Raw genomic sequence first — 57,671 nt, forward strand, 5'->3', positions numbered from 1 at the left:
GATCACGTAGGCGAGGTTCAGCGGCGCCACGGCGATGTTCGGGTTGGCATCGCTGTAGCCGTCGAAGTTCTCGGTATTCAGATCCAGGCTGCGCAGGCCGGCCGGGATCGGTAGGGTTTCGTGCAGGTGCGACTGGGTCAGCAGCAGGGCGATGCCGCTGTCCTCGAACATGTAACTCAGGCGGTCCTGCGGGTATTCCGGGTCCAGCGGCACATAGGCGCCACCGGCCTTGACGATGCCCAGCAAGCCGATGACCATCTCCAGGCTGCGCTCCATGGCGATACCGACCAGCACGTCCGGGCCGACGCCCAGCTCGCGCAGCTTGTGCGCCAGCTGATTGGCCCGGCGGTTGAGCTCGGCGTAAGTCAGCGTCTGTTCGGCAAAGGCGAGTGCCGGAGCGTCCGGGGTGGCGAATACCTGGGCCTCGATCAGCTGATGAATGCTGCGCTCGTCCGGGTACGTCGCATGGGTCTCGTTCCAGCCTTCGACCATCTGTTGCTGTTCCGGCTGGCCCAACATCGACAGTTCGCCGAGCACCGCGCCCGCATCGGCCACCAGCGCCTGCAGCAGGTTGGTGAAGTAGCCGGCCAGCCGGCCGATGGCCTCATCGCTCCACTGCGTTCGGTCATGGCTGAACTGCATCGACAACGTCGCGCCCAGTTCCACCAACAGGGTCAGCGGGTAGCTGGTCTGTTCCTGCACCGCCACATCGCCGAAGCGCAGGCCGCCGGGTGCGCCCTGCTGCAGCGCCTCGGCCACCGGGTAGTTTTCGAACACCAGGATGCTGTCGAACAAGGCGTCACCACCCTGCCCCGCCCAGCGCTGCACATCGTACAGCGGGGTGTGCTCGAACTCGCGCAGCGCAAGGTTGCCGGCCTGCACCTGGCCGATCCACTCGGCCACGCGCTGCTCGGCACGCGGCGCGCCGATCACAGGCAGGGTGTTGATGAACAGGCCGATCTGCTCCTCTACGCCAGGCAGGTCTGCCGGGCGCCCGGCAACCGTGGCGCCGAAGCACACGCTGGCCTGGCCGGTGCAGCGCTGCAACAGCAGCAGCCAGGCCGATTGCACCAGGGTGTTGGGGGTGACCCGGTTGGCCCGGGCGAACGCTTCGATGCGCGCAGTCTGCTCGCGGTCGAAGGCCACCCGGTGGTTGCCGTAGCCGCTGCCACCGGCACTACCGGCGACCGCCCGGGCCAGCCGGGTCGGCTCGTCCAGCACGGCCAGTTGGGCTTTCCAGAACGCTTCGGCAAGCGCCGCGTCCTGGCCTTGCAGCCAGCCGATATAGTCGCGGTAACGCGTGGTCTGCGTGGGCGGCAGCAGGCCGGCGTAGCGCTGCAGCACCTCACCGAGCAGGCGCGAGGTGCTCCAGCCGTCCATGAGGATGTGGTGGTTGGTGTAGATCAGGTGATGGCTGGCGTCGCCCGTACGCACCAGTACCAGGCGCAGCAGCGGTGCGCCAGCCAGGTCGAAGCCACGCTGGCGCTCATCCTCGGCAAGGGCCTGCAGTGCCTGCTGCAGCGCCGGCTGGCCACGCCAGTCATGCTCGCTGCACGGCAGCGCGACGGCCTTGTGTACCAGCTGCACGGCTTGCTCCAGCTCGCCCGCCAGGACAAACCCGGTGCGCAGGATGTCGTGCGCATCCAGCGTGGCCTGCCAGGCCTGCTTGAAACGCTGCACATCCAGCCCTTGCACCTCCACCCGTAGCTGGTTGATGTAGTTGCCGGCCTGCGGGTCGTAGAGGGTATGGAACAGCATGCCCTGCTGCATCGGTGACAGCGGGTAAACGTCGGCGATCTGCCCCGCCGCCACCGGCAGGCTGTCCAGTTGCGCCTGGGTCAGCCTGGCCAGGGGCACGTCGGACGGCGTGATGCCCTGCTGGCGGGCATCGCAGCAGTGTTCGACCAGCTCAGCCAAGGCCTGTTGGTAAGCCTGGGCCAACGCGTCGATGGTGGCCGGCTGGTACATATCGGTGCTGTAGGTCCACTCCAGGCACAGCTCGCCGCCGTACACCTGGCCAGTGATGCTCAGCCAGTTGCCCAGCGGGGCGCCGGCACATTGGGTACGGCCTGCGCGTTCGGCGCTGGGGCTGAACAGCGCGCCGGCATCGAAGCTGGCATCGAACTGGCCCAGGTAGTTGAAGGTGACGCGGGCCTGGGCACCGCGCTGTACCTGCGCACGCAGGTCGGCAGCGCCGAGGTAGCGCAGCAGGCCATAGCCGAGGCCTTTGTCCGGCACCGCGCGCAGTTGCTCCTTGATCGCCTTGATCGACTGGCCGAGGTCGTGGCCGGGGGTGAGGCGCACCGGGAACAGGCTGGTGAACCAGCCCACGGTGCGGCTGAGGTCAAGGTCGTCGAACAGGTCTTCGCGGCCATGGCCTTCCAACTGCACCAGCAGGTTGTCCTGCGCGCTCCAGCGGCACAGGGTGCGCGCCAGCGCGGTCAGCAGCAGGTCGTTGATCTGTGTGCGGTAGGCCGCCGGCGCCTGCTTCAGCAGCCTGGCGGTGCGTTCGGCATCCAGCCGTGTAACCGCCGTGCCGGCATGGGTGTTGGCCAGGCTGCCCTGCGGGTTGTCACGCGGCAGCTCGGCGTGGTCACCGGCCAGCAGCTGTAGCCAATAGTCGCGCTGGGCATGCAGCGCAGCACTGCCGGCATGGCTGGCCAAGCGTTCGGCCCATGTCTTCACCGAGGTGGTCTTGGCGGGCAGGCTCACGGCCTGGCCGTCCAGCAGTTGCCGGTAGGCCGCTTGCAGGTCTTCCAGCAACACCCGCCACGACACGCCGTCGATCACAAGGTGATGGACCACCAGCAGCAGGCGCTGCTGGCCATCAGCGAAGTCGAACAGTTCGGCACGCAGCAGCGGCCCGTGCTCCAGGTTCAGGCTGGCTTGCACCTGGTTGCCAGCAGCGTCCAGTTCATCCAGCGAGGCCAGGTTGCGCTGCAGCAGCAGTGGCGCACTGTCCAGCGGCTGGAAACGTGCCTGCCACTGGCTTTCGCCACGGCTGAAGCGCAGGCGCAAGGCATCGTGCTGTTCGACCACGGCGCGCAGGGCGGCCTGCAACTGCGGCACCTGCACCGGGCTGGCCGGCTTGAGCAGTACCGACTGGTTCCAATGTGCAGGCTGGGCGATCTCCAACTCGAAGAAACGCGCCTGAGCCGGCAGCAATACCACCTCGCCGATGTTGGCGGTGTCCACGGCTGCGGCCGCAACCGCTTGCTTGGCCTCGATGCGCTTGGCCACCTGGGCCAGCTGGGCGATGGTCTGTTGTTCGAACAGCTGCTTGGGCGTGATGCGCAGGCCCTGGCGTTTGGCCCGGGCGATGATCTGCAGGCTGAGGATCGAGTCGCCGCCCAGTTCGAAGAAGTTGTCAGTGCTGCCGACCTGCTCCAGCTTGAGCACATCGGCCCACACGGCGGCCAGCTTTTCCTCGATATCGCCTTGTGGCGCCACATAGCCGCGGCTGACCGCACCGGGTACCGGCAACGCGCGCTTGTCGAGCTTGCCGTTGGCAGTCAGCGGCAGGCGCTCGAGCAGCAGCACCTGCGCCGGCACCATGTAGTCCGGCAGGCGAGCGTGCAGGTGCGCCTGCAACTGCTGCACGGTCACGCCGTCGTCGGCAACCGCGTAAGCCACCAGTTGCAGGCGCTCGGCATCGCCTTCCAGCGGCAGCGCCAGCACCACGGCCTCGCTGACCCCAGGCAAGCCGGCCAGCACCCGGCCGACCTCACCCGGCTCCACGCGGTAACCACGGATTTTCACCTGGTCGTCGGCACGCCCGATGAACTCGATCAGACCGTCGGCCGTTAGCCGCGCGCGGTCACCCGTGCGGTACAGGCGGGCACCGCCCTCGGTCGGCACGAAGCGTTCGGCCGTCAGCGCCGGCTGGCCCAGATACCCTTGGGCGACCCCCTGCCCACCCAGGTACAACTCGCCAGCCACCTGCACCGCCACAGGGTTGAGGTAGGCGTCCAGCACCTGCGCGCAGGCGTTGCCCAGCGGGCGACCGACCGGCACCGTGCGGCAGCCTGGCAGCCGCTGCACCGGCTCGAAGGTGAGCACGCCGACGGTGGTTTCGGTCGGCCCGTAGTGGTTGATCACTCGGCAATCCGGGCGCAGTTCGCGGACCTTGTCCAGCAGGCCCCAGCTGCACGCTTCACCGCCGAGGATCAGCGCCTCGACGGGCAGTACATCGGCGGCGCAGGCCGCTTGCAGCAAGCCTTGCAGGTGACTTGGCACCAGCTTGAGCACGCCCACCTGATGCTGCGCCATGTAGCTGGCGAAACCATCCGGGTCGAACGCCAGTTCCTGTGGCAGCAGGTGCAGCAGGCGGCCAGAGGCCAGGGCGCCGAACAGCACGGTGTGGCCCAGGTCGGCCGCGGTGGTGGACACCATCGCCATGCTCGCCGCGGCCGGCAGTTGCAGGCGCTCCAGCAGCGCCTGGGTGTAGCTGGCCAGCGCCCCATGGCTGACCACCACAGCTTTCGGCTGACCGGTCGAGCCCGAGGTGTAGATCAGATAGGCCGGTTGTTCGGCGGCGATGGCCACCTCGACCGGGCTGTCGCTGCAGGTTGCCCAGGCGGTGTGATCGCAGCAAATCAGCTGCACGCCGGTGAGGCCGGCAAAGCGCTGGTCGCCCGGTTCATGCAGAAGTACGGCGGCGCCACTGTCGGCAATCAGTTGTTGCAGGCGTTCCTGCGGTTGCTGGGTGTCCAGCGGCAGGTAGGCGGCGCCGGTCTTGAGCACTGCGAGCAAGGCGCTGACCCACTCGATGGAGCGCGGCAGGCACAGGGCAACGACGCTGCCGGCACCGACGCCGCGCTGGCGCAGGTAGTTGGCCAGGCGGTTGGACGCCGCCTCCAGTCCGGCCTGAGTCATGAACCGGTCACCGGCACGCACACCACCGAGGGCCTGGCCTTGCGCCATGGCCTGGCGCCACAGGGCCAGGATGTCGCCGTGCGGGTAGGCCTGCGTGGTCGCCGGCAGCAGCGGCGCCACTTGCGGGCTGTCGACGATCGCCTGCTGCGGGTTGCGGACCAGCGCATCCAGCACCTGGCGCAGCGAGGCGGCCATGCGTTCGATGGTGGCTTGCTGGAACAGGTCGGTGGCATAGGTGAAATAGCCTTCGATGCCGTCGGCCTTGTCGGAAAAGTCGAACGCCAGGTCGAAGCGGGCGTCACCGCCGTCACGGGCAAAGCCTTCCACCTCCAGCGCGCCAAGGCGCTTGCGCCCTGTATCGCTGGCGGCTACGTGCTGGTTGATCTTGAACTGGAACAGCGGGTTGTGCGCCAGGTTGCGCTCGGGCAACAGGGCATCGACCAGGTGTTCGAACGGCAGTTCCTGGTGTGACTGGGCGCCGCCGATCACATCTTTTACTTGCTCCAGCAGCGCGGCGAAGGTGGCGCGCTCGTCCACTTGCACGCGCAGCACCTGGGTGTTGATGAAGAAGCCGATCAGGCCTTCCAGCTCCTGGCGGTTGCGCCCGGCGTTCGGTGCGCCGATGCGGATATCGGCCTGGCCGCTATAGCGCGACAGCACCACTGCCATGGCCGCCAGTACCAGCCCGAACAGCGTATGGCCGCCCTTGCGCGCCTGGCTGCGCAGGGCCTCGGCCTGGGCGCTGCCGATGTCCACGCGCAGCACGGCACCGCGCTGGCTGGGCGTGGCCGGGCGCTCGAAGTCCAGCGGCAGGCTCAGCAGCGGCTGCTCGTCGCCCAGTTGCGCCTGCCAGTAGGCCAGCTGGCGCTGCGCTTCACCGGCTTCGAGCCAGGCGCGCTGCCAGATGGCGTAGTCAGCGTACTGGATCGGCAGCGCCGGCAGCTCGGCCTGCCGGCCTTCGGCCAGGGCGGTGTACAGCTGGATGAATTCCTGCACCAACACATCGCTGGACCAGCCGTCGGCGATGATGTGATGCATGCTCAGCGCCAGCACATGCTGGTCGGCCGCCACACGCAGCAACGCGACCCGCAGCAGCGGCCCGCTCAGCAGGTCGAACGGCTGCTTGAGGACGGCCTCCACCGCGCTGCTCAGCGCGGCTTCATCGGGGGCCTCGGCGACCGTCATCAAGGCCACTGGCAGCGGGCAGTGGGTGAGAATTTCCTGGTGGAATTCACCGTCTTGCGAGGCGAAGCGGGTACGCAGCGACTCGTGACGCTGCACCAGCGCATCCAGCGCCTGTTGCAGCAGCGCCGGGTCCAACGGGCCTTTCAGGCGCACCGCCATCGGCACGTTGTAGGCCGGGCTGTCGGGCTCCAGCTGCCAGAGGAACAACAAACGCTGTTGGGCGTACGACAGCGGAAGGCGCGCCCGGCCCGGGCGCGCCGGGACGATCGGCAGCAGGCGGAAGCTCTGGCCGCTGGCCTGCATCTTGTCCAGGATCTGCTGGCGTTGCTCCACGGGGAGGCCGACGAAACGTTGGGCGATGCGTTGTGCTGCAGTGAGTTCCATGTCAGGCCTCTGTGAATGCGTTCATCATGTGTTCGATATCGCTCAGGCCGTCGTCGGACAGCGACAGCCCCTGCTCGTCCAGCGCCTGGGCGAACGCGCGCAGTTCGGGGTGGCTGAAGATCAGCCGCAGGGGCATGTCCAGCCCCAGCTCGACGTTGATCCGCGATACGGCCTGGGCTGCCAGCAAGGAATGCCCGCCCAGCTCGAAGAAGTTGTCGTTCAGGCCGACCCGGGCGACGTTCAGCAACTGCGCCCAGATATCCGCCAACTGCTGCTGGCGCGCGGTCTGCGGCGCCTGATAGTCATGCTGCGGCTGGCTCGGCTCGGGCAATGGCAGCGCCTTGCGGTCGAGCTTGCCGCTGGGGGTCAGGGGCAGGCTCGCCAGGGTCACCAGGCACGACGGGATCATGTAGTCCGGCAGGCTGGCCTTGAGGTGCTGCTTCAAGGCCAGGCGCAGGTCGCCGTGGTAGCCCTCGGCCGGCACGGCGTAGGCGCACAACTGCTTGCCGGTGGGCAGGTCGATGGCCAGCACGGCCGCCTCGCGCACATCCGGATGGGCCCGCAGGTGCTGCTCGATCTCGCCCAGTTCGATGCGGAAGCCGCGCACCTTCACCTGGTGATCGACCCGGCCGCGATAGGCCAGCTGGCCGTTTTCGTCGTAACAGCCAAGGTCGCCGGTGCGGTACAGCCGGCCACCGCCGACCGGGTCGAACGGGTCGGGGATGAAACGCTCGGCGGTGAGTGACGGCCGTTGGTGATAACCGCGCGCCAGGCAGCCGGCGCCGCCGATGAACAGCTCGCCAGGCACACCCACCGGCGTCGGCGCCAGGCCATCGTCCAAGGCATGCAAGGCACGCCCCGGCAAGGCACGGCCGATCGGCACCCCGCACTGGCTGACCTGCTCCACCGTCATCTGCGAGCAGTCGTAGGTGGTGGCGACCACGGTGGCTTCGGTCGGGCCGTAGGTGTTCAGCAGGCGCACCGCTGGCGGGCCATCGACCAGCCAGGCGCGCAAGGCATCCTCCGGCACCGCTTCACCGCCGACATGAATCTGCCTGAGCCGGCCATAGGCCTCGGCGCTGCGACGCTCCAGCGCCAGCAGGCGCCAGTAGGCGGCTGGCAAGTCGGCCACGGTCACCCCGTGGCGGTTGATCTCGCCCAGCAAGGTGGCGGTGTCCCACAGCCGCAGGTCACGCAGCACCACGCAGGCGCCCTGGGCCAGCGGCGGGAAAAACTGCTCGATGAAACCGTCGAAGCTGAAGGTGGCGAACTGCAGCACGCGGTCGTCCGCGGTCAGCCGCGAATAGTCGGCGGCCACCTGGCAGAACACCGACAACGCATGGTGATCGACGGCCACGCCCTTGGGCAGGCCGGTGGACCCGGAGGTGTAGATGACATAGGCGAGGTTGTGCGCTGCAGCCAGGTTTGCCAGCGGCTCGGCGGGCCAGGCCTGCAGCCACTCGGTGCCCGGTTCCAGTACCACGCAGGGCAGTTGCTTGCCCAGTTGCAGGCGCTCACGCGAGGGTGCATCGGCCAGCAGCAGGCCAATACCGCTGTCCTCGATCATGTAGCCCAACCGCTCCTGCGGGTAGTCCGGATCCAGCGGCACATAGGCGCCACCGGCCTTGTGAATGGCGATCAGCGCCAGCGCCATGCCCAGGCCGCGTTCGACGGCCACGCCGACCAGGCGGTCCGGCCCCACCCCCAGCGCGCGCAGGCGGTGCGCCAGCTGGTTACTGCTGCGGTCCAGTTCGGCATAGGTCATCTGCTGGTCGTCGCAGATCAGCGCGATAGCGTCTGGACGCTCACGCGCCTGGCACGCTAGCAGCTGGTGCGCACACAGGCCGCTGGCGGTTTGCGGCGCGGGGTTCCAACCGTGGGTCAGCTGCTGGCGTTCGGCGCTGCCGAGGAAGTCCAGCTCGGCGATGCGGCGCTGCGGTTCGGCACAGATGGCTTCCAGCAGCGCCTGCCAGTGGCCGGCCATGCGCTCGATGCGCGCTTCGTCGAACAAGTCGGTGGAGTAGTTGAACGAGGCACTCACGCCATCGGCACGCTCCAGGGTGTTGAGCGAGATGTCGTACTGCGCGCCCGGCTCCTGCAGGTCCACTTCCTTGACCTGCAGGCCGTGCAGGGCATCGCCGGCCACCTGCTCACCCAAGTCGCGCAGGTGGTTGTACAGCACCTGGAAGAACGGGTTCACGCCCTGGTCGCGGTCGGGGTACAGCGCTTCGGCGACCTCGAGGAACGGCACATCCTTGTTGGCCTGGGCCTGCAAGGTGGTTTCCTTGATCGCCGCCAGCAACTGCGGGAATGGCTGGCTGCCATCGACTCTGATACGGGCCACCACCACGTTGATGAAGAAGCCGATCAGCCCTTCCAGCTCCAGGCGGTTGCGGTTGGTGACCGGCACACCGATGTTGAGCGTGCCCTTGCGGCTGTAGCGCGACAGCACGATGGCAAAGGCCGCCAGGAACACATGGAACAGCGTGGTGTTGGATGCCACCGCCAGGGCCCGCAGGCGCTCGGTGAGGGCCTGCGGCAGGCGCACGTCGAAGCGGTTGCCCTGGTAGCTTTTGACCTGCGGGCGAATGCGGTCGGCAGGCAGTTCGAGCACCTCGAAGTCGTCTTCCAGGCGGGCCTTCCAGTAGTCGATCTGCGCCTGCATCTGCCCCTCGGCCAGGCACTTGCGCTGCCAGGCGGCGAAATCGGCGTACTGCACCGGCAGCGGCTCGATGGTTCGCGCCTGGCCTGTGGCCGCGGCGTTGTAGGCAGCAGCGAACTCGCGTACCAGCAGGCTCATCGACCAGCCGTCGGAGACGATATGGTGCAGCGTCAGCGACAGCAGGTGCTCCTGCGCCTGTACCTGGAACAGCCGGGCGCGCAGCAGCGGACCGCGCTCCAGATCGAACGGGACGAAGGCTTCAGCTTCCAGATTGCGCATCTGCGCGGCGTGGTCCTGGCCGCCGAGGTCGTCGAAGCTGATCGGCACCGTCGCCGCCGGCAGGATGCGCTGCCAGGGCAGGCCTTCGGCCTCGACGAACACCGTGCGCAGCGCTTCGTGGCGGGCCACCAGCGCATCCAGTGCGGCCTGCAGCGCGGCACGGTCAAGGTTGCCCTGCATACGCACGGCCATCGGCGTGTTGTAGGCCAGGCTTTCCGGGTGGAGCTTCCAGAACAGCCACTGACGGTGTTGCGAAGGCGACACCGGCAATGGCTGCTGGCGGTCGAGAATCGTGATGTCCTGGCCGACGCCCTGCTCGCCCTCGGCCACCGCTTGGGCGAAGGCTTGCAGGTCGACGGTGTCGAACAGGCTGCGTAGCGGGATATCCACGCCCAGCTGCTTGCGTATCCGCGATACCGCCTGGGTAGCGAGCAGCGAGTGGCCGCCGAGGGCGAAAAAGTTGTCGCTCAGGCCCACCTGCGGTACTTGCAGGACTTGCGCCCATATCTGTGCCAACTGCGTTTGCAGCGGGGTCTGCGGCGCTTGATAAGCCACCTGGGTGGCGACGGGTTCCGGCAGCGCCTTGACATCGACTTTGCCGTTGACCGTGACCGGCAGATGCGCCAGCACCATCAGGTGGGTCGGCACCATGTGTTCGGGCAGCAGGCTCTTGAGACTGGCGCGGATGGATTCCTGCCAGGCCTGGGGGTCGGCCGGTTGCTCGCTGGGCACCAGCCACGCGGCCAGTTGTAGTTGTGGCGCCTGGCCATGCACGCGGACCAGGGCATTGGCGACACCGCCCAGGGCACGCAGCTGGTTCTCGATTTCGGCCAGCTCCACCCGATAGCCACGGATCTTCACCTGGCCATCCATGCGCCCGGCGAATTGCAAGTCGCTGCCCTGGCGCACCCAGTCACCGCTGCGGTACAGGCGCTCGCCGTGACGGCCGTTCGGGTCGGGCACGAAGCGCTCGGCGGTGAGTGCCGGGCGCTTCAGGTAGCCACGGGCAAGGCCGGCGCCGCCGATGTACAGCTCACCCTTGGCCTTGGCCGGCAGGGGTTGCAGGCAGTGGTCGAGCACTGCGACGCGGGTGTTGGCCAGCGGCTGGCCGAGGCTGGCCTGCCCGTTCAGTTCGGCGACCAGCACACCGACGGTGGTCTCGGTCGGGCCGTAATGGTTGAACACCTTGAGCGTCGGGGCCAGGTTACGGACCTTGCCCAGCAGGCCCGGACTGATGGCCTCGCCGCCAAGCACCAGGCACTGTGCCGGCAGCGCCGAGCGGCCAGCCAGCAACATGGCTTCCAGGTGCGACGGTACGATCTTCAGCGCGTCTATCTGGTGCTCGGCCAGGTAGGCGGCGAAGCCTTCGGCATCCAGTACCTGTTCGCGCGCCAGCAGGTGCAAGGTGTGCCCGCCGCACAGGGCGCCGAACAGCATGGTGTGGCCAAGGTCGGCAGCCGGGGTCGAGACCTGGGCCATGCTGCGAATGCGCTCGACCGGCAGGCGCGCTGCGATGCCTTCGACGTAATTGGCCAGGGCGCCGTGGCTGATCGCCACGCCCTTGGGCTGGCCGGTGGTGCCGGAGGTATAGATCACATAGGCCAGGTTGGCCGCTGCCGGAGCGGCGCGTGTGACGCGACCATTACCGGCTTGCGCCCAGTTGAGGTGCTGCACATTTGCCGGCAGTTCGGCCTGCCAGTTGCCGGGGGCCAGCACCAGGCGCGTGCCGCTGTCAGCGAGTATGTAGGCCAGGCGTTCAGCCGGTTGCTCGGGCTCCAGCGGCAGGTAGGCGCCGCCGGCCTTGAGCACACCTAGGATACTGGCGAGCATGTCGACGCTGCGGTCGGCCAGTACGCCGACCAGGGTCTCCGGCGCGACCCCGGCTTCGTGCAACCGGCTGGCGATGGCCTCGGCGCGGGCATCGAGTTCGGCGAAACTGGCCTGCTCGCCGGCGGCCATCACTGCCGTGCGCGCCGGGTGGCGGCTGGCGGCGGCGGCAAAGCGCTGGTGCACCAACAGCGTTTCGTCAGCCTGCGCAGGCGTGCCGATGGCCGCCGCCAGGCCGGGCAATGGCAGCTCGCCAATGGCGCCAGCCGCTTCGCCCGCCAGTGCTTGCACCAGGGCCAGCCACTGCTCGCCGAGGGCGGCCACGGTGGCCGCATCGAACACATCGGTGGCATAGGTGAACGCGGCGTGCAGCTGCCCCGCCCGTTCATGGGTATCCAGTGCCAGGTCGAAGCGGGCGCTGTGCTTTGCCAGCTCGATCGGTGCCAGGCTCAGGCCGGAGCGGGTCTCGATGGCCTGCACATCGGCCACCTGCGCCTGGTGGTTGAACAGCACGCGGAACAACGGGCTGTCGCTGCTGCGTGGCAGCTCCAGGGCCTCGACCAGCTGTTCGAACGGCAGGTCCTGGTGGCTTTGCGCGCCCACGGCGGTTTCGCGCACGCGTTGCAGCAGGCCGGCGATGTCCAGCAGCGGGTCGATTTCGCTGTGCAGCACCTGGGTATTGATGAAGCAGCCGATCAGGCCCTGGCTTTCCGCACGGTTGCGGTTGGCGATGGGGACCCCGACACGGATCGCGGTTTGCCCGCTGTAGCGCTGCAACAGCAGTTTGAAGGCGGCCAGCAGGACCATGAACAGGGTGACGTTGTGCTTGCGCGCCAGGCCCCGCAGGCGTTCGGCGAGGTCGCTGGCAAGCGTCAGCTGGTGACGCGCGCCACGGTAGCTGGGCCGGCCCTGGCGGGTGCGGTCCAGCGGCAATTCCAGCGGCGAATGGTCGTCGCCCAGGCGCGCCTGCCAGTAGGCCAGCTGGCGCTCCTGCTCGCCGGCCTGCAGCCAGCTGCGCTGCCACAGGGCGTAGTCGCGGTACTGGATCGGCAGCGGTTGCAGGGTGGCCTCGCGACCGGCCACGGCGGCGTCGTACAGGTGCAGGAACTCATCGATCAGCACGTTCATCGACCAGCCGTCGGCGACGATGTGATGCAGGGTCAGCAGCAGCACATGCTCCTGCGCGGCCAGTTGCAGCAAACGCACGCGCAACAGCGGGCCGTTGGCCAGGTCGAACGGCGCCAGCGCTTCGGCTTCGGCGATGGTTTCGATGGTGGCCTGGCGGGCGCACTCATCCACGCCGTGCAGAACATCCTGGCGCAGCTGCAACGGGGCGGCGCTGGCATCGACCTGCTGGCGCACATCATCACCGTCGGCGACGAAGCGGGTGCGCAGGGTTTCGTGGCGCGCGACCAGGGCGTCGAAGGCGTGCTGCAGGGCGCCCAGGTCCAGCGGGCCATGCAGGCGCACGGCCATGGGCAGGTTGTACGCCGCGCCCTGCGGGTCGAGCTGCCAGAGGAACCACATGCGCCGCTGGGCATACGACAGCTGGTCACGCTCGGCCACCTCCACCCCGGGAGCGATCGGCAGCACGGCGAAGTCCATGCCCTCGCCCTGCAGCGCCTTGAGGAACAGGCGGCGCTTGTCGGGGCCGAGTTCGATGAAGCGGCGGGCGAGTTTGAGCGTTTGGTCGGCATTCATGTCGAGCGGTGTCCTGGCAGTCGAGCGGTAACTGTCAGACGAAGGTATGCAGGGGTGATTTAGTAGAGGCCGCGCCGCCGGCTGCATCGGCTTTGTGCGAGCACCGGCGTAGCCGGTGCCATGCACCGCGCTGGGTGCTTCGCGGGTGAACCCGCTCCCACAGGGAATGGCGCAAGCGCCGAGCTCACGCAGTATGGCCTGTGGGAGCGGCCGTGGCCGCGAACACCGGCGTAGCCGGTGCCATGCACCGCGCCGGATGCTTCGCGGGCTCGCCCGCTCCCACAGGGGACCGCGTATGCCCCAGGCCCACGCGGTATGACCTGTGGGAGCGGCTTTAGCCGCGAACACCGGCGTAGCCGGTGCCATCCACCGCGCTGGATGCTTCGCGGGCTCGCCCGCTCCCACAGGGGACCGCGTATGCCCCGGGCTCACGCGGGATGACCTGTGGGAGCGGCTTTAGCCGCGAACACCGGCGTAGCCGGTGCCATCCACCGCGCCGGATTCTTCGCGGGCTTGCCCGCTCCCACAGGGGACCGCGTATGCCCCGGGCTCAAGCGGTATGACCTGTGGGAGCGGCCGTGGCCGCGAACACCGGCGTAGCCGGTGCCATGCACCGCGCTGGATTCTTCGCGGGCTTGCCCGCTCCCACAGGGGAACGCGTATGCCCCGGGCCCACGCGGTATGACCTGTGGGAACGGCTTTAGCCGCGAACACCGGCGTAGCCGGTGCCATGCACCGCGCTGGATGCTTCGCGGGTGAACCCGCTCCCACAGGGAATGGCGCAAGCGCCGAGTTCACGCAGTCCAGCCTGTGGGAGCGGCCGTGGCCGCGAACACCGGCGTAGCCGGTGCCATTCCACCGCACTGGATGCTTCGCGGGTGAACCCGCTCCCACAGGGGACCGCGTATGCCACGGGCTCACGCGGTATGACCTGTGGGAGCGGCTTTAGCCGCGAACACCGGCGTAGCCGGTGCCATGCACCGCGCTGGATGCTTCGCGGGCTTGCCCGCTCCCACAGGGGACCGCGTATGCCCCGGGCTCAAGCGGTATGACCTGTGGGAGCGGCTTTAGCCGCGAACACCGGCGTAGCCGGTGCCGCCCACCGCGCTGGATGCTTCGCGGGCTTGCCCGCTCCCACAGGTACTGCACTGGCTTCGGGCTCACGCGATAACCTGTGGGAGCGGCCGCGGCCGCGAACACCGGCGCAGCCGGTGCCATGCAGTGCAGCGTCAGCGCAGCAGTTCGGAATGCCCTTGCGCCATCGCCACCACCACCTTGCGCTTACCGGTAAACGGCGACCGCGCATGGGCCGCCAGCATGTTGTCGAGCATCAACACATCGTTCTGCAACCAGGGGAAGCTGATCGTGCATTCATCCAGCACCCCGCGCACTTCATCGAGCAGCGAATCCTCGATGGCCGACCCGTCGCCGTAATACACGTTACGCGGCAGGTCCTGCTCCTCGACAATGTCCATCAACGACTCGCGCACCTCGGGCTGCAGGTTCGACACGTGGAACAGGTGCGCCTGGTTGAACCACACGTCATCCCCGGTCACCGGGTGACGCGCGACCACCTGGCAGCGCTGGCGGGTGCGCAGTTCACCGTCATCCTTCCAGATGCACTCAATGGCATGCGCCCGGCAGTAGGCCTCGACCTGGCGCGGGTCTTCGCTGTTGAATACCTGCGACCACTCCACATCCAAGCCGTTGCCGTAGTTGCGCACGTACATCAGCCCCTTCTCCATCAACCGCTCACGAATGCGCGCCGGCATGCGCCGGTACACCTCGCGGCTGTCGGCAATCGGCGTCTCGCCGCCGCTCTCGGCGGGGATCACGCTGTAGAACCAGATCTTCATCGGCCATTCCAGGGTGTAGGCCTGCTCGTTGTGCAGGGGGATGCTCTGGTGCGCCGGGTACTCGGTGGAGGTGTACACACCCTGGGTCACATTGCTGCGCGGGGTGGAGCCGAATTCGTAGTTGAGCAGCGGGTGGCCGAAGGCCGCCGCGAACTGGCGGAAGGCTTCTGCACCGCCCACCTCGAAGCCGCGAAACAGGATACCGCCGGCCTGCAACAGGTGCCGCTCGACCAGCGGCTGCAATGCCGCAAAGGCTTCCAGCAGGTCGATCCCCGGCTCCGGCGCGCGCACCAGCAGCGGCAGGTTGCCGCGCGTAGCGTCCAACGGTTCGATGGCAAAGCTCAGCAGTTCAGTCATGTCCGGTCACCTCAAGCCAGAGCCGCGTTGGCGGCAAAATCGGGATGTGCGCCGTCGCGGCGCCTGTCTGGAGGAACGAGCGGACCTTGGGGAAATTCAGCAGGGCCACAACTAAAGCCGGCGGGCGCCGATTCGTCTGAACGATGTGCCCCCTTTCATCGCCCAGGAACCGTACATGACTCGCCAGCTTCTGCTTCTTGCCCTGCTCGCCGCGGCCCCTGCCGCCTGGTCGGCGCAGCCATGCGCCGTGGAAATCCATGGCACCGACCAGATGACCTTCGACAAGGCCGCCATCAGCGTGCCCAAGGCCTGCACCGCGTTCACCGTCACCCTCAGCCACCCCGGCGCCATGCCGAAGAACGTGATGGGCCACAACTGGGTGCTGAGCACCCAGGCCGACATGCAGGGCGTGCTCGATGACGGCCAGAAGGCGGGCGAGGCGCAGGACTACCTGAAACCTGGCGATACCCGGGTAATCGCCCATACCCGTCTGATCGGCGGCGGCGAACAAGACAGCGTCACCTTCGACACGCAGCAGCTGAAGGCCGCAACCCCCTACAGCTTCTATTGCTCGTTCCCGTTCCACAGCACCTTGATGAAGGGCACCCTGACCCTCGGCAGCTGACCCCGCCCCCCCTTTTCAATCTGCGAGATCACCCTTGATGAAAACCTCCTCCCCCGGGGCCATCCGCGAACTGCTGGGCCTGCTGAAACCCTACCGCCCGGCGGTGATCGTCTCGGTGCTGCTGGGCATGCTCGGCGGCCTGGCCGTGACCGCACTGCTGGCCACCGTCAACCAGGGCCTGCATGCCGCCGGCGGCATGAGCCAGAACCTGATCCTGGCCTTTGCCGGCTTGTGCGTGCTGGCCCTGGTCAGCAGCGTGGCGGCCGACAGCGGCACCAACTACGTCGGGCAGAAAGTCATCGCCCGGCTGCGCAAGGACCTCGGCGCCAAGGTGCTGTCGGCACCGATCGAGCAGATCGAGCGCTACCGCAGCCACCGCCTGATCCCGGTACTGACCCGCGACGTCGACACCATCAGCGACTTCGCCTTCGCCTTCGCCCCCCTGGCCATTTCGCTGACCACGGTGACCGGCTGCATGGCCTACCTGGCCTGGCTGTCGTGGCCGATCTTCCTCATCACCCTGGCAGCCATCGCCATCGGCAGCGGCATCCAGTACATCGCCCGGCAAAAAGGCGTGGCCGGCTTCAACGCCGCCCGTGACGCCGAAGACCACCTGCAGAAGCACTACTCGGCCATCGCCGAAGGTGCCAAGGAACTGCGCATCGACCGCCGCCGCCGCCACGCCATGCTGACGCGCAATATCCAGGGCAGTGCCGATTTCATCGCCAACACCCATATCCGCGCGATCAACATCTTCGTCGCGGCCAAGAGCCTGGGCTCGATGCTGTTCTTCGTGGTGATCGGCCTGACCCTGGCCCTGCAATCGCTATGGCCGAGCAACGACCCGGCGGTGATGAGCGGTTTCGTGCTGGTGCTGCTGTACATGAAAGGCCCGCTGGAAACCCTGATCAGCAACCTGCCGATTCTCGGCCGCGCGCAGGTGGCGTTCCGCCGCATCGCCGACCTTTCCGAGCGCTTTTCCTCGCCGGAGCCGCACCTGCTGCTGGCACCGCCGGCCAAGCGCAGCGCCCCGGCCAGCGCGCACCTGCAACTGCACGAGGTGGAATACGCCTACCCAGCGGTGGACGGCAACGAACCGTTCCGCGTGGGCCCGGTGAACCTGAGCATCGAACCGGGCGAGATCCTGTTCATCGTCGGCGAGAACGGCTGTGGCAAGACCTCGCTGATCAAACTGCTGCTGGGCCTGTACACCCCGCAGCGCGGCGAAGTGCGCCTGAACGGCAAGGCCGTCGGCCCGGAAGGGCTGGATGATTACCGGCAGTTGTTCACCACGGTGTTCGCCGACTATTACCTGTTCGACGACCTGCCCGAGCCCGAGCACAGCCTGCCCAGCGATGCCACGCGCTACCTGGAGCGGCTGGAGATCGCCCACAAGGTCAGCGTGCGCGATGGCGCCTTCACCACCACCGACCTGTCGACCGGGCAGCGCAAGCGCCTGGCGCTGGTCAATGCCTGGCTCGACGGGCGGCCGGTGCTGGTGTTCGACGAATGGGCGGCAGACCAGGACCCGACCTTCCGCCGGGTGTTCTACACCGAGCTGCTGCCGGACCTGAAGCGCATGGGCAAGACCATCATCGTGATTTCGCATGATGATCGGTACTTCGATACGGCGGACAAGGTGGTGCACCTTAGCCGCGGAAAAGTGGTGGAAGCGCTGGAACCGGTATGAAAATCTGCAACGGACTGCAAAATCGGGCGCTCTATAATCTATCTATAGTCGGTCTATAATTCGCTATAAATGGTTTTCCATACGACACCTATAATCAATCTATAGTCGGTCTATAATTGGCTATAGATTCGTATGGAGGTACAGCAAATGCCTGAAACCGTTTACCACCGCCCGGCCCTCGCATCCCGCCTGTCGAAATTGATCCTGCATGTCGCCGTCGGCAGTGCTGCCAGCTCGGGCGTATTTCTCGCTGCACCACGGCGCACCGGCAAATCGACCTTCGCCCGCGAAGACCTGCGCCCTGCGTTGGAGGCCGCCGGGGCGATCGTGTTGTATGCCGATCTATGGAAGGATCTGACCAAGGACCCGGGTCAGGTCATTGTTGAAGCGGTGCGTGAAGCGGTCGGTCGGAACGAAGGGTTCATAACGCGCCTCGCTAAATCGTCCGGAATGGAAAAGGTCGCGGTTGGAGGCTTGAACTTCAATCTGGACAGGATCGGGCTCGGGCAGGACATAGACCTGACCAGCGCTCTGGTGGCACTCTCCGATGAGTCACGCAGGATCATCGTCCTGATCATCGACGAAGCACAGCATGCGATCACGACGGAAGCAGGCATCGCCGCCCTGTTTGCTCTCAAGGCCGCCAGGGACGAGCTCAACAGCTCGAAGCACCATGGCCTGCGCATCGTCTGCACCGGCTCGAACCGGGACAAGCTGGCAATGCTGCGCAACAGCAAAGACCAAGCGTTTTTCGGTGCCTCCATGGTGCAGTTCCCGATGCTGGACCAGGATTTCATCGATTGGCTTTGCGCCAATATCGATCTGCCAAGCGCACTCGACCCAGCGCAGGTGTTCCAGCTCTTCAAGGAAAGCGGCTACCGCCCAGAGCTGTTAGGTGCGGCAGCGGATGAAATCCGCTTCGATTTCGGTATCGAGCCCGAGGCCATTCCGGCACGGTTCAGGGAGCTTGTTCAGGCACAAGCCAATGGCTTGAATGCAAATCTGAAAAAGGTGATCCACAGCCTCACGCCTATCCAGGCTGCGGTTCTACGTGTCATGTGCGTGAAGGGGAACGACTACGCGCCGTTCGAGGCGCCGACCCTGGCACTGTATGCCAAAGCGATGGAACAGGCCGGTGTGGATGCGAGCGAAGTGAAGGCCGAGGTACCGGGGGTGCAGCAAGCACTTATCGCTTTGCAGGACAAGAACTTGGTGTGGAAAGCATCGCGGGGGGTGTACGCGGTAGATGAACAGGTGATAGTCGATATCGTGCGTGCGGACGGCTTGCTGGAAGGTCTGGCCTGAGTGCTTTGCTGAGGGCGCCGGGGGGTGCTTTGCGCCCCTATCGCGACACAAGGCCGCTGCCACAGGCGTAAGCGACCACCTGAGCAGCCTTGTGTCGCGATGGGCTGCAAGGCAGCCCCAACAGGCAGAATCAGAACAACCAGTGATACAACAGGTACACCACCAGCGCCGCCAATAACGGCCGCAGCACGCGGTAGGCCTTGGGGTTGGCGCGCTTGAACTGCTTCACCCGGGCGCTGATCCGGTTGCTGAAGCGCTTGCTCCAGGCGTAGGCCTGGTTGATCCCGCCCACGCGTTCGTCGTCGGTGTTCTGCGGTGCGGTAGCACGGCCGAGGAAGGCGCTGACCTGGCGGTTGATGCGGGTCATCAGCGGGCTGCTCAGCGGCCGTTCGATGTCGCAGAACAGGATCACCCGGGTGACGTCAGTCTCGTTCTTGACCCAATGCACGTAGGTTTCGTCGAACATCACATCCTCGCCGTCACGCCATGCGTATTCCTCGCCGTCCACGTAGATGCGGCAGGCGTCGGAATTCGGCGTGGACAGCCCCAGGTGGTAGCGCAGCGAACCGGCGAACGGGTCACGGTGCGGGTTCAGGTGGCTGCCGCCGGGCAACAGGGCGAACATCGCGCCCTTGACGTTGGGGATGCTGCTGACCAGCTCGACGGTGCGCGGGCACAGGGTTTGCGCCGAAGGCAGCGGTTTGTCGTACCACTTCAGGTAAAAGCGCTTCCAGCCCTTCTTGAAGAACGAACCGAAACCGGCGTCGTTGTCCTTCTCGGCAGCGCGGATGTAACCTTCGTCGAACAGGCGCATGGCCTCTGCGCGGATTTCCTGCCAGTTGTCCTTCAACACATCCAGTTCGGGGAAGCGCTGGCGGTCCAGGTAGGGCCTGGAGGGCACGCCGGAAAACAGGTACATCAGGCTGTTGTAGGGGGCGAACAGCGCCGAATGGTTGACGAACTGGCGCAACACCGGCAAGCGAGCCTTGCCGCGCAGGTGCACGAACAGCACGCTGCCAAAAAACACCAGCAAGACACCCGCCTTGGCTGCAAAGGAAAAGGTCATGCTTTCACTCCTTGAGGAAGCGACAGGGCTGCGCGCCCTGCCCTCCGGAAAATCATCCTGCCATCATAAACCGATGCCGCCAGGGTAAAAACAGCCTGCACGGCAACTCAATCATGAAGATTTTGCAATAAACCAGGCCGCCGAACCTTGCGCCGGGTCAGCGGCCAGGCCGCTTACTGCTGGTTTTCCTGCTCGCTGAACAGGTCGCTGAACAGCATGCTCGACAGGTAGCGCTCGCCGGAGTCCGGCAGGATCACCACGATGGTCTTGCCTTGCATTTCCGGCTTTTCGGCCAGGCGCACGGCGGCCGCCATCGCCGCGCCACAGGAAATACCGCAGAGAATGCCCTCTTCCTGCATCAGCCGAATGGCCATGGCCTTGGACTCTTCATCGGTCACCGTCAGCACCTGGTCGACGATCGACAGGTCGAGGTTCTTCGGCACGAAGCCGGCGCCGATACCCTGGATCTTGTGCGGGCTGGGCTTGAGTTCTTCACCGGCCAGGGTCTGGCTGATCAACGGCGATGCCACGGGTTCCACCGCCACCGACAGGATCGCCTTGCCCTGGGTATGCTTGATGTAGCGCGACACGCCGGTGATGGTACCGCCGGTGCCGACCCCCGCCACCAGCACATCGACCGCGCCGTCGGTGTCGTTCCAGATTTCCGGGCCGGTGGTCTTTTCGTGGATCGCCGGGTTGGCCGGGTTTTCGAACTGGCCCGGCAGGAAGTACCCGGCCGGGTCGGCGGCGACGATTTCGTTGGCCTTCTCGATGGCGCCTTTCATGCCCTTGGCCGGGTCGGTCAGCACCAGCTCGGCCCCCAGCGCCTTGAGCACCTTGCGCCGCTCCAGGCTCATCGAGGCCGGCATGGTCAGCATCAGTTTGTAGCCGCGCGCGGCGGCGACGAAGGCCAGGCCGATGCCGGTATTGCCCGAGGTCGGTTCGACGATGGTCATGCCCGGCTTGAGCTTGCCGCTGCTTTCGGCATCCCAGACCATGTTCGCGCCGATGCGGCATTTGACCGAATAACCCGGGTTGCGCCCTTCGATCTTGGCCAGGATGGTCACGCCGCGCGGGGCAATGCGGTTGATCTGCACCAGCGGCGTGTTACCGATGGAGTGCGCGTTGTCTGCGAAGATACGGCTCATGGCGGGGTCCTTGGCATGAAAGAAAGCAGGGAAAGACCTCAAGGGTAAGCCCGGGCCGGCGGCCCGTAAAGCTCGTTCGAACTCAGCCAGGCGCGTTGCGGTCAACCGCACATCCTGCCTTGGAGACACTCCGATGAGAGCCCGTTATCGCTGGCCGCTGATCGGCCTGGCCAGCCTGATCGTGCTGTTGCTGGCGCTGCACCTGGCCCTGCCCTACCTGGTGCGCGACTACCTCAACGACAAACTGGCCGACATGGGCGACTACCGTGGCCAGGTGGCCGACGTTGACCTGGCCTGGTGGCGCGGTGCCTACCAGATCAACGGGCTGAAAATCGTCAAGACCACCGGCAAGGTGCCGGTGCCGTTTCTCGACGCACCGCTGATCGACCTGTCGGTGAGCTGGCATGCCCTGTGGTACGACCGCGCGGTGGTGGCCGAAGTGGAGTTCCAGCGCCCCGAGCTGAACTTCGTCGACGGCGGCAACAAGCAGAATTCGCAGACCGGTCAAGGCACCGACTGGCGCCAGCAGCTGGAAAAACTGCTGCCGATCACCCTCAACGAGGTGCGCATCGACAATGGCGTGCTGACCTTTCGCAACTTCAATTCCAAGCCACCGGTCGACCTCAAGGCTACCCAGCTGAATGCCAGTATCCGCAACCTCACCAACATTCGCGACGAAAAGGGCCGGCGCGATGCCAGCTTCGACGGCACCGCACGGATCGCAGGCGATGCCAAGGTGGAAAGCCGCGCGACCTTCGACCCGTTCAGCGATTTCGACGATTTCGAGTTCCGCCTGCGCGCCACCGGGATCGAGCTGCGCAGGCTCAACGACTTCGCCAGTGCCTACGGCAAGTTCGACTTCAATGCCGGGCACGGCGATGTGGTGATCGAAGCGCAGGCCACCAACGGCCGCCTGAACGGTTACATCAAGCCGCTGCTGCGCGATGTGGATGTGTTCGACTGGCAGCAGGATGTGCAGGAAAAGGACAAAGGTTTCTTCCGCTCGGTGTGGGAGGCGCTGGTGGGCGCGACCGAGACGGTGCTGAAGAACCAGCCGAAGAACCAGTTCGCCACCCGCGTGGAGCTGAGCGGCAGCGTGCGCAAGCAGGATATCAGTGCCTTCGAGGCGTTTCTGCAGATCCTGCGCAACGGGTTTATCCAGGCATTCAATGCGCGCTACGAGCGTGACGCGCCGGATTGAGACCAGAATGGCGTGACGGGGCATTCAGGGACTGAATACCCGGTCTGCGTTTCCAGCTGGCGAGCCCCGCGTTATAGTCGGTGACAAATCAAAAATATGTGCTGCTTGTACTGGCCTCTTCGCGGGTGAACCCGCTCCCACAGGTATTGCACAAACCTGAGCAAAGGTGGGTACCTGTGGGAGCGGGTTTACCCGCGAAAGGGCCGGTGCAGGCTTACAGCAGAGGACAGACCCATGAAGTTCGAAGGCACCCGCGACTACGTCGCCACAGACGACCTGAAACTGGCGGTAAACGCGGCCATCACCCTCGAACGCCCGTTGCTGGTCAAGGGCGAGCCCGGCACCGGCAAGACCATGCTGGCCGAGCAGCTGGCCGCCTCGTTCGGGGCGCGCCTGATCACCTGGCATATCAAGTCGACCACCAAGGCCCACCAGGGCCTCTACGAGTACGATGCGGTCAGCCGCCTGCGCGACTCGCAACTGGGCGTGGACAAGGTCCACGACGTGCGCAACTACCTGAAGAAGGGCAAGCTGTGGGAAGCCTTCGAGGCCGAAGAGCGGGTCATCCTGCTAATCGACGAAATCGACAAGGCCGACATCGAGTTCCCCAACGACCTGCTGCAGGAACTCGACAAGATGGAGTTCTACGTCTACGAAATCGACGAGACCATCAAGGCCAGACAGCGCCCGATCATCATCATCACCTCCAACAACGAGAAGGAACTGCCGGACGCCTTCCTGCGCCGCTGCTTCTTCCATTACATCGCCTTCCCCGACCGCAGCACCCTGCAACAGATCGTCGATGTGCACTACCCGAACATCAGCCAGTCGCTGGTCAGCGAGGCGCTGGATGTGTTCTTCGATGTGCGCAAGGTGCCAGGCCTGAAGAAAAAGCCGTCCACCTCCGAGCTGGTCGATTGGCTGAAGCTGCTGATGGCCGACAACATCGGTGAAGCGGTGCTGCGCGAACGCGACCCGACCAAGGCGATTCCGCCGCTGGCCGGTGCGCTGGTGAAGAACGAGCAGGATGTGCAGTTGCTCGAGCGCCTGGCTTTCATGAGCCGGCGCGGCAACCGCTGACAGGAGCCGGGCCATGCTGCTCAACCTGTTCAATGAAATGCGTGCGGCCAAGGTACCGGTGTCGGTGCGCGAACTGCTCGACCTGCACCAGGCCCTGCAAAAGCGCGTGGTGTTCGCCGACATGGACGAATTCTATTACCTCGCCCGCGCCATCCTGGTGAAGGACGAGCGCCATTTCGACAAGTTCGACCGCGCCTTCGCCGCCTACTTCAAGGGCCTGGAAAACCTCGACCGGCACATCGAGGCACTGATCCCCGAAGACTGGCTGCGCAAGGAATTCGAGCGTTCGCTGAGCGACGAGGAGCGCGCGCAGATCCAGTCGCTGGGCGGCCTGGACAAGCTCATCGAGGAATTCAAGAAGCGCCTGGAAGAACAGAAGGAACGCCACGCCGGCGGCAACAAGTGGATCGGCACCGGCGGCACCAGCCCGTTCGGCTCGGGCGGCTTCAACCCCGAGGGTATCCGCGTGGGCGAGGCCGGCAAGCGTCAGGGCAAGGCCGTGAAGGTGTGGGACCAGCGCGAGTACAAGAACCTCGACGACCAGGTCGAGCTGGGCACGCGCAACATCAAGCTGGCCCTGCGCCGGTTGCGCAAGTTCGCCCGTGAAGGCGCCGCCGAAGAGCTCGACATCGACGGCACCATCGACCACACCGCGCGCGATGCCGGGCTGCTGAACATCCAGATGCGCCCCGAGCGGCGCAACACGGTGAAGCTGCTGTTGCTGTTCGACATCGGCGGTTCGATGGACGCCCATGTCAAGGTCTGCGAAGAGCTGTTTTCCGCGTGCAAGACCGAGTTCAAGCACCTGGAGTACTACTACTTCCACAACTTCGTGTACGAGTCGGTGTGGAAGAACAACCTGCGCCGCACTTCGGAGCGTTATTCCACCTTCGACCTGCTGCACAAGTACGGCGATGACTACAAGGTGGTGTTCGTCGGCGACGCGGCCATGGCGCCCTACGAGATCACCCAGCCGGGTGGCAGCGTGGAGCACTGGAACGAAGAAGCCGGGTATGTGTGGATGCAGCGCTTCATGGAGAAATTCAAGAAGATCATCTGGATCAACCCGTATCCGAAGCAGGCCTGGGACTACACCGCCTCGACCCACCTGGTGCGCGACCTGATCGAGGACAAGATGTACCCGCTGACCTTGCAGGGGTTGGAGGACGGGATGCGCTACCTGTCCAAGTGATGTTGGCTGTGGCGGCCTCTTCGCGGGTGAACCCGCTCCCACAAGCCCGAGGCCTGCGCCGAACCTGTGGGAGCGGGCATGCCCGCGAAGAGGCCAGCAGCCTTACAACCAACGCTCCAGGTAACACTGCTGCTCCCGCCACGCCTCGTCCTGCACCACCGCCCTGAAGCGCACCGCAGCCCCCGGCAGGCACTGCGCCAACTGCGCCAACGCCAACGGCGTCAATGCCCCCAGCCGCGGATAGCCGCCAATGGTCTGGCGGTCATTGAGCAGCACGATCGGCTGCCCGTCCGGCGGCACCTGCACTGCCCCCAGCGCAATTCCCTCGGAAATCATCGGCGCCCCCTGGTAGACCAGCTGCGGGCCCAGCAAACGGATGCCCATGCGGTCGGCCCGGCTGTCCAGCGTCCACGCGCGGTTGAACGCCTCGAACAGGCTGGTGCCGCTGAAATCACCGATCTGCGCGCCCATCACCAGGTCGAGTACCGGTTTGTGAACGTAGCGCGGGCGCAACGCCTGCGGTACCTCGCGCAAGGTTGCCGCAGCCCCGGCAAAGGCCAGCAGCTGGCCTTTGCCGAGCGCCGAACCCTGACCATCGATACCGCCCAGCCCCTCGCGCACGACCGTGGCACAACTGCCCAGCACATCCTCACCCAGGAACCCGCCCGGCGCCGCCAGATAGGCCCGCACGCCCTGCTTCGGCTGGCTCAGGCTCAAGCGCTGGCCTTTGGCCAAGGCGAAGCTGCGCCAGGGTGCCAGCGGCTGGTCATCGACCCGCGCATCCAGGTCGGCACCGGTCAGGGCCAGCACACAATCCTGCTCGGCGATCACACAGAAGCCACCCAGCGCTACCTCCACCACCGGCGCGCCCAGCGGGTTGCCCAGCAGCCAGTTGGCCCAGTGCATCGCTACCCAGTCCAAGGCGCCGCCCTGGGTCACGCCCAGGTGGCGTACGCCAAAGCGTCCGGCATCCTGCAACTGGCACAGCGGCGTACTGGCCGCGATCTTCAACTGCTTCATCCTTGCGCCTCCACATCCCCGCCCAAGGCCAGGAACTCGCTGCGCGAAACCGCCACGAAGCGCACCCGGTCGCCGGGTTGCAACAGGCTGTAGCCCTCGCGCTCGCGGTCGAACAGGCGCACCGGGGTGCGCCCGATCAGGTTCCAGCCGCCGGGCGATACCGCCGGATAAGCCGCAGTCTGGCGTTCGGCAATGCCGACGCTGCCCGCCGCCACGCGTTTGCGCGGGGTGCTCAGGCGCGGGCTGGCCAGGCGTTCGTCCACCAGCCCCATGAAGCCGAAACCGGGGGCGAAGCCCAGGGCGAACACCGGGTACTCGCGCTCGCTGTGCAGGCGGACCACCTCGGCCTCGCTCAGCCCGCTGCGGGCCGCCAGCAGCGGCAGCTCCGGGCCGACACTGGCGTCGTACCACACCGGGATCTCATGGCGGCGACCAGCGCTGCCCGTGTCTGGCTGCAAACCGTCCAGCGCCTGGGTGATCAGCGTCCTCGCCTGACCCGGCGGCAGGTCGAACTGCACCATCAGCGTGGTGTAGGACGGCACCAGGTCCAGCAGGTGCTCGCCGAACGCTGCGTGCAAGCGCTGGCTGGCGGCGAGCATCCACGGCATGTTGCCCTCGTCGATACCGTCGAACAGGCGCACCATCAGGCTGTCGATGGCCACCACTTCAATGCGCGGGTTCATCGCGCCCCCAGGGCATCGAGCGCCTGGCGAATCTGCCGCACCGCCGCCAGCGAACTGTCATTGTCACCGTGCACGCACAGGGTGCGCGCCTCGAGCTTCAAAGCACTGCCATCGTCCGCCAGCAATGTTTCGCCACGGGCCAGGCGCACGGCCTGCTCCACCACCAGCGCCGGGTCGTGGTGCACCGCGCCGGGCAGGCGCCGCGACCGCAGGTGGCCGCTGGCGGTGTAGGCACGGTCGGCGAACGCCTCGAACCACAGCGGCACGCCGACTTCATCGCCCAGGGCCTGGGCGGCGCGGTTGTCGGCGGTGGCCATCAGCATCAGCGGCAGGTCGCCGCCGTAGGCCGCCACGGCTTCCAGCACGGTACGCAGCGTGAGCGGGTCGGCCATCATGTCGTTGTACAACGCGCCATGGGGCTTCACATACGCAACGCGGCCACCGAGCACCTTGCAGATGCCCTCCAGCGCGCCGATCTGGTAGTGCAGCAGGTCACGGATTTCTTCCGCGCTGCAGGCCATGGAGCGGCGACCGAAGCCGACCAGGTCCGGGTAGGCCGGGTGCGCGCCGATGGCTACCCCGTGCTCCAGCGCCAGGGCCACGGTGCGGCGCATGATGCCGGGGTCGCCAGCGTGGTAGCCGCAGGCGATGTTGGCGCAGTCGATGAACGGCATGACCTCGGCATCCAGGCCCATTTGCCAGTTGCCGAAACTCTCGCCCATGTCGCAATTGAGTAGCAGGCGTTCCACCGCGCGGCCTCCGTTGTCGTTGTTCATAGGCCTACCTTACCGCGCCTGCAGCTGTTTGCCGCGGGTTTCCGGCAGGCTCAGCGCGGCGACGATCACCACCCCGTACGACACTGCCGAGAACACCCCGATACCCAGGCCCAACGGCACTTTCTGCCCGAGCACGCCGATCAGCAGCGGGAACAGCGCCGCCACCACCTTGCCGATGTTGTAGCAAAAGCCCTGCCCCGAACCGCGAATGCGCGTGGCGAACAGTTCGGTGAGGAACGCGCCCATGCCGCTGAAGATGCCCGAGGCGAAGAAGCCCAGCGGGAAGCCCAGCCACAGCATCACGCCGTCGCTGACCGGCATCTGGGTGTACAGCAGCACGATGACGAACGAGCCCACGGCGAACAGGATGAAGTTCTTTTTGCGCCCCAGCAGGTCGGACAGGTACGCGCTGACCACATAGCCGACGTAGGAGCCAATGATCACCATCGCCAGGTAGCCGCCAGTGCCCAGCACGCTCAGGCCGCGCTCATTTTTGAGGAAGGTCGGCAGCCACGAGGTGATGGCGTAGTAGCCGCCCAGCGCGCCGGTGGTCAGCAGCGACGCGCGCACGGTGGTCCAGAGCATGCCCGGGGCGAAGATTTCGTGGAACCGTGCCGGCGCCTCGGCCGCTTGCATGGCCTTGGCTTCGCGGTACACCTCGGGGTCCTTGACCAGGCGGCGGACGAAGATCACGAAGATCGCCGGCACCAGGCCCAGCAAGAACAGCGCACGCCAGGCCTGCTCAGCCGGCAGCCAGGAAAACAGCAGCGCGTAGAGGATGGCGGTGAGGCCCCAGCCAAGGGCCCAGCCGGACTGCACCATGCCCACCGCCTTGCCGCGGTCCTGGGCACGGATCACCTCGCCGATCAGCACCGCGCCGGCGGTCCATTCGCCACCGAAGCCAAAGCCCATCAGCGTGCGGGCGATCAGCAGCTGTTCATAGTTCTGGGCGAAGCCGCAGAGGAAGGTGAAGAAGGCGAACCACAGCACGGTCAGTTGCAGGGTGCGCACGCGGCCGATGCGGTCGGAAAGGATACCGGCCAGCCAACCGCCCACGGCCGAGGCAATCAGCGTGCTGGTGTGGATCAGCCCGGCTTCGGTGGTGGTGATGCCCCACAGCATGATCAGCGTGGGGATGACGAAGCTGAGCATCTGCGTGTCCATGCCGTCCAGGCCATAGCCGATCTTGCAGCTCCAGAAGGTGCGCCGTTGCTGGGCGTCGATGTCGCGGTACCAGGCAAAAGGCCCGGTTGAAGACGGGGAACTGACCTGCTGCTGTACGCCGGTGGGGTTCATGCTTGCCTCGGCTTGTTGGTATTGTTTTTATGGGCGACAACGTGTCGCGGCCTGTGCGCCATTGTTCAGAGGCTGCGCCACCTGCGTCCAACGAGAAAAACCGCCGGTCTGGAACAAGAAAAACTGATCATGAACCTTCGCTTCCTCGAAACCTTCGTCTGGGTCGCCCGGCTCAAGAGCTTCCGCCTGACTGCGGAAAAGCTGTTCACCACCCAGGCCTCGGTATCCAGCCGCATTGCCGCGCTGGAGGCGGACCTGGGCGTGAAGCTGCTGCTGCGCGACTCGCGTGGCGTCAGCCTGACCCCGGAGGGCGGCAAGGTGCTGGAATACGCCGAACGCATGCTGGAAACCGCCAAGGCCATGAAGCAGTCGCTGGACAGCGACCGGGCCAAGGTCGGGCGCATTCGCATCGGGGTGATGGACACGGTGATCCACACCTGGATGAGTGCGCTGGTGGCGGAGCTGACCGAGCGCTACCCGCAGGTGGAGATCGAACTGGTGGCCGACACGGCGCTGAACCTGCGCGAGCAGCTGCAAAAGGGCTTTCTCGATGTGATCCTGCAGACCGACCTGCTGCGCGAGCAGTCGATCCGCAGCCTCGACCTGGCGCGCTACCCGATGGGCTGGGTGGTGGCTGCCGGCTCGCAGCAGCACCGCGACTACGCCTCGCTGGCCGAGCTCGGGCGCGAGCGGATCATCACCTTTTCGAAGAATTCGCGCCCGCACCAGGAGGTGTTGAACCTGCTGCAGGTCGCCGGGGCCGAGACGCCGCGGCTGAACTGCGTGAACTCGGTAGCGGCGATCACCCGGCTGTTGCGCGACGGTTTCGGCATTGGCGCGCTGCCGCCGGCGCTGGTGGATGCCGAGTTGAGCCGCGGTGAGCTGGTGTTACTGCCGGAGCTGCAGCCGCCGCCGAGCCTGGAGCTGGTGGTGGCCTGGCAGACCGGGGTGGTGCTGGTGGATGAAGTGGTCGGGGTGTGCCGGCAGGTGCTGGAGCGGTATGCGCGGGATGTGGGGGGGCAGCGGATAGTGTTGGTCTGAACCGACTGTACCGGCCTCTTCGCGGGCTTGCCCGCTCCCACAGGTACTGCATCAACCTAGAATGTTGTGCAAATCCTGTGGGAGCGGGCAAGCCCGCGAAAGGGCCGGTACAGGCACAGCAGAATTCAGCGCCAACTCTCTTTCACCGCCCGGCGGCGCCCGCCAAGGATCACCCAGCCAATCCCCAGCAGCAGGCTCTCGACCACAAAGGCCAGCACGAACCCTGCGCCTACCCCCCAGCCGATCGCCTCGGGCACCAGCAGAATCTGGTAGCTGTAGCTATCGAGGGTTTCGTCGCGCAACTGCGGGTCGGCCTGCACCAGCACATGCCAGGTACGCCCGGCCCAGGAGCCTTGCAGCGCCTGCCATTCGTTTTCCAGCAGTTCGTTGCGGATCATCAGGCTTTCGATGCTGTTGGCGTCACTCAGGAATACCGGGTCGTCGCTGCTGCGGTAATGCCGCAGCAGCGCCTGCAGGTCGCCCTTGAAGAAGCGCTCGGCCGTCTGCCGGAAGCCATCGAGCGCCTCGCGCGATTCGAACAGGTGCGCCTCGACCCGCTGGCTGTAGTCCTTGACCAGCCCCGGGACCTGGATACCGGCCAACAGGCCGAAGGTGAACAGCAGCAACCGCAGGTAACTTCTGAACATGCAGCGTCCTTAGCTCTGGCCGTGCGCCACGCACTCGCCGTGCCGCCACAGGGCCCATTGACCCGGCGCATAGCGCTGCCAGGTCTCGTTCTCGGTCAAGGCCTCGGTGGCGATCACCGTGACCACGTCGTTGGGGGTGGTTTCGGTGTGAAAATCGACGATCAGGTCGACATCCTTCAACCGTGCCGCGCCAAACGGTGCACGGCGAGTGATGTGCACCAGCTTGGTCGAGCAGAAGCAGAACAACCAGTCACCGTCGCTGAGCATGCAGTTGAACACGCCCTGGGTGCGGTAGCCGGCACAGGCTTCGACCAGCACCGGCAGCAGCTGTTCCACCGCAACCGGCTCGGGGAAGGCGCTGCGGATGCGGTTGAGCAGGTCGCAGAAGGCCGCCTCGCTGTCGGTGTCGCCCACCGGCCGGTAGAAGCTGGCCTGGCCCTTGAACTCACCCAGCTGGCCATTGTGCGCGAAGCACCAGTTGCGGCCCCACATTTCCCGCACGAACGGGTGGGTGTTGGCCAGGCAGACCTTGCCGACGTTGGCCTGGCGGATGTGGCCGATGACCACTTCGCTCTTGATCGGGTAGCGCTGCACCAGGTTGGCCACCTCCGACTCGCTGCTGGCGGCCGGGTCCTGGAACAGGCGCAGGCCACGTCCTTCGTAGAAGCCGATGCCCCAGCCGTCACGGTGCGGGCCGGTACGGCCGCCGCGCTGCATCAGGCCGGTGAAGCTGAAGACGATGTCGGTGGGGACGTTGGCACTCATGCCCAGCAATTCGCACATAGGCGTGACTCCGCTTACAGACGGGGCTCGACCCGGCCACCGGCGCCTAGGGGCGCGGCAGGGCGTGGGTCGTCACGGTAGCGGTCGCGGCGCTCGGCGGCCAGCGGCGCCTGGGTCGCCAGCTGGTCATCCTCGGCAGCCTGGCGCTGGGCAGCGGCCTCGGCCTGCGCGCGGCGTTCGCGGGCGCGTTTTTCCAGCGGCAGGCGCAGCAGCACGAAGAGGAAGTACAGCGAGAACGCGCCCATGCCGTACATGGCCAGGTCGGACACCGCGCGCCAGGCGTTGTTGCCGACCTTGAAGGCGACGTCCAGGGCGGTGATGGCGATAGCCGGGGCGAAGCTGTCCTTGACCGGGTCGACGATGGTCGGGGTCAGCAGCAGCACGGCCAGCACCACCCGCAACGGTTCGCGCAGCCAGCGCCACATCCAGCCGGTGAGTTTGAAGCCCACCAGCAGGCAGCCCAGGGCGGCAACGGCGTAAAGGCCCCAGGCGAGGGTGTAGTCGTTCTCGGTCATGGTGTTCGTGCAAGCCAGGCAAAGAGACGCCTATGATAAACACTTTTCCGGGCGCAGACAGCGTCTCCCTGTCCCGGCCCTATCGCCGGCAAGCCAGCTCCCACAGGTTCGCCACTACCTGTCAGGCCTGTGCAGTACCTGTGGGAGCTGGCTTGCCGGCGATAGGGCCGGGGCAGGTACCCCCCAGCCAAGAGATCTCCAATGCCCAACAAGCCCCAGCCGCCCATTGCCCACGCCGACAACGCCAGCGACCCGTACGCCTGGCTGCAACAGCGCGACACCCCCGAGGTGCTGGCCTACCTGCAGGCCGAAAACGCCTACCAGGAAGCCTGCCTGGCAGACCAGGCGCCGCTGCGCGAGCGCCTGTTCGAAGAGATCAAGGGCCGCATCCTGGAAACCGACCTGTCGCTGCCGACGCCGTGGGGCCCGTTCCTGTACTACACCCGTACCACTGCCGGCGACGAGTACCCCCGCCACTACCGCTCCCCGCACCCGGCCGACGACAGCAACCGCGTCGATGAAAGCCAGGAACAGCTGCTGCTCGACCCCAATGCCCTGGCCAACGGCGGCTTCCTGGCCCTCGGTGCGTTCAGCGTCAGCCCCGACCACCGCCTGCTGGCCTACAGCCTCGACACCAGCGGCGAAGAAACCTTCACCCTGTACGTCAAGGACCTGGCCACCGGCAGCATCACCGCCCTGCCCTTCGACAATTGCGACGGCAGCCTGACCTGGGCCAACGACAGCCAGACGCTGTTCTTCGCCGAACTGGACGACACCCACCGCCCGTGGCGCCTGCTGCGCCATACCCTGGGCGAGGAAGGCGCGCAGACCGTGTTCGAAGAGCCCGACGGGCGCTTCTTCCTGCACTGCTACCGCACCAGCTCCGAACGCCAGCTGGTGCTGCTGCTGAACAGCAAGACCACCAGCGAAGCCTGGGTGCTGGACGCCGACACCCCGCAGGCCACGTTCACCTGCCTGGCGCCGCGCGTCGAAGGCCACGAATACTTCCCCGACCACGGCCAGCTCGACGGCGAGTGGCGCTGGTTCATCCGCACCAACCAGGACGGCATCAATTTCGCCCTGTACCACGCCCCGGTCGCTCCGGTGCCAAGCCGTGAGCAATGGCAGGTGCTGGTGCCGCACCGCGACGCGATCATGCTCGAAGGCCTCAGCCTGAATGCCAGCGCGCTGACCCTGAGCCTGCGCGAAGGCGGCCTGCCGATCATCGAGGTACGCCCGCAGGGCCTGGCGGCCTACCGCGTCGAGTTGCCCGACGCCGCCTACAGCCTGTACGTGCAAGACAGCCTGGAATTCGCCAGCGCCCGCCTGCGCCTGCGCTACGAGGCACTCAACCGCCCGGCGCAGGTGCGCCAGCTGGAGCTGGCCACAGGTGCGCAGACGGTACTCAAGCAAACCCCGGTGCTGGGCCCGTTCGATGCCGACGACTATGTCAGCGAGCGGCTGTGGGCCACTGCGCCGGACGGTACCCAGGTGCCGATCAGCCTGGTGCGCCGCCGGCAGGACCTGGGCCGCACGGTACCGCTGTACCTGTACGGCTACGGCGCTTATGGCGAAAGCCTCGACCCGTGGTTCTCGCATGCGCGCCTGAGCCTGCTGGAACGCGGCGTGGCGTTTGCCATCGCCCACGTGCGCGGCGGCGGCGAGCTGGGCGAAGCCTGGTACCGCGCCGGCAAGCAGGAACACAAGCGCAACACCTTCCACGATTTCATCGCCTGTGCCGAACACCTGATCGCCGAGGGCGTGACCACTGCCGAGCGCCTGGCCATCAGTGGCGGCAGCGCCGGCGGCCTGTTGATAGGCGCAGTGCTCAACCAGCGCCCCGAGCTGTTCCGCTGCGCGATCGCCGAAGTGCCGTTCGTCGATGTGCTCAACACCATGCTCGACCCTGAGCTGCCGCTGACCGTGACCGAGTACGACGAATGGGGCAACCCTGAAGAGCCGGACGTGTATGAGCGGATCAAGGCGTACGCACCGTACGAGAACGTGAAGGCACAGGCCTACCCGGCGATGCTGGTGGTGGCGGGCTACAACGACAGCCGCGTGCAGTACTGGGAGGCGGCCAAGTGGGTGGCGCGGCTGCGCACGCGCAAGACCGACGACCACCTGTTGCTGCTCAAGACCGAGATGGGCGCCGGGCATGGCGGGATGAGCGGGCGCTATCAGGGGCTGAAGGATGTGGCGCTGGAGTATGCGTTCGTATTCGGCGAGCTAGGTATCGCTTGAGAGGGTTGGGGGCGCTTCGCGCCCCTTTCGCGACACAAGGCCGCTCCCACAGAGATCGCGCATGTCCTGAATCCTGCGCGATCCCTGTGGGAGCGGGTTTACCCGCGAACACGGGCGAAGCCCGTGCCATCCACCGCGGCGCCTGCTTCGCGGGTAAACCCGCTCCCACAGAAAACCGGGGCAGGCCGGCTGAATTCAATCATCCTGCACCGGCGCCTTCGGCGGCTCCTGGCGCAACCCTGGCAATGGCTGGTCCTTGGGCGGCCCGGGCACCGGCATCGGCGGCAGCAGCGGCGCGCCCGGCTGGCTGTCGTAAGCCTTGGGCGGTGTACTCGGGGTTATCTGCGGGTAGGGCGTAGGCGTCGGCGTACCCGGTGCTCCAGGCACCGGTGTGCTCAGCCGGGGTGGCGTGCTGGCGGCTTCGGCCAAGGGCAGGCCAGCCAACAACCATGCAGCGAGGAGCGCACGCAACATCAGCAACCTCCTGTCGGGAACCTTCCTACAGGCTACGCCTAAATCAACGCTTTCGCCTGTCCGCCTGCCCTGCAAGCGCGCTAGACTCAGTGGCATAACCGTCATTTGCCTGATCAGAACAAAGGAAACACCATGAGCTCCACCGCTTCCGCCGCCGCCACCGCGCGCCTGGACCGCATCCTGGCCGATGCCAAGCGCGACAAGGAAATGGGCTACCGCGACAAGGCCCTGAGAATGTACCCGCATGTCTGCGGCCGCTGCGCCCGCGAGTTCGCCGGCAAACGCCTGAGCGAACTGACCGTGCATCACCGCGACCACAACCACGACAACAACCCGCAGGACGGTTCCAACTGGGAGCTGCTGTGCCTGTACTGCCACGACAACGAGCACTCGCGCTACACCGACCAGCAGTACTTCAGCGAAGGCTCGACCAGCACCCCGAGCATCGCCAAGGCCACCCATAACCCGTTCGCCGGCCTGGCGGGCATGCTGAAGAAAGACTGACCATCGATTGGCCCCCCGCTGCTACCGGGCAGCCCGTATAATCGCGCTTTTTTCCTGAAGGGCCCCGGTACGTGGCAAACAAACGATACAGCTGCATCGGCCTGTTCAACCCAAAGTCGGCGGAAAACGTCGGCTCGGTGATGCGCGCCGCCGGTTGCTATGGCGTCAATTCGGTGTTCTACACCGGCAAACGCTATGAACGCGCCCGGGATTTCGTCACCGACACCAAGCGCGTGCACTACGACATCCCGCTGATCGGCATCGACGACCTGCAGCGCATCATCCCGCTGGGTTGCACGCCGGTGGCGGTGGAACTGGTCGACGGCGCCCGGCCACTGCCGGAATACACCCACCCGGACCGGGCCATCTACATCTTCGGGCCGGAAGACGGCAGCCTCAGCGCCGAGGTGCGGGCGTGGTGCGAAGAGACCATCTACATTCCCACCGAAGGCTGCATGAACCTGGCGGCGACCGTGAATGTGGTGCTGTACGACCGCATGGCCAAGGGGCTGAACACCCGTTCGGGGCCGCGGTTCAAGTAACCGACTGAACGATGACGGCGGCCGACAGGTCACCTGCATACACTTCAGACGGAGGCCTTGCCATGCTTGATATCCATTCGGCAGCGACATCGCAGGACAGTAACGTTCATGGTCTTGAGCGCGCCAGTTCGCTGGCCGGCGGCGCGTTGATGGTCAGCAAGGGCCTGCGCCACGGCGGCCTGCTCGGGTTGTTGCAGATCGCCGTGGGCGGCCTGGCCCTGGCCCGGGGTGTCAGCGGGCACTGTGCGACCAAGGCCTGGTGGCAGCGGCACCGCCAGGAGTATCACCGTTTGCGTGCAGACATCGAGCGCAGTGCGACCGAGCTGCAGGCGCTGAAGACCAGTGCCGAGGCGGCGACGCGCGGGGTGACGGTGACCGGGAAGGATCCGTTGACCGGCCTTTGAGGCTCGGTTGCCGGTGCTGGCCCTTTCGCGGGCACGCCCGCTCCCACAAGTAACCCTGTGGCCGGTACTGGCCACAGGGATGCCTAGCGCAATACCTTGCTTTCCAGCACCTCGGAACGCCGCCCCAGCACATTCTCGCTGATCTGCACGAAGTCTTCGGTGCTCACGCCTGGCAAGCGCATCAGCCCGCGCGCCACATCGTCCAGCGAGCGCCTGGCCTGGGTATGAATGCGGATTTCCTTGTCCAGCGCCTGCAGCAACAACACCCCACGGGCCACCTGCGCCGGTGTGGCATGTTCGCCCTTGAGCCGGGTGACCTTGGCGCCCTGCTTGCTCAGGCGCGCCTGCCAGGCCTGGTAACGGTCGTCGCTCACCCCGCCCGCGCGACGCAGCAACTCGCTGGCGTAATAGTCGGTCAGGCTTTCTACCAGCCAGTCACTGCCATCACGCCCACGGATCTGCGCGAACAGTTGCACCACCTCACGCAGCAACGGGCTGCTGCCATTCTCGCTGACCATCGGCCGCGCGCTGTGCAGGTACAACGAACCCTGCGCGGCCATCGCCCCGCGCCACATGCCGTCGCGGGCACCGACCAGCAGCAGCTTCGGCGGGTTGCGCGGGAACACCGCCTGCAATTGCGGCCAGACGAACGTCAGCAAGGTCAGGCTGTCCATGCGCCGCATGCCCTGCCCCACCGGCGCGGCCACGGTGACCTCGGTTTCGCCCAGGCGGGCACGCCGGCTGCCCAGGTCGCCGGCGAGCATCCAGCCGGTGGGGCGGTCGAACAGGCGCGAAACGTTGTCGATGCGGAACTTGTCCTTGCCGATGCGCGGCCAGGAGGTCTCGATGCTTTTCCAGCCCTCGGGCAGGTCGAATGCCAGGCGCGCGACCAGCTCGACGCCATCCTGCTGGTCGAGGCGCGCCGCTGGCACCAGCTGGTCGCCGAGGAACAGCGCCCAATGCGCGGTGATGCGCGACGAATAGGCGCCGCTGTCGCGTTTCTGGTCCAGTTGCACCCGGTAGCTGAGGCTGGTCTTGCCGGCAGCCGGCTGCCACACCCCGCGCTGGCCGTGCAGCTGCCATTGGCCATCCGCCTGGAAGCCGCTGTAGGCCCCGGCCTTGCCCAGGTCGAAGTCCAGGCTGCGCACGGCACTGCCTTCGGCCAAGGTCAGGCGCACCTCCGCCTGGCCGCTGGCCGGTAGCAGACGCACCTGGTAGTCGAGGTCGACCTTTTTCGCCCAGGCCGGCGAACTGGCCATCAGGCCCAACAGCAACAACAGCTGGCAACGCATACCGAAACTCCTTGTTTCCCCGTGGCAGCGGGCCGCGCCGTTCAGCTGGCGCGGAAGATCAGGTGGTCTTCCCAGTCGTCTTCGTGCACATCGTGTTCGCTGAGCATACGCCCCGACTGGGAAATGCGCTGTTCATGGACCTGCTGGCGATCGCCACAGACCAGGTGATGCCAGGCCGGCAGGTCCTGGCCTTCGCTGACCAGGCGGTACCCGCAGGTGCTCGGCAGCCACTTGAACTGGTCGGCCTTGCCCGGGGTGAGCTGAATGCAGTCGGGCACCTGGGCGAAGCGGTTGGGGTAGTCGCTGCACTGGCAGGTGTTCAGGTCCAGCAGTTTGCAGGCGATGCGCGTGTAGTAGACGCTGTTGTCGTCTTCGTCCTCGAGCTTTTGCAGGCAGCACAGGCCGCAGCCGTCGCACAGCGACTCCCACTCTTGCGGGCTGAGTTGTTCGAGGGTCTTGCGCCGCCAGAAAGGCGCGTTTTCAGCGTTCATGACACGGGGTTCCTGCATTCATACCGGGGCCGCGGCGCGCGGCGGCGCCAGTCTAGAGCCTGGCCTTCGGCAAAGCCAGACCGCTTGTCAGTCGCGACGGGACGCAGTAGCGTGCGCGTTTCCCGTCCTGTTGCCGGAGCCGCCATGAGCGCCAACCCTCGCATTGCCGATTACGCCATCAACGAGCAGTTCATCAACCGCTGGTCGCCACGCGCGTTCACCGCCGAACCGATCAGCGAAGAGACCCTGCTGAGCTTCCTCGAAGCCGCACGCTGGGCGCCGTCGGCAAACAACTCGCAGCCTTGGCGCTTCCTCTATGCCCGGCGTGACACGCCGCACTGGCAGCGTTTTCTGAACCTGTTGGTGCCGGCCAACCGCAGCTGGGCGCAACAGGCTTCGGCGCTGGTGCTGGTGATGTCCAAGACCACCTTCGCCGCCCCCGGCACCACGGAAGAAAAACCGGCGCTGTGGCACACCTTCGACACCGGCTCTGCCTGGGGCCACCTGGCGCTGCAAGCCAGCATCAGCGGCTGGCACACCCATGGCATGGCCGGCTTCGACCAGGCGCTGGCGCGTGAGGAACTGAAGGTGCCTGAAGGCTATGTACTGCACGCCATGGTGGCGATCGGCAAGCTGGGTGACAAGGCCAGCCTGGCCGAAGCCCTGCAGGCGCGTGAAGTGCCTAGCCCGCGCAAGCCACTGAGCGAGCTGGCTGCCGAGGGGGATTTCAGCCTGTAAGGCTTGCATGAGCTGTACCGGCCTCTTCGCGGGCTTGCCCGCTCCCACAGGGGATTTCACAAGCCTCGAAACTGTGGGAGCGGGCAAGCCCGCGAAGAGGCCGGTACAGGCACTACAAAATCAATAACCTCGAGCGAAGTCCACCTCGCCGCGCAACCCCTGCCCCGCCGCATAAGCCCGCACGTTCTCGACAAACAGACGCACCATCGCCGCCGGCGAGGTGGGCGCCGAGCTGTGCCCGGTCAGCAGCAATCCCCAGGCCGTCCAGAACGGATGTTGCCGGGGCAACGGCTCCTGCCGGCAGACATCGATCACCGCTCCCGCCAGGTGCCCTTGCTTCAGCGCCTCGACCAGGTCAGCGTCGACCACCGCCACCCCGCGCCCGGCATTGATGAACAGCGCCGTGGGCTGGAAGCAGCGCAACAGCGCCGCGTCATACAGGTCGCGGGTGGCCGGGGTATCCGGCAGCAGGTTGAGCACGTAGTCGACCTGGCCGACCATGCGCGGCAGGTCTTCCAGCGCCGCCACCTCGGCGAACGGCGCCTGCGCACGGGCGCTGCTGGCAATGCCGTACAGGACCACGCCAAACGGCTGCAGAAACTCCGCGACCCGCTGGCCGATGTCGCCAGTGCCGACGATCAGCACCTTGCGCCCTTCCAGGCTGCGCCCCGGGCGGTCGTCCCAACGCCGTTCGACCTGGCTGACCAGCCGCGACAGCACCTCGCGCTCATGGCCGAGCATGTAGGTGAGCATGTACTCGGCCATCACCTGGCCAAAGATGCCCACCGCGCGGGTCAGGCGATAGTCACGGGGCAGGCCTTCGGCCAGCAGCGGCGTGATACCGGCCCAGGTGGACTGCATCCAGCCCGGCTTGTGGCCCTGGCGCAGCAGGCTTGCCAGCAGGTCCGGCTGGCCCAGCCACACCGCGCACTGCGGCGCCTGGCGGGCCAGTTCGGCGGAGTCGCCGCTGGTCAGCACCTCCAGTTCAGGGGCCGCTGCCCGCAGGATTTCGGCATATCGAGCATGATCATGCTCCGCAATCAGTACGCGCATGATCAGGCCGGGTCGTTACGGCGCAGCAACTCTTCGGGCAGGTGCTCGATGTAGTCGTCTTCCGGCGGCGGCATCTGCAGGTGGTAACCCTGGTTGTCGAGGTTTTCCAGTACCTTGGCGATGTCCTCGCGGGCCAGCTTGCGCTCGGGGGTCAGCACCAGGTCGAAGGCGTGCACCGGGGTACCGAAGAACGGCAGCAGGCCTTCGGGCACGCGGTCCAGGCCATCGGCCTTGAGCACGTACAGGTACATTTCGTTCTTGCGGGGGCTCTTGTAGATAGAGCAAATGCGTTTCATCGGGTCTCTCCGGCGCCTGCAAGGCTATCCAGCAGGGCCTGGCCCATGCGCTCACGGCGCCAGCCGCGCAGCGCATCGGGCAATTGATAGGGGCCATTGGGGTAGCCGCTCTTGAGCAGCGCTTCCAGGGCTTTCTTGCGCAGCATCAGCTCAGGGGCAATGCCCAGGCGCTCGCCTTCGGCCTGGCCGATGGCGCGCAGCTGCTTGAGGATCCCGGCGGCCTCGATCGGCAGCGGCTCGGGCAACGGCGCGGGCCACTGCTCGGCAGGCAGGCTGGCGGCGCGCTTGATCAGCTGGATGAGGAACTCGCCGTCCTGACGAATGGTGCGCGGGTGCATCTCGTCGATCTTGGCCAGTGCCGACAGGTTGTTCGGCTGGCTCTTGGCCATGGGCCACAGCGAGTGCTCCTTGAGGATGCGATTGCGCGGCACGTCGCGGCTGCGCGCTTCGCGTTCGCGCCAGGCGCACAGTTCGCGCAGCACCGCCAGTTGTTGGGGGGCCAGCTTCCAGGCCAGCTTGACGTCGCGGTACAGGCTTTCGGGCTCGACTTCACGACGCAGCTGGGCGACCAGCTCGGCGCCGTCTTCCAGCACCCAGGCGTACTTGTCGTCGGACAGCCGTGGGCGCAGCACGCTGAACAGTTCGGCCAGGTGCACGGCATCTTCGGCGGCATAGCTGACCTGGGTGTCGGACAGCGGGCGCTGCAGCCAGTCGGAGCGGGTTTCGCCCTTGGGCAGTTCGATCCCCAGCACTTCCTGGACCAGCCGCGAATAGCCCATGGAGAAGCCCAGGTTCAGGTAGCCGGCGGCCAGCTGCGTGTCGAACAGCGGCTGCGGCAGCTTGCCGGTCAGGCGCAACAGCACCTCGAGGTCTTCGCTGCAGGCGTGCAGCACCTTGACCACGCCGCTGTCTTCCAGCAGCTCGGCCAGCGGTTGCCAGTTGCCGATCAGCAACGGGTCGATCAGGAAGGCACGCTGGCCGTCGCCGATCTGGATCAGCCCGGCTTTCGGGTAGAAGGTGTCGACCCGCATGAATTCGGTGTCGACGGCGACGAAGGGCAGCTGATGCCAGTCGCGGCAGTGTTCGGCCAGGCTCTGGTCGTCACGGATCCAGTGTATTTCGATGGCCACGAGGCTCTCCCACTAACATTGGCGCGCAGTATATACGGCGCGGGCACTGCTGGTGAAACCCGGGCCATCCTTGATATCGATCAACGGTGCTGTCGGCTGCCTGCTGTACAGGCATCGCGGTCGCTGTGGGAGCGGGCATGCCCGCGAACACGGGCGCAGCCCGTGCCAGCCACCGCGTCCGTCGTCTGCTTCGCGGGCGCGCCCGCTCCCACAGGCTTCAGTGCCTGGCCGCCAGCCAGGGCCGGCAACTGGCGAACATGTCCAGCGACTGCTGGTACACCTCGGTGTGCACCTGCAACAGGCCGAGCATCGAGTGGAACAGGTTGTCCTGCGACAGCGGTGCATCGCCGAGCTTGGCCAGGCAGTCGGTATCGACGCCGAAGTCTTCCTTGTAGCTGTCGGAGAACCAGGTCAGCAGTGGCACATGCTTCTGCTGCTCGGGGGCGATGGCGTAAGGCGTGCCATGCAGGAACAGGTTGTATTCACCCAACGACTCGCCATGGTCGGACAGGTAGATCATCGCCGTGTCGACCTTGTCCTGCTTGCTGCGCAGGGTGTCGATCAGCGAGGCCAGCACCTTGTCGGTATAGGCCAGGGTGTTGTCGTAGCCGTTGATGATCTCCTGCTCGCTGCACTGGTCCAGTGCGTTGCTCTGGCACACCGGGGCAAAGCGCTGCTCGGCGCCGGGGTAGCGCTTGAAGTATTCCGGCCCGTGGCTGCCCATCTGGTGCAGCACCAGCACGGTGTCCTTGTCCAGGTTGTCGATCAGCTCGCCCAGGCCCTGCAGCAGGATCTGGTCATGGCATTCGCCATCGGCGCACAGCTGCGGGTCCTTGAGGTTGCTGACATCGACGAACTGCACCCGGTCGCAAGTGCCCTTGCAACCGGACTGGTTGTCGCGCCACTGCACGGCCAGGCCGGCACGCTGGAGGATGTCCAGCAAGCCTTCGCGGTTCTTCGCCACGCGGGCATCGTAGTCCTTGCGCGGCATGCCGGAGAACATGCACGGCACCGAGACGGCGGTTTCGGTGCCGCACGAGTGCACATCGGAGAACGCCAGCAGGCCCTGCTCGCGGGCCAGGTTCGGGGTGGTATCGCGGTTGTAGCCGAGCACGCCGAAGTGGTCCGCCCGGGCACTTTCGCCCACCACCAGCACGGTCAGCGACTTGCGTTCATGCTTCTGCCAGGCGGCGTCACGCCGGGCATCTTCGCCGTAATGCTGGAACGGCCGTGCTGCGCTGCCGACGCGCTCGCTGAAATAACCGAACGAGGCACCGACGATATTGCTGGGGGTGAGCATCAGGCGCAGTTCGTGGTGGTTGCGAAACAGCGACGCCAGGCCCTGGTAGTTGACCAGCGCCACCGAGCCCAGCGCCACCACGCAGGCACCGCCCACCACCAGTTTGCCGAACAGTTCGCGGTGCCAGGCGCGGTAGGCGATCGGCGCCTTCCACAACAGTACCGAAGGCACCACACCCAGCCCCAGGATATACAAGGCGAACTTCAGCGAGAGCAAGTCACGCACTTCCGCAACATTGGTTTCGGCCATGTTCTGGAACATGCCCGCGTCAATAAGGACACCGTAGCGGTTCATGAAGTAAGCCACGCCCGCGCCGCTCATGAACAACACGATAAGTACCGGTTTCAATACATAACGGAAGGCCACCAGCGTCAGAATCAGGTTGAACGCGAACAGCATCAGCACGGCAAACGCCAGGCTCAGCCAAAGCCCCGGCAGGCCGGGCGGCACGATCTGTTCCAGGTGCTGCCAGAGGAAGAAGTTGAAGCCGATCAGCAGGTAAAGGCTGGCCAGCAGCGTGACCCATTCAGTCCGCAGGGGTTTGAAGTTCGGCATCAGTGTTCGCAATCAGGAGTGATGATCAGCCCGCGGGCCAGCACGGCACTCGGGAAACTTGGCTGAACTCTAGAAAGCGCACCATCAACATTTTGTGAAAAAGACGCCAACGAATTCGTGAACGGGCGTCTTTCAACATTAAAAGAACTTCATCCAGCGCAGGTCAACCGGGCAGGCGGGCCTTGGCGTAAGGCTCGCGGTCGATGTCCAGCACTTCCACGCACAGCTGAATGTCCAGCCCGGGCTGCTCGGGGATGGCTTCACGCAGCACCTCCAGCAGGTTGCCGGTCAGTTGCGCCTTCACCTCGGGCGAGCGCCCGCTGAGGATGGCCAGGCGCACATGGGCAAAGGCGCGCTCGCCGGGCGCAGTGCCCACCCGAAAATGCTTGAACGCTTCGGCGCGGCTTTTGATGTCGGCCTCGTCGGCGAACTGGCCGCTGCCGACCAGGGCGTGGTTCAGGCGCAGCAGCAGGATGTCGACCTTGAGGTCGCGCAGGTTGTCGCTGTATTCCAGGTTCAGGTGCGGCATGGTGCAGGTTCCGGGGCTCGGGGCAGAAACCACAGCCTACCCCAGTCCCCTACCTGCGCAAAGACGGCTATCCTCAAAGGTCAGAACCATCCGCCAACCCCACAGAGGTGAAGAAATGCCAGTTCCGCATGATCTGCTCGCTGACCTGCACGTTACCGCTGATGCGTTCCAGGCGCTCATCGACAAGGACCAGACGCTGCACTCGCTGCACAAGGAATACAACGCCAAAGACAAAGAGGTGGTGGCCGCCGAGGGCAACGGCACCAACGACGAAGCAGTCAACCGCCTGCGCCGGGAACGGTTGCTGATCAAGGACAAGATCGAAAGGATCATTCATCCGCCCAAATCCTGAACGCCCGTTCTCGCATTACCGGCAAGCCATCCTTCACGCGCGCCTGGCGAGGACTTGGTGAACGGCCGGCTTGCCCGCCGGCCAACACCGACAACCCTGCACTCAGCGCCCCGGCGTTCTCGCAACGCTGGGCACCTGCGCCTTGGCCGGGCTGGCCAGGGTGCCGAAAGGCATCACCGCACGCACCTGGGGCGTTTCGCAGCTGTGCAGGCCGAGGAACACCGTCACCACCTCATGCACATGCCGCGCGGCCTGCTCCCCTTGCAGCGGTTCGCAGATTCCGATCAGCACCCGGAAGTAATCATCGCCCTTGAGCAGGCAGAAGAAGCGCTCCGCCGCCTTCTGCGGGTCCTCGATGCGCAAGCGACCTGCCAGCGAGGCGCGCATCAGCAGGTTGGTCATTTCCCTGAGCATGTGCCGCGCACCGGCCTCGTAGAACATGCAGGCCAGCTTGGGTTCCTGATTGGCCATGGCGACGATGACCCGCTGCAGGGCGACGGCCTCGCTGCTGCAGATCAGCTCCAGGTACTTGATGCCGATATTCAGCAGCACCGTCTCGATACTGGCATGCGGTGAGAATTCGAACAGCCGCTCAGGTAGCTGCTCATCGCACTTGGCCGTGATCGCCGCGGAAAACAGCGTGGCCTTGTCGCGGTAATGGTTGTACACGGTCAATTTCGAGACGCCCGCTTCTGCGGCGATGGCGTCCATGCTGCTACCTTCATAGCCCTTGCTCAGGAACAGGCTCTTGGCCGCCTCCAGCACCGCTTTACGTTTGGCTTGATCCTTTGGGCGCCCCGATTTGCTCACCAGTACTGTTTGCTTGGTCATGTGGTTTTCATTCCTTTGTTGTATTGGCAGACGCGGCTTGCAGCGAGGCAAGCCGGCCTGGTCAGGATTTGCGGTTTTTGGCTGCCCGGTCAGATAAGCCAGGCTCGCAAGGTTTCAAGCACCGATGACGTGCGCGGGTCAGCGTGGATCAATGCTCGGTAGCGCGACTGCGGCGCTTTCAACACCACCCGGCGCTGGACGCCTGAGAAAGTGGTGAATGACGTAGGGAATGCCCAGTGCGTTGCAGAGCAGCGATACCAGCACCGCCAGCGCGCAGAACAGGCCAAACAGGCGGGTGAAGTAGGACTCCCCTACCCCGAGCACGAGGAACCCGGCACACAGCACCAGGCCGCCGACCCACAGGGCTTCACCGACATCGTCGAACACCAGCCTGACCACCTGCCGGGCGGCCAGCTGCGCCGGCGCTTGCCTGGCGTGGTAGAAGCAATGCAACGTCGCATCCACCACCAGCCCGAACATGATGCAGCCGATCATCGAGGTGCCGACGTTGATCGACAGCCCCAGCGCGCCCATCACCCCGAACACTGCCGCCAGCGGCAGGATGTTGACGATCACCGCCACCACCGCTGCCGCCCAGGAGCGGGTGAGGATGAAAAACGCCACGAGCATCGACAGCACGGCCGACAACAGGCTCCAGGCCATGCCATCGAGCAGCAGCTTGACCATCACCGACTGCATGACCGAGTAGGAGGTCAGATGATGCTCGAAGACGCCGGGATGGCTGTCCAGATAACCCTGAACCTGATCCAGCACTTGCTGCAGTTGCGCATGCGGCATCTGTTGCAGGCGGATGCGCACCCGGGTGAACTGGTTGTCATAGTCGATGAAGCGTTTCAGGGCATGGTCCGGCCCGGCCAGCGAGTAGGTGAACACATACTGTTCCGCGCTCTCGCGGCTGGGCGGCAGCGCCTGCTGACGGCTATCCCCACCCTCCACCTCATGGTGAATGTCCTTGAGGAAATCGACCACCGACAGGCTCTTGTCCACCCCCGGGATCTGGCTGATGAACCCTTGCAACGCGGCAATCTGGCGCAACGCCTCGGGCTCGAGCACGCCGCCCGCGTGTTCGGTGGCAAGGCTGATCTCGAGGTTGGACACCCCGCCCAGCTCACGTTCTATGTAGTCTGTGGAAACGTGGATTGGCGCCGTCTTGTCGATGAAGTTGAGGAACGAGGCTTCCACATGCAGGCGCCCGATCGGCAGAACGGCCAGCACCACCAGCGCGATGGAGATGTAGGGCAGCAACCTGGGTGAACGGTACAGCGGCTCGAAGCGTTGCACCCACCTGGCATGATTTTTCGGCTCGCTTCGACGCACCCGGCGCGAGGCCGCGCATTCCAGCAGGAATGGCATCACCAGGCAGGACAGCAGGTAAGCGAAGATGGCTGCCAGTGATGCGATGACACCGAATTGACGAATCGGCGCCACCTCGCTGAGCGCCAGGTCGAGAAAGCCGAATGCCGTTGTGAGCGCGGTCAGGAAGCACGGCATGAGGTTCTGCCGCAGGGAAAACCGCACCGCGTCCAGCACCGCCATCCCCTGGTCGAGCCCCTGACGATAGGCGGCCAGCAAGTGCAGGCAGTCCAGCACGGCGACGCACATCATGATCGACGGCAAGCCAACCGTGACGGCGTTCATGGGCAAGCCCGCGCTGGCCATTCCGCCCAGCAGCAGCAGCGTGCACAGCGTCACCACTGCCAGCATCACCAGCACATCGCCCAGGTTGCGCAGAAACACCAGCAGCAACACGAACAGGATCAGCGCGGTGAGCGGTATGAACGTCTGCAGGTCTTTCCACATGTCGCTGGTCACTTGCTGCTCTACGACCGGTTCACCGGCAACGTAGTACTGCGCATGGCCACTGTCCTTCATGATCGCGTGCACGCCGGACAAGATCCGCTCGAACTTGCCTTCGCTATCCGCCAGCTTCGCTTCGAGCAAAATCGCCGTCACCTGGCCGTCTGGCGAGACCAGGTCGCGAAGGTACAACGGGCTGCCGAGCAGCTTGTCCACCACCCGCTGCCGGTCGTACGCAGCGGGGTTGGCCAAGGCCTTTTCAGCCGGCAGGATGTCCAGCGCCTGCTGCTCGCCAAGCATGATGTCGACCGAGGCAATGCTGGTTGCCTTGGCCACATCGGGTAGTTGCTCCAGGCGCGTGGTCAGCGCCTGCAGGCTGGCCATCTGCTCGCCGGTGAACAGCGATTGAACCGGCAAGGCGATCACCAACAGGCGGTCATCGCCGAACCGTTGCCTGAACTGTTCGTATTGCTGGCGTTCGAGGTTGTCCTCGGGCAGGAAGGTATCGATCGAAGCGTCGAAACGCAGGTTCATCACACCAGGCGCAACCGCCAGTACGACCAGTACCACCCAAAGCGCGTTGAACCGGCGCCAATTGATCAGAAATCGAATTATTGCTTCCATGCCCATGTTGGTCATCTCGCCCACCGGCGATCCTGTTTGTTATGGATAGAACTTCAACTGGTCCCTGCGACCAATTGAGCGATGATTATTCCTGCCAACGCGAAGAGGCAGACGATGCCCACGGCATAAGACAGCGTGCGCCATGGCTGCCAGCGCGCCAGATAAGTCACGGTGTGAACGACGCGGGCAATGGTGAACAGCGAGAACAACCACAGCGCCGGTTCGGCCGGCCCGTCCAGCAGTACGTAGATACCGCCGAGCACGAAGAACAATGGAATGTTCTCCAGGTCGTTCATCCAGGCCTGGGATGCCCGTGATACCTGGGGCAGTTCTTCGGCACTGGCGGCCTTGCCGACAAAGCTCGCGTCTTCGGCATTCTTGAATGTCATGCGGCCGATGCGATAAACGCCCTGGTAGCATGAAATGGCAAACATCTTTAAAAACAGCACCAACACGCACAGGGTATAGCTGTAAAGAACAACGCTCATATCTACTCCTTTAGATCAACTTTCCGGTCTAGGACGTTAACGTCCCGGGGGCCTGCCCCCGGGGCCGTCACAGTATAATGGTCATAGCCCGGTCAGGCGGCACCTAAAGCGATACGCGACGGACGAACTCCTCGGTGTCGAACTCGAACGCAAGTTTCGCGCCGGTGGCCTTGTCCGAACCCCAGCCTTCCTTGAGCACGGTCATTACCGTCTGGCGGAAGCGTGGCGAGGTAATCCACATCAGCGAGAACATCTTGTTGCCCATGATCATCTTGTTGATCGCCCGCGATGCAATCGCCAGCGAGGGGACCGGCGTTTCCACGCAGTGCCACCACCAGTGCGGGGAAAACAGCACATCCCCGGCTTCCAGCGTGGTGGTATATTTGGGGATGTAGCGATACAACGGGTAGCCGTCGGCTTCGATCTCGTCATGGCTTTTGCGCCAGTCGAGCATGGTGGCGGCGTAGAACATGTCCTTGCGCGTGATCGGGTGCATCCACATCGAATGCTTGGGATGCACGAAGGTCCATTTCTTCACGCCGTTGATCATGGTGAACAGGTTCGGCCCGCCAGTGCAGTGCCACCCCGAAATCACCCCGCCGGCCGAGAGGAACATCTGCGTCGACATGATGCGTTTGTCGCGCGTGCTCAGGTACTTGCCCAGGGTTGCCAGGTCGAGTTCCTGGCGCAACTCGGGGTGCTTGTTGAACAGGTCTTCGGTGTGGCCCGGGTAGTAGGTGCCACCGCCGAGAATGTTTTCGACCACCTCGGCGATCGGCAGGTCGATGTACTGCAACGCCTTCTCGTTCAGCTCGTTGCCACGCACCCGGGTGGCCACCTTCACCTCGCCGTAGTGTTGCGCCAGGTATTCCGGCGTCCACTTGCGGACCGACTCCCAGTGTTTGGCAGCGCCACGGAACACCACCGGGGTGTTGGGCTCCAGGTAGAGCTTGTGGAAGTTCTCGGCTGACAGCTCGTTGATGTCGACCTCGGGCACCGGCAAGGTCGGGCCGTCGCCATACGCCCTGGACTGTTCCTGGATACGCGCCTCGATACGGCGGGTGCGCTCGATGCAGGCGGGGGTACCGTAGGGGCCATGTTCCTTGCGCCCGACCAGGTAGTACCGACGCAGGAAGTCCGCCCAGTAGCGGCTGCGGGTGAGCCAGTCGATCTTCGGATCGTGGCTCAGATCGATGGTCGGGAAGTCCGCCTGTGCGAAGCTGTTGTGTGAGCTCATTGCTTTGTCCATTGCCTTGCTACTCCCTGCTGGGTCATTGCGATTGACTGTTGAACTGCGACTCGGCATCCCGCGCCACGCTGGGCGCGGATCGGCTACCGAACAATCTGGCCAGGGCCTGTACCCCCCACTCGGTCAGGCCGATTTCCTGCAGTTCGGCCATCGCCTCGCCGAACAGGAACTGCCTGACATGCGGGCGCAGTTCCAGCGCCAGCAGGTCGATGCGGATGGCCACGGCGGGCGTGTTGTACTTGCTGTAATAGCGCACCTCGGATATGGCCCCGACGCCCATGAAGCGATACAGCGCCTGGTGCTTGGGTGGCACGGCGAACACCACATCGGTGCAGTCACGGCTGAACTTGGCGTGCTGCAGGGCAATACGGAACAGCGAGTACACGCACAGCATCCGGTCGGGGTCGTGGATGCTGTAGTTCATCGCGCCGAAATGCTCGGTGCCGACCGCCAGCATGCCGAACTCGACAAGGCGCCTGCCTTGTTTGCGCAAGGGCTCCAGGCAGTCGGCAAATACCGCGTCCATGGGCAGCCCCTGCTCCGAATCGGGAATCGAGGTCAGGGTCATGGCCACGTTCTGCGCCACCTTGCCCACGAACGTCACGGTCTGCGGGTTGAGCAGAAAACCGTTGGTGTACAGCCCATTCTCGGCCGGCTCGGCCAGGCCTTTGGCGAAGTAGGCGTCATACACCAGGCGATAGGCAGCCTCGCGCTCGTCGATGGACTTGGCCTGGGTCAGCGACAGCGGCACCGCCGCACGCTTGTCGGTGGCCGGGCAAAGCGGCTGGAACCCGGCAACACGCCCGGCTGCGGCAACCGCCTGGTCAACGCGCAGGCGCTGGCAGAGCTGCTTGACATCGCGCGGCCACTGCCGTGACACCTGCGTCGCGCAGGGGCTGCAACGCACCGAAGCAAGCTGGCCCGGCCCGTTCGCCTGTACCTCCACGACCTGCGCCTCGAAGGCAATGTCGCGCCGGGCAATCTCGTCCCTTCCCGCCAGTACCAGCACCTGGCCGGGTTGCACGGCCAGTTCCAGGTCCAGCGTCAAGCTGCTCTCGCCCAGTTCGCGCAAATACGCGGTCAGCGGCACGCCTTCGCCATCAGTGCCACGCAGGTTCACGGTCCAGGGCATTGCGCCTGCGTCAACGCCGCTTGTTTCCAGGTCGGTATTCAACATAGGTCTCATCAGCATCACTTCCCATTTTTTTTAACGTGAACATCCCTATCGGTACTTTCTGAACCCTTGCTCATCACCCAGCGCGTTTTTCTCCCTGGCCAAACAGCACCTGGGGTTGCGCTGCCGGGGCCTGGCGACGAGGCGTCACCCGCCGCACCACGGGCAGGGTGATCACCGTCGCCAGCAGTGCGACCACCATCAGAATCGCGTAGAGGTCGGCCGTGATGACGCCGATTTCCAGGCCTACGGTGAGCAAGATGATTTCCATCACGCCTTTGGTGTGCATCAGGGTGGCGAGCACGAATGCGTCGGGCCGGTCTAGCCCGGTGAAGCGCGCAGCCAGGTACGAACTCCCCGCCTTGCCCACCGCCCCCACCAGGAAAAACAACCCGCCCCAGGCCAGCAGCCCCGGCCAGCTGGCGGCATCGATCTGCACGTTCATCGCGGCCGTGCCGAAAAACAGCGGCGCGAAGAACAGGTTCACCAGCGGCTGGGGGCCTTTTTCCCAGAACTCGCGCAAACCCTTGTGCTTGCGGAAGGCGATACCGGCGACGAACGCGCCGATGGTGACGTGGGCGTTGGCCAGGTCGGTGATGACGCAGAAGGCGAACAGCACGATCAAGGCAGCGATCAGCGGCCTGGACGGGTCGCAACCCGCAGCCGCCCCGGAAGCCCCGACCAGGCGGCGGCTGACCACCAGTTCGGCGACCGCCACCAGCACCACCAGGGTGATGGCGGAATAGAAAATGCCCGACGTGCCTTTGCTCGACAGCAGCACCAGCACCAGCGACAACGCGAACCAGGCGAGGATGTCGGTGATCACCGCGGCATTCATCACCAGCGGCGACAACGAACGATGCGGGAACCGCGGATCAGCGAGGATCCCGGCCAGCACCGGAACCGCCGTGGCGCCCATGACGACGCCGAAGAACAGCATGTACGGCAGCCGCTCGACATGCCCTGAGAACACGCCATGGCTGATGTGCCCGAGCAGCATGCCCGCCAGGCCCGCGCCTATGAAGCCGCACAGGGCAATCGGCAAGGCCTTGCCTGCCTTGGCTTGCGCTGGGCCAGGTTCGGTGGCCCCGGCCTCCAGGCCAAGGCCGAACATGATGAAGATCAGGCCGATTTTGCCCAGTACCATCAACCCCGAGAGGTTGGCGAACAGTGCGCTGCTTAGGCCCGGGTCGAAGGCACCGAGGACCATGGGCCCGACCACCACGCCGGTCAGCAGGTAGCCGATCACGGCGGGTTGCCCCAGCCAGTAGCTGATGCGGCCCAGGCAATGGGAGATCCCGAGGATCACCAGTAACTGCAGGAAAATGCTTGCTGTGTTCATGGCCATTCAGTCCTTGGCTAGCGGGTTGCATGCGTGCTGCCCATAAGCCCGCAGCGGGTCTGTGACGCGGCTTTGCCGGGTAAGCCAGGCATGCGCGCAAACGCCCAGCAGCGCGATCAGGCAGACCATGACGCTGTAGATGATCGCGGCGATCGCCATGTCGACACTGCCAATCAGGCTGGCGATGACCATCGCCAGCGCGCTGTTCTGGATGCCGATCTCGACGGTGATCGAGCGCCGCTGCGCGCGGCCCAGCCCGGCCAGCCACGCCGCCACCCAGGCCAGGCCCATGGTCGCGCCGAACAGCACCAGCAGGCTGGCCCCCAGGCGCGAGGCGTAGTCTTTGAGCAGCGCGTACTCCCGCACCACCACGGTCAGGATCATCAGCATCAGGAAGGCGAAGCCGAGCAGGCGCAGCGGCTTCTGCAGCCGAACGCTGGCGCTCGGCCATTGACGGGCGATCAGCATGCCCAAGGCCAGCGGCAGCAGGGTCAGCAGAAACAGCCGCCATACCGTTTCGCCCATCGGCAGGCGCACCTCGTGGCTGAACAGACCGAAGTGCGCCAGGGCCAGCGAGGCCAGCAACGGCACACTGACAAACGCCACGCAGCTGGAAATCACGGTAAGCGAAATCGACAGCGCCACATCGCCCTTGACCAGGTAAGTGATGGTGTTGGAGGCCACGCCACCGGGGCACAGCGCCAGAATGATCACGCCAAGTGCCAAGGCACCTTCCAGCGCGAACAGCCAGGTCACCCACACGCCCAGCAACGGCAACACCACCACCTGGCCCAGGGTACCGATCACCACACCCGCAGGCGCCCGGAACAGGTTGGCAAAATCCGCGACCTCAAGGCCCAGCCCCATCCCGATCATCATCACGAACAGGATGACCGGCGCCAGGGTCCTGGCCAGTTCTATGGTTTCCATGCGCATGCCTCTGAAGGGTTCGCGGCCAGCCGGGCCTGGAGAAAGGCCACGACCTGTTCCTGGGCCTGGTAAGTGGGATGGCTTGGCTGGTCGACGTAGCTCACCCCCAGCACCGAATGGGCCCAGCGGCCGATCCCGTGCGGGTTGCGCGCACTGGAGTCGATTTCGCAGGCCACGAAGCGCTCGCCGAAAGCCTGTTTCAGGCTTTCGAAGCGCGCGTTCGGCACGGCCGGGTCGCCCGTGAAGCGCAGCCCCAGCACGGTGATGTCCTGCTCGCTGGCGCGCCGGCTGATGGTTTCCAGCACCGCGTGCTCAAGGCCCAGTGCCCCGGCTTTGCCGGCAGACAGGGCAAACGGCAGCGACGGGTTGGCGAGCACCGGGGCAATCACCGCGGCATCCGCCATCATGGCCAGGCCGAAACCACCGGTCAGGCACATCCCGATCACGCCCACGCCGGGCCCGGCGCAGGTCTCGTGGGCGCAACGGGCCAACGCTCGCAGCCAGTCGGTGATCGGGCTGCGGCGCCGGCTGGCCAGTACCTTGAACTCGCGCGAGATGCACACCTTGCCCATGCAGCTGGCCACGGATAACGCCGAAACCCGCACCCCGGGCTCACCGAACAACACCGGCAGCCACACGCTCAGGCCGGCGTCTGCCAGCCGCCGGGCCAGGCGCACGACCCCCTCGTGCAACCCGGGGACCTCGTGCATCAGCAACACGGCCGGCCCTTCGCCCAGGCGAAAGACCTGGCGCGACACGCCTTCATGCGAGAAGCGGAAGTCCGTGAAACCTGCGAACAGTCCGCTGGAGAATGCTGTATCGCTCATCGATACCATCCTTGGTTGAAACATTGGGAAGGGCGGCGCTGCCGATTTCGTTCATGGCCGGCACCGCCAGCGGTCAGGCGAAATCGTGGGCCTGGCCGGCCTTGTGTGGCTGGCCCTGCGCGCGCGGCGCCTGCTGCGCTGGGGCCATGCGCAAGTCTTCAAGACGCAGGCCCAGTTCGCGCAGCGAACGGTCGATATGCCGGCCCATGAAAATCCGCCGGCGCACCATGAAGTCCATCAGCGCGAAAATGATCTGCCAGCGGGTACGCCCCGCCTTGCCTTCGCGCACCAGCTTGGCGAACTCGGGTTTGTACGGGTTGTAACCAAGGTGCTTGAGGTCGGAATACATCAGCAGCCAGTTCAAGGTGAAGTTGCTCAGTACCGGGTTGGCGTGCACCTTGTCCTGGACCAGCCCCAGTTCGATGACCGCCCTGGTGACTCCTGCCTGGTCGTAGTCCCAGGCATGGAACGGGGCCAGAATGCGCGGCAGCCTGACCTGCCCAGGGTATTGCTGCGGGTTCCAGAACAGCGCCCGCTCGTGTTCCTCGAACACCCCGTTGGCGAACAATTCATGCGGCGTCCAGTCCTGGGCAATGCGTTCCGGGGCCATTTCGTAGAGCATGCGCTCGGGCTCCGGCTGGCCAGGCGAGTAGCCGGTGAAAATCAGCGGGATGTCTTTCTCGAGGGCGAACCGCAACAGGTCGCCCTCACGGATATCCAGCCAGAAATAGCAAACGGTGTGCACCGCCCCCTTGGGGCCCTGATTCATCAGCAGGTGGCGGATGAAGCGGCGGTAGACACTCTGCACCGGGCGGTGGACGTGATGGTCCACCCCCAGGGCCTTGATGGTGCGGCGGATGTTGTCCCAGGTTCTGGGCGGTATGTCGTAGTCGCTGGTATACGCCAGCACTTTCAGCCCGTAATCCTTCACCAGCCGATGCAAGAGGTAGCAACTGTCCTTGCCGCCGCTGAAGGAAACGATGCAGTCGTACTGCCTGCCACTGCCCTTGGCGGCGCGTAGCGTCGCCTCCAGATCGTGCTGAAACTGCATGCGCCGCGCCTCCTGGCGCACATTGCCACCTCCCTGCGCCACGCGGCACAGGTTGCAGATACCGTCAGAATCGAGTGCCACCCCCTCGACGGCATCGGTCAGCAAGCAGGTGACGCATACTTTCTTGAACATACCGACCAGCTCCTTTCTATCCTTGTCGTATTCGAAAAACAGTCCGTGTCAGGTCACGCGCCGACCGTTGCCCGGCTGTGCTGCAGGCGGGCGTAGGCCTGCCGCGCCAGTTGCAAGGCCTCGCCGAGGAAATCGCCATAAGCGGTCAGTGCCCGCTCGCCAATGGCAACCAGGTGGTCGGTGAACTCAGGCTTGGCCTTGATCAACTCGGCAACGACGCGGAAGTTGATATCGGTATGGCCAAAGTCGAAGCGGACATGTTCGGCCAGGAACGAAATGCTTTGCTGACCACGCTCGCACAATGCGGCGCTGCACGCTTTCATCAGCGGTGGGCCATATTGCGTGGTGATCAATTCAATCTCGACATCGATTGCAAGTTCCGCCCAGGGCGCATCGCCGGCTACCACATCCTTGTGCAACTGGTGATAACGGCGCACCGACGGCGTCAAGTTGGAAACCAGCAAATCATCGGCATTGAACGGCATGCCCGGGTTGTTCAAGTTCCACAGGTCGACCAGTTTGCGCACATCCGCAGCCGCCCATTCGTGATGGCCATCTTCTTCTTCGGTGTGTTCCTTGAAGAACTCGGCCAGGTCATGCAGGCCCAACGCCTCGCAGCGCATGCCGGCGGTGGCCAGATACTCGGGGATAGGCGTTGTCAGCGCGGCACTCATGGCGCTCCAGTAGATCATGAAGAGGTTCACCAACCGAGGCTCCATCGGCGCGTTGAACAAGGCCTGCACGTCGTCACGGTTGGCAAACTTTTCCCGGGCCACGGCCATGCGCACCTGGTACTCGTTATTCATTTCCGGGGTCAATTCAACATTCATTTTTCACGCTCCTTTGTAGGATCAATTAAAACCTTATATGTCCAGATTTCGGCTGCACGCGGGCGCAAGAACCAACTTTCCGGTTCTTCTTCAGCGTTAACCTTTACCGCCAATCGATGTACCGCACGTTGCTCGGTCAGAAGTAGTAATGAACCCCCGCATACAGTTGATCGTTATCTCGAAACTCACCGAATATGCCTTCGTCATGCCCGGCGAAGTGCATGCCGCCGGCCCGCAGTTCCCAGTCGTCGGTTACCCGCCAACGCACTTGCAAGCGCAGGAAACGGTCGGTCATGTTCATGAACTCGCGACCCTGGAACTCCAGCCAGACATCCTCCCCTTTCAAGGGCACATTGACCCGCCAGGTCACGCTCGGCCGGTATTTGTCCGGTTGCATCTGGCCGTTGTGGTTGCGGATGTAATCCAGGGTGTACTGCAGGTTGATGTAGGTACGCGAAGCGAAGGTGTAATCCATGCCCGCCACGCCCCTGAGTGTGTCCCGGCGTTCCACCAGGCCGGGTACGCTGAGGTCGTAGGAGACGTAACCGGCGTCGGTCACGTAGGCCAGTTCGCCGCGCAGGCCGATGCCGTCGCGCCCCGATTCGAACGCGATCGAGCCGGTGTGCTGGCGGGCGTGGTACGGCTGCACCGTGCCGATCGCCTTGCCCCCCGGGTCGAACCCCTGGATATCGGCACGAAACGCCGCCAGTTGCTCGAAGTGATAGGCGTAGTTGAACGACAGGTCGTAATTGTCACCGCGCAACACCCGGCGCAGCGCGAACACGCTTTCACCCAGCCCGCCCGACTCGACGGCGGTGGACCGCTCGCGCAGGCCCAGGCCGCGCACATAGTTGTTCTCGACGAACAAGCTCCACTCTTCCCCTGGCTGCGCCAGCAAGTCCTGGCGGAACTGCGGCTGCCAGACCATCTCCACGAAACCGCCATCGTCGAGGAAGTAGCGGCCACTCACCGCCGTCACCGGCCACTTGCGCTCAAACCGGGTGTGCACCAGGAAACTGCGAAAGTCTTGCGGGGTGAAGCTGTCGATCACGCTGACTTCATCGGCCACACCCCACTGGATCACCTGGCGGCCAATGCGCCAGTTGGTGCTCTCGCCATCCCATTCGACGAATGCCTCCCAGAGCCGGGCCCGGCTTTCGTTCTCGTCGGCCGTGCCGCGCATGTCCTTGTGCTCCAGTTCCATATCCGCCGACAGCACCGTGCGCAGGCCATCGCCCTGATGGTCCAGCTCCACCCGGGCACGCCCGCGCTGGCCGCTGTCGAGGTTGGACTTCAACGCGCTGGAGCCCACTTCACCACCGCTGCCAAGCCCGGCGGCCGAGCGCATGTCGACAAAGCCGGTGACCGTGCTCTGCCCGTGCGGGCCTGCCCATGCCTGGTTGCTCACAAGCGCCGCCGTGGTCAGCAGGGCAGCCGCCAGCCCGTGGAGGTAACCGCCCATTCACTCCACCATCCCGTTGGTTGCCTCATCGACCACCCGCTGGATCTCTGCCGGGTAGGCAAAGTGCTCGATGCTTTTCTCCATCTGCCGCACCGATACCAGTGCAGCGGGCAGCCCGACATTCACCTGGACCCAACGGCGCTCCAGTTCGGTCTGATGGCCATTGCGGAAATCCTTCACCTGGACCAGGCGCTCGTAAAGCGCATCGCCGTATGCCCGGACATCGCTGCGCCGGACTTGCTTGATCAGCGTGCCCGCGCTGTCGAAGAAGTCGATGCGGCTGGGGAAGTAGCTGCCATCCGCACGAATGTAATAGCGGCGCTTGGCATAGGCGGAGTTCGACGAAGGCTTGGCCACGCAGTCGATGACATGCACGGCAAAGCCGTCCTCACTGGCCTGCTCCACGTAGCGGTAGGTCCAGTCTTCGAGGTTGAGCTTCTGCAGGTCCTCGTAGATCAGGTCCGAGCCCACCCAGGTCTGGTGCTTCGAGGAAACCCGCCTTACCCGGCTGGCGGCCGGCAGGAACAGGTACTGCAAATCCTCGGCATCACGCACTTCCTCGTTGAAAGTGGCGATGTTGCGGATGCTGCGCGGGTAGAAGAACTTCTGCAGGTCGAGATCGCCTTGCTGGCTTGCCAGGTGATACCACAGCAGGCCGCGCTGGCGGCGCACGCCTGCCTGGTCGGTCAGGGTCACCATCAGCATCGACACCGAGTCGTTGCCAATCGGGCGGCTTTCGGAGCGTTCGATGACTGCCTTGGGCTCCTCGGCCGGCGCCGTGGCGCCCGCCGGTACCGTGGCGTCCGCCAATGCCAGCGTCGGGCAACACAGCCAGGCAAGCAGGAAAATCCGCTTCATGCGTGCATGCCTCCCGCCTGTCGATAGGTCGCCAGCAAGCCACCGGCCATGCCTTTGGGGCGGTACACCTCCTCCAGGCCGACAAACTGGTCGGTTTCTGCCAGGGCCGCGCGAATGGCGGCTGCAGCCGCCTCCAAAGCGCGCTGGCTCTTGCCGGGCACCGCGATCGCGAAGCGCACCTGAGCATCACCCTGTTCGCTCGACGCACCTGGGTTGAGCGCACCGCGTACACCGTGGCTGACATACAGGTGATTGAGGAACGCGCGCGCCGGGCACAGGTGCGCCGCCATGTCGGCGAACGCCGCGCTGCCATGCAGGAACAGCCCATGCGCACCGGCACTCAGCCCGCGGCCGGCACCGACCAAGCCATGCAGACGACGCACCTGGTCGATGCGCGCACGTACGCGCTCCACCAGGCCGGACGGCTCGTGCAGCGCCGCCAGCAGCCGGCGTTTGCCCATCAGGTCCAGGCCGCTGCCGAAGATCAGCGCCTGGTCGAGGCAGCGCTCGAACAAGGCACGCTCACGCAGCGCCAGGAAGCCCCCGATGGTCGTCGGCATTTCCTTGGTCGCGCTCATCAACACGCCGTCGGCCAGCTCGCACATGGCCTTGACGATGTGCAACTCGTCACTGCCCTGCCAGCCGCTGGCATGTTCGCGGACCAGGCAGGCATTGCTGATGATCCGCGTTGCATCGAGGATCAGCGCAATGCCGTGCCGGGAGGCCACTGCCTTGATCGCCCGCAGGTTCTCGACCGACATCGGCGCACCGCCGATGGCGTTGGTGCACGGTTCCAGCACAATGAACGGCACCCGCTGGCGCCCCACGCGGCGGATGGCGCATTCCAGCGCGGCACTGTCGAGGTCGGCAGCGAACACGCCGTTGCCGTCAACCGTCGGCACGCTGCACAGCGAAGCGCCCTTGAGCCGAACGTGAGCCTCGAGGGTGGGGAACGGC

At 65.3% G+C, this 57,671-nt stretch carries 46 protein-coding genes (1 of these 46 running past the window's edge); 13 read left to right on the forward strand and 33 right to left on the reverse strand.

The features are described from left to right. The 3 genes from C6A77_RS12485 to C6A77_RS12510 form a co-directional block, all read right to left on the reverse strand. Positions 1-6,444 (reverse strand): non-ribosomal peptide synthetase (locus tag C6A77_RS12485; protein WP_114169741.1); only part of this gene is annotated, 6,444 nt, incomplete at its 3' end. A gap of 1 nt (position 6,445) precedes the next feature. After that, entirely contained in the window at positions 6,446-12,913 is a 6,468-nt protein-coding gene (locus C6A77_RS12490; RefSeq protein WP_114169798.1) for a non-ribosomal peptide synthetase, read from the reverse strand. A gap of 1,229 nt (positions 12,914-14,142) precedes the next feature. Beyond that, complete coding sequence (locus C6A77_RS12510; protein WP_114169744.1) at positions 14,143-15,126, reverse strand: TauD/TfdA family dioxygenase; 984 nt, start codon at positions 15,124-15,126, stop codon at positions 14,143-14,145. A gap of 175 nt (positions 15,127-15,301) precedes the next feature. Between C6A77_RS12510 and azu the strand changes: the two genes are divergently transcribed. The 3 genes from azu to C6A77_RS12525 all read left to right on the forward strand — a co-directional run bounded on the left by azu (position 15,302) and on the right by C6A77_RS12525 (position 18,746). After that, the gene (azu, locus tag C6A77_RS12515; RefSeq protein ID WP_114169745.1) at positions 15,302-15,751 is read left to right on the forward strand and encodes an azurin; all 450 of its coding nucleotides are present in this window, start codon (positions 15,302-15,304) and stop codon (positions 15,749-15,751) included. 37 nt (positions 15,752-15,788) lie between these two features. Then, positions 15,789-17,441 (forward strand): cyclic peptide export ABC transporter, encoded by a 1,653-nt coding sequence (locus C6A77_RS12520; RefSeq protein ID WP_114169746.1) that lies wholly within the window; start codon positions 15,789-15,791, stop codon positions 17,439-17,441. Between the two features lie 147 nt (positions 17,442-17,588). After that, complete coding sequence (locus C6A77_RS12525; RefSeq protein WP_114169747.1) at positions 17,589-18,746, forward strand: ATP-binding protein; 1,158 nt, start codon at positions 17,589-17,591, stop codon at positions 18,744-18,746. 130 nt (positions 18,747-18,876) lie between these two features. Here C6A77_RS12525 and C6A77_RS12530 read toward each other — a convergent pair whose 3' ends face one another. Continuing rightward, positions 18,877-19,812: an aspartyl/asparaginyl beta-hydroxylase domain-containing protein gene (locus tag C6A77_RS12530; RefSeq protein WP_114169748.1), complete on the reverse strand. Its 936-nt coding sequence runs from the start codon at positions 19,810-19,812 to the stop codon at positions 18,877-18,879. 173 nt (positions 19,813-19,985) lie between these two features. Next, positions 19,986-20,960, reverse strand: coding sequence for a cysteine synthase A (cysK, locus tag C6A77_RS12535; protein ID WP_114169749.1), 975 nt, complete (start codon positions 20,958-20,960; stop codon positions 19,986-19,988). A 133-nt stretch (positions 20,961-21,093) separates the two neighbouring features. Between cysK and C6A77_RS12540 the strand changes: the two genes are divergently transcribed. The 3 genes from C6A77_RS12540 to C6A77_RS12550 all read left to right on the forward strand — a co-directional run bounded on the left by C6A77_RS12540 (position 21,094) and on the right by C6A77_RS12550 (position 24,433). Then, a complete protein-coding gene (locus C6A77_RS12540; RefSeq protein ID WP_114169750.1) occupies positions 21,094-22,161 on the forward strand; it encodes a DUF748 domain-containing protein in 1,068 nt (355 codons plus the stop codon). A gap of 234 nt (positions 22,162-22,395) precedes the next feature. After that, the gene (locus C6A77_RS12545; RefSeq protein WP_114169751.1) at positions 22,396-23,241 is read left to right on the forward strand and encodes a MoxR family ATPase; all 846 of its coding nucleotides are present in this window, start codon (positions 22,396-22,398) and stop codon (positions 23,239-23,241) included. A gap of 13 nt (positions 23,242-23,254) precedes the next feature. Continuing rightward, positions 23,255-24,433, forward strand: coding sequence for a VWA domain-containing protein (locus tag C6A77_RS12550; RefSeq protein ID WP_114169752.1), 1,179 nt, complete (start codon positions 23,255-23,257; stop codon positions 24,431-24,433). Between the two features lie 102 nt (positions 24,434-24,535). Here the strand turns inward: C6A77_RS12550 and C6A77_RS12555 are convergent, their stop codons facing one another. From C6A77_RS12555 to C6A77_RS12570, 4 genes are read right to left on the reverse strand one after another with little or no spacing between them, the layout of a single operon-like run. Continuing rightward, on the reverse strand, positions 24,536-25,453 hold the full coding sequence (locus C6A77_RS12555; RefSeq protein WP_114169753.1) for a biotin-dependent carboxyltransferase family protein: 918 nt from the start codon (positions 25,451-25,453) through the stop codon (positions 24,536-24,538). Continuing rightward, positions 25,450-26,136, reverse strand: coding sequence for a 5-oxoprolinase subunit PxpB (gene pxpB, locus C6A77_RS12560; protein WP_114169754.1), 687 nt, complete (start codon positions 26,134-26,136; stop codon positions 25,450-25,452). The genes C6A77_RS12555 and pxpB overlap by 4 nt, the downstream gene beginning before the upstream one ends. Then, complete coding sequence (locus C6A77_RS12565) at positions 26,133-26,912, reverse strand: 5-oxoprolinase subunit PxpA (protein WP_114169755.1); 780 nt, start codon at positions 26,910-26,912, stop codon at positions 26,133-26,135. The genes pxpB and C6A77_RS12565 overlap by 4 nt, the downstream gene beginning before the upstream one ends. Before the next feature lie 9 nt (positions 26,913-26,921). Further along, positions 26,922-28,208, reverse strand: a complete 1,287-nt coding sequence (locus tag C6A77_RS12570) for an MFS transporter (RefSeq protein ID WP_114169756.1) — start codon at positions 28,206-28,208, stop codon at positions 26,922-26,924. A gap of 129 nt (positions 28,209-28,337) precedes the next feature. On the opposite strand from C6A77_RS12570, the gene C6A77_RS12575 reads away from it, so the two are divergent. Continuing rightward, positions 28,338-29,249 carry a LysR family transcriptional regulator gene (locus C6A77_RS12575; RefSeq protein WP_114169757.1) on the forward strand — a complete coding sequence of 304 codons (912 nt, stop codon included), beginning with the start codon at positions 28,338-28,340 and terminating at the stop codon, positions 29,247-29,249. 125 nt (positions 29,250-29,374) lie between these two features. Here the strand turns inward: C6A77_RS12575 and C6A77_RS12585 are convergent, their stop codons facing one another. Genes C6A77_RS12585 through C6A77_RS12595 form a run of 3 tightly spaced genes read right to left on the reverse strand, consistent with a single transcriptional unit; the run spans position 29,375 to position 31,194 of the window. Then, on the reverse strand, positions 29,375-29,896 hold the full coding sequence (locus tag C6A77_RS12585; RefSeq protein ID WP_114169758.1) for a DUF2937 family protein: 522 nt from the start codon (positions 29,894-29,896) through the stop codon (positions 29,375-29,377). Positions 29,897-29,905: 9 nt separating this feature from the next. Beyond that, entirely contained in the window at positions 29,906-30,679 is a 774-nt protein-coding gene (locus C6A77_RS12590; RefSeq protein ID WP_114169759.1) for a class II glutamine amidotransferase, read from the reverse strand. A 14-nt stretch (positions 30,680-30,693) separates the two neighbouring features. Next, positions 30,694-31,194 carry an MFS transporter gene (locus tag C6A77_RS12595; RefSeq protein WP_114169760.1) on the reverse strand — a complete coding sequence of 167 codons (501 nt, stop codon included), beginning with the start codon at positions 31,192-31,194 and terminating at the stop codon, positions 30,694-30,696. A gap of 201 nt (positions 31,195-31,395) precedes the next feature. Between C6A77_RS12595 and C6A77_RS12605 the strand changes: the two genes are divergently transcribed. Further along, a complete protein-coding gene (locus C6A77_RS12605) occupies positions 31,396-33,438 on the forward strand; it encodes a S9 family peptidase (protein ID WP_114169762.1) in 2,043 nt (680 codons plus the stop codon). Between the two features lie 195 nt (positions 33,439-33,633). On the opposite strand, the gene C6A77_RS12615 is transcribed toward C6A77_RS12605, so the two are convergent. Next, positions 33,634-33,912: a hypothetical protein gene (locus tag C6A77_RS12615; protein ID WP_114169763.1), complete on the reverse strand. Its 279-nt coding sequence runs from the start codon at positions 33,910-33,912 to the stop codon at positions 33,634-33,636. Positions 33,913-34,044: 132 nt separating this feature from the next. On the opposite strand from C6A77_RS12615, the gene C6A77_RS12620 reads away from it, so the two are divergent. The 3 genes from C6A77_RS12620 to C6A77_RS12630 all read left to right on the forward strand — a co-directional run bounded on the left by C6A77_RS12620 (position 34,045) and on the right by C6A77_RS12630 (position 35,362). Then, positions 34,045-34,416: a YajD family HNH nuclease gene (locus C6A77_RS12620; protein WP_114169764.1), complete on the forward strand. Its 372-nt coding sequence runs from the start codon at positions 34,045-34,047 to the stop codon at positions 34,414-34,416. Between the two features lie 71 nt (positions 34,417-34,487). After that, positions 34,488-34,958: an RNA methyltransferase gene (locus tag C6A77_RS12625; RefSeq protein ID WP_114169765.1), complete on the forward strand. Its 471-nt coding sequence runs from the start codon at positions 34,488-34,490 to the stop codon at positions 34,956-34,958. A 62-nt stretch (positions 34,959-35,020) separates the two neighbouring features. Continuing rightward, complete coding sequence (locus C6A77_RS12630) at positions 35,021-35,362, forward strand: DUF2892 domain-containing protein (RefSeq protein WP_114169766.1); 342 nt, start codon at positions 35,021-35,023, stop codon at positions 35,360-35,362. 83 nt (positions 35,363-35,445) lie between these two features. Here the strand turns inward: C6A77_RS12630 and C6A77_RS12635 are convergent, their stop codons facing one another. Together C6A77_RS12635 and C6A77_RS12640 are read right to left on the reverse strand one after the other, a co-directional pair. Further along, positions 35,446-36,654: a hypothetical protein gene (locus C6A77_RS12635; RefSeq protein ID WP_114169767.1), complete on the reverse strand. Its 1,209-nt coding sequence runs from the start codon at positions 36,652-36,654 to the stop codon at positions 35,446-35,448. A 41-nt stretch (positions 36,655-36,695) separates the two neighbouring features. Further along, positions 36,696-37,145 (reverse strand): YcgN family cysteine cluster protein, encoded by a 450-nt coding sequence (locus C6A77_RS12640; RefSeq protein ID WP_114169768.1) that lies wholly within the window; start codon positions 37,143-37,145, stop codon positions 36,696-36,698. Positions 37,146-37,289: 144 nt separating this feature from the next. On the opposite strand from C6A77_RS12640, the gene C6A77_RS12645 reads away from it, so the two are divergent. Further along, the gene (locus C6A77_RS12645; protein ID WP_114169769.1) at positions 37,290-37,883 is read left to right on the forward strand and encodes a nitroreductase family protein; all 594 of its coding nucleotides are present in this window, start codon (positions 37,290-37,292) and stop codon (positions 37,881-37,883) included. 120 nt (positions 37,884-38,003) lie between these two features. On the opposite strand, the gene C6A77_RS12655 is transcribed toward C6A77_RS12645, so the two are convergent. The 5 genes from C6A77_RS12655 to C6A77_RS12675 form a co-directional block, all read right to left on the reverse strand. Beyond that, positions 38,004-38,936 carry a D-2-hydroxyacid dehydrogenase gene (locus C6A77_RS12655; protein ID WP_114169770.1) on the reverse strand — a complete coding sequence of 311 codons (933 nt, stop codon included), beginning with the start codon at positions 38,934-38,936 and terminating at the stop codon, positions 38,004-38,006. A gap of 2 nt (positions 38,937-38,938) precedes the next feature. Continuing rightward, positions 38,939-39,232, reverse strand: a complete 294-nt coding sequence (locus tag C6A77_RS12660) for a YcgL domain-containing protein (protein WP_114169771.1) — start codon at positions 39,230-39,232, stop codon at positions 38,939-38,941. Continuing rightward, the gene (gene rnd / locus C6A77_RS12665; RefSeq protein WP_114169772.1) at positions 39,229-40,362 is read right to left on the reverse strand and encodes a ribonuclease D; all 1,134 of its coding nucleotides are present in this window, start codon (positions 40,360-40,362) and stop codon (positions 39,229-39,231) included. The genes C6A77_RS12660 and rnd overlap by 4 nt, the downstream gene beginning before the upstream one ends. Before the next feature lie 217 nt (positions 40,363-40,579). Then, positions 40,580-42,217, reverse strand: a complete 1,638-nt coding sequence (locus tag C6A77_RS12670; RefSeq protein WP_114169773.1) for a phosphoethanolamine--lipid A transferase — start codon at positions 42,215-42,217, stop codon at positions 40,580-40,582. A gap of 163 nt (positions 42,218-42,380) precedes the next feature. Beyond that, complete coding sequence (locus C6A77_RS12675) at positions 42,381-42,746, reverse strand: 5-carboxymethyl-2-hydroxymuconate Delta-isomerase (RefSeq protein ID WP_114169774.1); 366 nt, start codon at positions 42,744-42,746, stop codon at positions 42,381-42,383. 115 nt (positions 42,747-42,861) lie between these two features. Between C6A77_RS12675 and C6A77_RS12680 the strand changes: the two genes are divergently transcribed. After that, the gene (locus C6A77_RS12680; protein WP_114169775.1) at positions 42,862-43,098 is read left to right on the forward strand and encodes a YdcH family protein; all 237 of its coding nucleotides are present in this window, start codon (positions 42,862-42,864) and stop codon (positions 43,096-43,098) included. A gap of 102 nt (positions 43,099-43,200) precedes the next feature. Here C6A77_RS12680 and C6A77_RS12685 read toward each other — a convergent pair whose 3' ends face one another. From C6A77_RS12685 to C6A77_RS12745, 13 genes are all read right to left on the reverse strand, one after another. Beyond that, on the reverse strand, positions 43,201-43,929 hold the full coding sequence (locus C6A77_RS12685; RefSeq protein WP_114169776.1) for a TetR/AcrR family transcriptional regulator: 729 nt from the start codon (positions 43,927-43,929) through the stop codon (positions 43,201-43,203). Positions 43,930-44,067: 138 nt separating this feature from the next. Beyond that, complete coding sequence (locus tag C6A77_RS12690) at positions 44,068-46,386, reverse strand: MMPL family transporter (protein ID WP_241507419.1); 2,319 nt, start codon at positions 46,384-46,386, stop codon at positions 44,068-44,070. 38 nt (positions 46,387-46,424) lie between these two features. Then, a complete protein-coding gene (locus C6A77_RS12695; RefSeq protein WP_114169778.1) occupies positions 46,425-46,859 on the reverse strand; it encodes an MAPEG family protein in 435 nt (144 codons plus the stop codon). A 103-nt stretch (positions 46,860-46,962) separates the two neighbouring features. Further along, positions 46,963-48,096, reverse strand: coding sequence for a cupin-like domain-containing protein (locus C6A77_RS12700; protein ID WP_161959667.1), 1,134 nt, complete (start codon positions 48,094-48,096; stop codon positions 46,963-46,965). Between the two features lie 34 nt (positions 48,097-48,130). Then, a complete protein-coding gene (locus tag C6A77_RS12705; RefSeq protein ID WP_133295881.1) occupies positions 48,131-49,294 on the reverse strand; it encodes a hypothetical protein in 1,164 nt (387 codons plus the stop codon). Between the two features lie 64 nt (positions 49,295-49,358). Next, entirely contained in the window at positions 49,359-50,624 is a 1,266-nt protein-coding gene (locus C6A77_RS12710; protein WP_161959668.1) for a cation:proton antiporter, read from the reverse strand. A gap of 6 nt (positions 50,625-50,630) precedes the next feature. Continuing rightward, complete coding sequence (locus tag C6A77_RS12715; RefSeq protein WP_161959669.1) at positions 50,631-51,554, reverse strand: bile acid:sodium symporter family protein; 924 nt, start codon at positions 51,552-51,554, stop codon at positions 50,631-50,633. Continuing rightward, a complete protein-coding gene (locus tag C6A77_RS12720) occupies positions 51,542-52,381 on the reverse strand; it encodes a dienelactone hydrolase family protein (RefSeq protein WP_114169783.1) in 840 nt (279 codons plus the stop codon). The genes C6A77_RS12715 and C6A77_RS12720 overlap by 13 nt, the downstream gene beginning before the upstream one ends. A gap of 73 nt (positions 52,382-52,454) precedes the next feature. After that, complete coding sequence (locus C6A77_RS12725; RefSeq protein WP_178082385.1) at positions 52,455-53,564, reverse strand: hypothetical protein; 1,110 nt, start codon at positions 53,562-53,564, stop codon at positions 52,455-52,457. Between the two features lie 53 nt (positions 53,565-53,617). Further along, positions 53,618-54,394: a hypothetical protein gene (locus tag C6A77_RS12730; protein WP_114169784.1), complete on the reverse strand. Its 777-nt coding sequence runs from the start codon at positions 54,392-54,394 to the stop codon at positions 53,618-53,620. Positions 54,395-54,530: 136 nt separating this feature from the next. Next, positions 54,531-55,856 carry a DUF1302 family protein gene (locus C6A77_RS12735; protein WP_114169785.1) on the reverse strand — a complete coding sequence of 442 codons (1,326 nt, stop codon included), beginning with the start codon at positions 55,854-55,856 and terminating at the stop codon, positions 54,531-54,533. Then, positions 55,857-56,714, reverse strand: coding sequence for an outer membrane lipoprotein-sorting protein (locus tag C6A77_RS12740; RefSeq protein ID WP_114169786.1), 858 nt, complete (start codon positions 56,712-56,714; stop codon positions 55,857-55,859). It abuts the gene before it with no gap. Beyond that, on the reverse strand, positions 56,711-57,671 hold the 3' portion of the coding sequence (locus tag C6A77_RS12745) for a beta-eliminating lyase-related protein (protein ID WP_114169787.1). Its footprint extends 305 nt past the window's final position; 961 of the gene's 1,266 nt are visible here — the last part of the coding sequence; the start codon falls outside the window, past its right edge — the gene reads right to left on this strand; it ends in the stop codon at positions 56,711-56,713. The genes C6A77_RS12740 and C6A77_RS12745 overlap by 4 nt, the downstream gene beginning before the upstream one ends.

The organism is Pseudomonas sp. AFG_SD02_1510_Pfu_092 (assembly GCF_003331055.1).
In the GTDB taxonomy this organism is placed as follows: domain Bacteria; phylum Pseudomonadota; class Gammaproteobacteria; order Pseudomonadales; family Pseudomonadaceae; genus Aquipseudomonas.

What these genes read in the sequence shown, in the direction of transcription:
- C6A77_RS12490 (WP_114169798.1), bottom strand. Translation starts at nt 12,913, where the DNA reads ATGAATGCCGACCAAACGCTCAAACTCGCCCGCCGCTTCATCGAACTC.
- C6A77_RS12510 (WP_114169744.1), bottom strand. Translation starts at nt 15,126, where the DNA reads ATGACTGAACTGCTGAGCTTTGCCATCGAACCGTTGGACGCTACGCGC.
- azu (WP_114169745.1), top strand. Translation starts at nt 15,302, where the DNA reads ATGACTCGCCAGCTTCTGCTTCTTGCCCTGCTCGCCGCGGCCCCTGCC.
- C6A77_RS12520 (WP_114169746.1), top strand. Translation starts at nt 15,789, where the DNA reads ATGAAAACCTCCTCCCCCGGGGCCATCCGCGAACTGCTGGGCCTGCTG.
- C6A77_RS12525 (WP_114169747.1), top strand. Translation starts at nt 17,589, where the DNA reads ATGCCTGAAACCGTTTACCACCGCCCGGCCCTCGCATCCCGCCTGTCG.
- C6A77_RS12530 (WP_114169748.1), bottom strand. Translation starts at nt 19,812, where the DNA reads ATGACCTTTTCCTTTGCAGCCAAGGCGGGTGTCTTGCTGGTGTTTTTT.
- cysK (WP_114169749.1), bottom strand. Translation starts at nt 20,960, where the DNA reads ATGAGCCGTATCTTCGCAGACAACGCGCACTCCATCGGTAACACGCCG.
- C6A77_RS12540 (WP_114169750.1), top strand. Translation starts at nt 21,094, where the DNA reads ATGAGAGCCCGTTATCGCTGGCCGCTGATCGGCCTGGCCAGCCTGATC.
- C6A77_RS12545 (WP_114169751.1), top strand. Translation starts at nt 22,396, where the DNA reads ATGAAGTTCGAAGGCACCCGCGACTACGTCGCCACAGACGACCTGAAA.
- C6A77_RS12550 (WP_114169752.1), top strand. Translation starts at nt 23,255, where the DNA reads ATGCTGCTCAACCTGTTCAATGAAATGCGTGCGGCCAAGGTACCGGTG.
- C6A77_RS12555 (WP_114169753.1), bottom strand. Translation starts at nt 25,453, where the DNA reads ATGAAGCAGTTGAAGATCGCGGCCAGTACGCCGCTGTGCCAGTTGCAG.
- pxpB (WP_114169754.1), bottom strand. Translation starts at nt 26,136, where the DNA reads ATGAACCCGCGCATTGAAGTGGTGGCCATCGACAGCCTGATGGTGCGC.
- C6A77_RS12565 (WP_114169755.1), bottom strand. Translation starts at nt 26,912, where the DNA reads ATGAACAACGACAACGGAGGCCGCGCGGTGGAACGCCTGCTACTCAAT.
- C6A77_RS12570 (WP_114169756.1), bottom strand. Translation starts at nt 28,208, where the DNA reads ATGAACCCCACCGGCGTACAGCAGCAGGTCAGTTCCCCGTCTTCAACC.
- C6A77_RS12575 (WP_114169757.1), top strand. Translation starts at nt 28,338, where the DNA reads ATGAACCTTCGCTTCCTCGAAACCTTCGTCTGGGTCGCCCGGCTCAAG.
- C6A77_RS12585 (WP_114169758.1), bottom strand. Translation starts at nt 29,896, where the DNA reads ATGTTCAGAAGTTACCTGCGGTTGCTGCTGTTCACCTTCGGCCTGTTG.
- C6A77_RS12590 (WP_114169759.1), bottom strand. Translation starts at nt 30,679, where the DNA reads ATGTGCGAATTGCTGGGCATGAGTGCCAACGTCCCCACCGACATCGTC.
- C6A77_RS12595 (WP_114169760.1), bottom strand. Translation starts at nt 31,194, where the DNA reads ATGACCGAGAACGACTACACCCTCGCCTGGGGCCTTTACGCCGTTGCC.
- C6A77_RS12605 (WP_114169762.1), top strand. Translation starts at nt 31,396, where the DNA reads ATGCCCAACAAGCCCCAGCCGCCCATTGCCCACGCCGACAACGCCAGC.
- C6A77_RS12615 (WP_114169763.1), bottom strand. Translation starts at nt 33,912, where the DNA reads ATGTTGCGTGCGCTCCTCGCTGCATGGTTGTTGGCTGGCCTGCCCTTG.
- C6A77_RS12620 (WP_114169764.1), top strand. Translation starts at nt 34,045, where the DNA reads ATGAGCTCCACCGCTTCCGCCGCCGCCACCGCGCGCCTGGACCGCATC.
- C6A77_RS12630 (WP_114169766.1), top strand. Translation starts at nt 35,021, where the DNA reads ATGCTTGATATCCATTCGGCAGCGACATCGCAGGACAGTAACGTTCAT.
- C6A77_RS12635 (WP_114169767.1), bottom strand. Translation starts at nt 36,654, where the DNA reads ATGCGTTGCCAGCTGTTGTTGCTGTTGGGCCTGATGGCCAGTTCGCCG.
- C6A77_RS12640 (WP_114169768.1), bottom strand. Translation starts at nt 37,145, where the DNA reads ATGAACGCTGAAAACGCGCCTTTCTGGCGGCGCAAGACCCTCGAACAA.
- C6A77_RS12645 (WP_114169769.1), top strand. Translation starts at nt 37,290, where the DNA reads ATGAGCGCCAACCCTCGCATTGCCGATTACGCCATCAACGAGCAGTTC.
- C6A77_RS12655 (WP_114169770.1), bottom strand. Translation starts at nt 38,936, where the DNA reads ATGCGCGTACTGATTGCGGAGCATGATCATGCTCGATATGCCGAAATC.
- C6A77_RS12660 (WP_114169771.1), bottom strand. Translation starts at nt 39,232, where the DNA reads ATGAAACGCATTTGCTCTATCTACAAGAGCCCCCGCAAGAACGAAATG.
- C6A77_RS12670 (WP_114169773.1), bottom strand. Translation starts at nt 42,217, where the DNA reads ATGCCGAACTTCAAACCCCTGCGGACTGAATGGGTCACGCTGCTGGCC.
- C6A77_RS12675 (WP_114169774.1), bottom strand. Translation starts at nt 42,746, where the DNA reads ATGCCGCACCTGAACCTGGAATACAGCGACAACCTGCGCGACCTCAAG.
- C6A77_RS12680 (WP_114169775.1), top strand. Translation starts at nt 42,862, where the DNA reads ATGCCAGTTCCGCATGATCTGCTCGCTGACCTGCACGTTACCGCTGAT.
- C6A77_RS12685 (WP_114169776.1), bottom strand. Translation starts at nt 43,929, where the DNA reads ATGACCAAGCAAACAGTACTGGTGAGCAAATCGGGGCGCCCAAAGGAT.
- C6A77_RS12690 (WP_241507419.1), bottom strand. Translation starts at nt 46,386, where the DNA reads ATGACCAACATGGGCATGGAAGCAATAATTCGATTTCTGATCAATTGG.
- C6A77_RS12695 (WP_114169778.1), bottom strand. Translation starts at nt 46,859, where the DNA reads ATGAGCGTTGTTCTTTACAGCTATACCCTGTGCGTGTTGGTGCTGTTT.
- C6A77_RS12700 (WP_161959667.1), bottom strand. Translation starts at nt 48,096, where the DNA reads ATGAGCTCACACAACAGCTTCGCACAGGCGGACTTCCCGACCATCGAT.
- C6A77_RS12705 (WP_133295881.1), bottom strand. Translation starts at nt 49,294, where the DNA reads ATGAGACCTATGTTGAATACCGACCTGGAAACAAGCGGCGTTGACGCA.
- C6A77_RS12710 (WP_161959668.1), bottom strand. Translation starts at nt 50,624, where the DNA reads ATGAACACAGCAAGCATTTTCCTGCAGTTACTGGTGATCCTCGGGATC.
- C6A77_RS12715 (WP_161959669.1), bottom strand. Translation starts at nt 51,554, where the DNA reads ATGGAAACCATAGAACTGGCCAGGACCCTGGCGCCGGTCATCCTGTTC.
- C6A77_RS12720 (WP_114169783.1), bottom strand. Translation starts at nt 52,381, where the DNA reads ATGAGCGATACAGCATTCTCCAGCGGACTGTTCGCAGGTTTCACGGAC.
- C6A77_RS12725 (WP_178082385.1), bottom strand. Translation starts at nt 53,564, where the DNA reads ATGTTCAAGAAAGTATGCGTCACCTGCTTGCTGACCGATGCCGTCGAG.
- C6A77_RS12730 (WP_114169784.1), bottom strand. Translation starts at nt 54,394, where the DNA reads ATGAATGTTGAATTGACCCCGGAAATGAATAACGAGTACCAGGTGCGC.
- C6A77_RS12735 (WP_114169785.1), bottom strand. Translation starts at nt 55,856, where the DNA reads ATGGGCGGTTACCTCCACGGGCTGGCGGCTGCCCTGCTGACCACGGCG.
- C6A77_RS12740 (WP_114169786.1), bottom strand. Translation starts at nt 56,714, where the DNA reads ATGAAGCGGATTTTCCTGCTTGCCTGGCTGTGTTGCCCGACGCTGGCA.